Source organism: Emticicia aquatilis, assembly GCF_014644295.1.
GTDB classification, from domain to species: Bacteria; Bacteroidota; Bacteroidia; order Cytophagales; family Spirosomataceae; genus Emticicia; species Emticicia aquatilis.
The window spans coordinates 1-47,428 of the sequence record NZ_BMKK01000024.1; the positions used below are offsets into that span (position 1 = coordinate 1).

A 47,428-nucleotide genomic window follows, 5' to 3' on the forward strand; every position below is an offset into this window, starting at 1 on the left:
GGCTGTACTGCCACTGCAACGACCAATGTCACCCTTGATAACAGTGTGCCAAGTGCAGGAATTACAGGCACAACAAATTTAACTTGTACAACGACCTCAGTCAGCCGAACAGCCACAGGCGGTGGAAGTTATTCATGGTCAAATGGTTTGGGAACAAGTGCCACTGTAAGTATCACAATTTCAGGTATTTATACCGTAACTGTAACGAATAGCAATGGCTGTACGGCAACCGCTACCACCAATGTTACACTTAATAACAGTGTCCCAAATGCAGGTATTACTGGCACAACGAATCTAAGTTGTACAACGACATCAGTAAGCCGAACAGCCACAGGTGGTGGAAGTTATTCATGGTCAAATGGTTTGGGAACAAATGCGACGGTAAGTATCACAAGTTCAGGCATTTATACCGTAACGGTAACAAATAGCAATGGCTGTACAGCAACCGCAACGACCAATGTCACGCTTGATAACAGCGTACCAAATGCAGGCATCTCAGGCACGACAAATTTAACTTGTACAACAACATCGGTCAGCCGAACAGCCACAGGTGGTGGAACATATTCATGGTCAAATGGCTTGGGAACGAATGCGAGTGTAAGTATCACAATTTCAGGCATTTACACCGTAACGGTGACAAATAGCAATGGCTGTACTGCCACTGCAACGACCAATGTCACCCTTGATAACAGTGTGCCAAGTGCAGGAATTACAGGTACGACAAATTTAACTTGTACAACGACATCGGTCAGCCGAACAGCCACAGGTGGTGGAAGCTATTCATGGTCAAATGGTTTGGGAACGAATGCGAGTGTAAGTATCACAATTTCAGGCATTTACACCGTAACGGTGACAAATAGTAATGGCTGTATTGCAACCGCTACGACAAATGTGACGCTTGATAATAGTGTTCCAAATGCAGGTATTACAGGCACAGAAAATCTAAGTTGCACAAGAACATCGGTCAGCCGAACAGCCACAGGCGGAGGCACGTATTCATGGTCAAATGGACTGGGAACAAATGCGACAGTAACTATCACAAGTTCAGGTATTTACACCGTAACGGTGACGAATAGCAATGGCTGTACGGCCACAGCTACCACCAATGTCACACTTGATAACAGTGTGCCAAATGCAGGAATTACAGGCACAACAAATTTAACTTGTACAACGACATCGGTCAGCCGAACAGCCACAGGTGGTGGAACGTACTCATGGTCAAATGGTTCAACGAGTCAAAGTGTGAATTTTACTGCTCAGGGTACTTACTCGGTGACTGTGACTGGTACTAATGGTTGTACAGCCACAGCAACAACGTTTGTGAGTTTTACGAACGATTTGGAGGTTTTGGCATCAAATACTGGCCCTTATTTAATAGGGCAAGCAATCGCTCTTAATGCAAGTGGTGGCAGTAGTTATGTTTGGTATGGGCCAAATAATTTCACAAGTAGTTCACAAAATCCAATAATTGCATCTGCACTTTCGGCTAATAGTGGTATTTACACTGTCACAGTTACGAGTGGTATTTGTACTGCCACAGCCACAACGAATGTTATTGTATCAGGTGTTGACCCATGTACTCAAATTGTTGATTTACAATACGTTAAGGCTACGAATCCGTATCAACCTTTGTTTTCGTTGACGAATGGAAGTACAATCCAACAGATTCCTGACCAAGTTTCTATTTTAGCTGTTCCGATTTGTCCAAATATCACTATTGAAAGTATGGATATGACCATTGTGGGCCCTGAACTCAACTGGACAATTTTGCAGAATGTTCAACCAAATGCTCTTTTCGATAATTTTGGAGCTGATGTATTTGGAAGAAACTTTACTCCTGGAACTTATACTTTAACTATCACTGGCTATGCACAGGATAACCGAGGCGGAGGTATTGTTTACGGGCCAGTTGTGACAACTTTTACCATCGTCGGTAATTTGGCTACGATTTCAACTCCTACAATCACCAATAATACACTCTGTGCTGGTAGTAGTATTGATGTAACCTTTGCAACCACAGGAACATTTGATACGAATAACAATTTCCAAATTGAGTTATCGGATGTAAATGGGCGTTTCATTAATCCAACAGTTATAGGCGTGACGTCATCGATTGGCACTATTACTTGTCAGATTCCACAAGTAGTTGTCGGTGGAAATAATTACCGAATTAGAGTAGCTTCATCGAATCAAATCTTGGCAAGTAACCCAAATATGAGTGCAATTTCGATTATTGGTTCAACCAAAAATCTTGAAACTGACTTATCGGGAACTGTTACTGAACAAGCTTCGCAACGGATTGTTGCTACAAACAAAGTTCTTGCTCCTGCCAGCGTCACCTATCAAGCAGGGAAAGCAATTGAGTTAAAACCTGGGTTTGTTGTTACGAGTGGAAGTACCTTTAAAGCTGAAATCAGAGGTTGTAGTAATTGATTTCAAACAAGTTATGATAAGTCATGTTTTAAAACATACTGATTAACATAAAAGACGAAAGGCCTGTTAGTTGACAGGCCTTTCGTCTTTTTATTGCTCTTTTCCGAAGATTTACCGTACAAACTTCCGCCAACCCAAATAAATCAAAGCAAAAAGAATAGCGAAAATACCGAGTAAATACTGAAAAGGTAGATATGAGAAAACTACAATATGAATTTTTTCGAGCAACCACATCAAAAACATGGTGGCGAAAAGCATAAACCATAGTCCAGAAATTTTATCAAAACCCGGTACGAGCGATAAATCAACATTTCTGCGAATCACAAAAATCGTTAAGACCATCACGATAATTGGTAAAATCTGTAAATACACATCGGTTTGCATGACATCACCTCTCTGAAATAAAAAGAAATAGGCATTTAAGGCTACCGCAAAAATTCCTGGTACACTCACCAAATAAATGAGTGCAGAATACAAATATTTCCACGGTGAAAGATGTCCTTCTCCTTTGCCCAAAACTCCCGCAATAATTGCGGCAATTGGAATGATTAGAAAGTAAAAAAGTATGAAATTGGGGTTTTCGCCTATGTGCTGAAAGAGTTCTCGTAATGTCATTGTTGACCTTGATTTGACAGAGTGATGCGATTGATTTTGGCAAATGTAAATGTTTTTTTAAGAAAAATCCAAAATCTACTTTAATTCGGTTTCGTAGATAAATAATGTAGAAGCCGAATCATCGTCGGGTACAAAATAGGCTTTTAGCCCACCTTTCGTTGTTTCTACCCAAAAAGGATTATTAGTCATTGCCAAGCCGCTGGGCGACCACAGTTTTATCGGTACTTGAAAAACAGGGCGTTTATCTACCAAATTCACAATTTCAAATCCTCCTAAACGAACCACATTGCCATTTGGTTGACTATATTTCTGAAACCCCGAACAAAGCATTTTATGTTTACCTAAATAATGACAGTCCTGATAATCAATATAAAATGAAGGATTTTTGATGCGTAACTGTTCTGGAGAAGCATTCGTCATAACTTTTCCTTTGGCATTTAATTGCCATTCGTAAAAATTCCTCGACCCCCAACTTGCACCCAATAATTTATTGCTTTCAGTATCGTGGACAATCGCTCCGATATGTTCATTAAATCTCATCACTTCCTCAATTTGAAGCGTTTGAGCATCGACTTTATAAATAATTGATTTACTATTGGGACGATACTCGGCCACAGGAATCCAAATGTATTTTCCATCAAAATCAATTCCACCAGGGTGATAAATACTTCCTTCTCCCAAAGTAATTTTAGAAATAAGCGTTCCAGTGGAATCAAACTTGAAAAAGTGGCCGATTCCCTCGCCAGTATCTCCATTTTTAGGCGATTTTATCACTTCCACCGAACTCATGAAAAAGAAATCACTAATTTTTACCATTCCTTGTGGGTGAAACGTAGGAAATTTAAGTGATAAAGCTTTTTCTTGTGTCCAAACAGTATTGGGAGTGAGCTGTTTTATTTTTGTTTCAAGTAAACTTTCTTGAGCATGGGCGTGGAATATCGAACATATTAAAAGCAATAATCCAATGTGTTTTTTCATGAGAAAAGATTTTTGAAGCAAATGTATCGAAAACCAACCATCTTTAAAACAGAAAAATCCCCCCAAATGGAGGGACTCTTCGCACTCAAAAAAAGGTACTCAACTATTAAATAATTTTGAAGCCAATCGTAAACTGCCAGCCTTTATCTTTAAATTGGTTATTGCTCATGTTCAATGCCGAAATCTCTGACAAACTTCCAACTTTTCTCAAATCAAGATTAATACCCAAGATTTTTACGCCAACACCTAACTGATACCCAAATGAAGCATTTTTGATGGCATCATCGTTTGAAGTAAGGTCTTTCAAAGCATCTTTTAGTTTTTGGTCTTCCGAAAGTTTAAATGTAGCCACTGGGCCAGCATTTACCCTAAAAATCTTTAAAACCTTAAATCCAACCAAAACTGGTACATCAAGATTACTGTACGAAAACTTAACTTTTCCTACATTCTGAATATCAATCGTGCCGCCTTTCTGTGCTAACAAAAGCTCGGGTTGAAGAAATACTCTATCTCCAAAACGAGTCCAAATACCTGCTACATATCCAGTTTTTGTATCGTAACTTTGAGAAATATTTTTACCAAGCGAACCAGCATCAGTATAAACTTGGTTGAATGTAACACCACCTTTGATGCCCAATTGAAATCCTTTTTGAGCGAAAGTATTAGTAAACAGGCCAAATAATAAGAAAAGAGTAAAAACCGAGATTTTTTTCATGTTAGTTTTTGTTAAATGAGTAGTAAACGTAGAAAAAAATAGAGATACATTCATAAATGAATCAAGAATATTGTTTTTAAATTGAATAGGTAAAAAATCGTGCCACGTTCGAGCAAGAACTTTATATCAGACGGTTTTGAGGAAATAACGTAGATTATTCGCAAATTCGTATTTTATTAACGAAAGATTAACAAATTTGTAGAGCAATGGCATCGGCCATCCGATTTCAAAATTGCTTATTTGAAAAATAAATAAATGGCAAAAATTAAAACGGCATATTTCTGCCAAAGTTGTGGATTTAGTTCACCAAAATACCTCGGTCGCTGTACTTCTTGTGGAGAATGGAACACAATGGTAGAAGAAGTATTGACCAAAGAAGAACCCGAAAAAGGCAATTGGAAATTTACCTCGTCGGGTGGTGTAAAAAGTGCCAATAAACCCAAAACGCTCACCGAAATCACGACCCAAGAGCGGTACAGAATCGTGACCGAAGATGACGAACTCAATCGAGTTTTGGGCGGTGGAATCGTGCCTGGTTCATTGGTTTTGATAGGTGGCGAACCTGGTATTGGTAAATCTACTCTCATGTTGCAGATAGCTTTGAGCCTAAAAGATTACACGATTTTGTATGTGTCAGGTGAAGAAAGCGAGCAGCAGATTAAAATGCGTGCCGAGCGAATGCAATACGTGAATGACAAGTGCTATATTTTGAATGAAACTTCGACTGATAATATTTTTCGCCAAATAGAACTCACTGAACCTGATATTGTCATTATCGACTCGATTCAGACCTTAAATTCACCACTCATTGAGTCAGGTGCAGGAAGTGTTTCGCAGGTGAAAGAATGTACGGCTGAATTGATGAAGTTCTCAAAAGAATCTGATACTCCCGTAATTATGATTGGGCATATCACGAAAGATGGAGGTTTGGCTGGGCCGAAAGTCCTCGAACACATGGTGGATACCGTTTTGCAGTTTGAAGGTGACCGTCACATGACTTACCGAATCTTGCGTACAACCAAAAATCGTTTCGGTAGCACTTCCGAACTCGGTATTTACGAAATGCAAGGTACAGGCCTGCGTCAAGTAAGCAATCCATCCGAAATCTTGATTTCGCAGCGAGAAGAAGATTTGAGTGGTATCACTATTGCGGCCATGCTCGAAGGTAATCGTCCACTTTTGATTGAAATTCAGTCGCTTGTGAGTATTGCAACCTACGGAACACCCCAACGAACCAGCAATGGTTTTGATAGTCGAAGAACGCAAATGTTATTAGCAGTTCTCGAAAAAAGAGGCGGTTTCAGACTTGGAACACAAGATGTTTTTTTGAATATTGCTGGAGGTTTGAAAGTAGAAGACCCAGCCATTGATTTAGCGATTTGTGTATCAATCGTTTCATCTTACGAAGACATCAGCGTGCCGAGTTCATGCTGTTTTGCGGCCGAAGTTGGTCTGGGTGGCGAAGTTCGTGCGGTCAATCGCATCGAAAATCGCATTTCGGAGGCTGAAAAGTTGGGTTTCAAGAAAATCTTTATTTCAAAGTATAATCTTAAAGGCTTAGATACCAAACAATACAAAATTGATATTTTTGCAGCCAGCAAGCTTGAAGAAGTGTTTAGTGAATTATTTGGATAGAAAATTAATAATTGAAAATGTAAAATTGATAATGTAGAATGAGTATTCGTTCATTTTCAATTTTACATTTTACATTTTTCATTAGTAATGTATTACATAGAAAACGAATATTTAGAAGTAGGAATCAACCCAAAAGGAGCAGAATTAGTGAGTCTTTACCACAAAGACCACGATTTGGAATATATGTGGGGAGCTGACCCTGCATTTTGGGGTAAATCTTCGCCCGTACTGTTTCCGATAGTGGGAGGTTTAAAAGATAACTCTTATACCTTTGAAGGAAAAACCTACAATTTGTCACGTCATGGTTTTGCCCGTGATATGTTTTTTGAAATAGAAGACCACTGGGACGACGGCATAAGTTTCCTACTTCGCTCTAATGAAGACACGCTCAAAGTTTATCCATTTGAGTTTGAATTTCGCTTGGTTTATGAACTCTACGCTAATTTACTAAGCGTAACTTATCACGTAACTAATTTGGGTGAAAAAGATATGTATTTTTCGGTAGGTGGACATCCAGCATTTGCAGTTCCACTCGAAGAAGGTCTAAGTTACCAAGATTATTATTTGGAATTTGAAGAAGAAGAGAACCTGAAACGTTGGCCGTTAAGTTCTCAAGGATTGATTCTGGACGAACCCGAAGCCATTTTCGAGCAAACCTTAGTTGATGATGAGTTAGTCGAAATCGAAACTAAACTTTTACCTTTGACCAAAGAGTTATTCCATCAAGATGCACTGGTTTTCAAGCAATTAAACTCTTCGACAGTGACGCTGAAATCTGATAAAAGTGACCATTTGCTTCGCTTTGATTTCGCAGGATTTCCATTTCTTGGTATTTGGGCAGCTAAAGATGCCGATTTTGTTTGCATCGAACCGTGGTGCGGTATTGCCGATTCGGTTAGACATTCACAAGAATTAACTGAAAAAGAAGGTATTAATATTCTACCTGTAGGCGATGTCTTTGAGCGTGCTTGGGCGGTGAAATTGAGTTGATAGTTTATAATTATGATTTGTTTTTCTGAGAATAGTTGTTTACTTTTAACTAATAAGTTGAGAAATTATGACACAAATAACGCTCAAAATTGATGATTCGATTGTTGAAACATTAGGTAGGCAGCAAATCGAAACAAAAATCGGAGAATGGTTGAAAGAACTCAAAAGAAAGATTGACCTTCAAGAAGCCGCCGAAGAATTAGATGGTTTGCAGTTAAGCAACGACCCAAGCTGGCAAGTAGCACGCAACCTTGCATGGGACACCTATAAGCATAACTTTGATACAGAAGCACAATGAAAACTTACATAGTTGATGCCAATGTTTTGATGTCAATTCTTATAAGTGGAAAAGCAGTTTATCGAAATTTATTGAAAGAATACGTTTTTTTAAGTAGTGATTTTGCTTTTATAGAAATTGATAAATACCAAAAAGTTATTTTACAGAAAGCAAAGTTAGACAATGATTCTTTCAAGCACTTTTCTTATTTTGTGTTTTCCAACGTACACTTTCTACCCAATTATGTGATTGATGAAAATGTGAAACAAAAAGCTATCGCCTTAGTCAGCGATGTTGATATAAAAGATGTAGCTTATGTGGCTTTATCAATGCAATTAGATATTACTTTACTGACTCGTGACCAAGTTTTACACGATGGTTTAAGAAAAAAGGGCTTTCGTAGTATTCAAATGTTTGATGATTTCTTGAGAAATGCTTAAGATATAGCTGTACTTCGGTACGAAAATTGTGCTACAATTCATAATTCTGCAAACCTTTACTCATGCGAGAAAAAATCCTTTTTTTTAGCTTTTCGGGTGCTAACACCTCCATTCCTTCACCAAAACCAAGTATTTCTTTCTCCAATTCAAAATTCAACTGTACTTGAATCTGAATGACGATGCCATCAGTCTGCCTTTCCAACACAATTTGTGAATGATGCAAAGGCTTGGTTTCGACATACGGAGCGTGTTCGAGATTGACCCAAATTTGCACTTTTTCGGCTCGCATATTTTCTGAAACTGTCACGCCAACGGTATCTTTGTAATACAGTTCGGGGTCGAGGTCGGTGTTTTCTCGGTAAGTTATTTTTTCTTCAATACTTAATTCCAAAATACGGTCGAGTGCCAAATGAGTTACGGTTTTTTGTCCGTTTCGAACACCAACCGCAAACCATCTATTTTTAAACTCTTTCAGCCACCAAACGTGGAAATAGAACACACTTGCTGCCCGAGCTTTGAATGATTGGTAAGTCATCTGCACGGCTTTCTGATGAATTACCGAATTATAAAGCAAATCAAGGTGCGAAAGTCCACGTAGATTATCATTTTTCTCAAAATCAATGATTGACCGTTTCTTATTTGCCACTGAGTAAACGTGGTCTTCGAGTTTCTGCACCACTTCATTGAGTTGCTGAAAATGCGAAAAGCCCTTAAACTGTTTCAAAAGTTCAACAGCCTCGTTCATTCTGCCCAAATCAGCATCCGAAATTGGGATATTTGTGATGCTATAATTGGGGTCTTCGTAAGTATAAAATTTTTTATCAAGCACTACGATAGGGGCGAAGTAACCCAATTTATCGCTTCGCATCATCTGAATATCGGCCTGAATTGTGCGTTTACTAATGCCTTTATCCATACCTTCGTATTCATAAAGAGCCTCAGAAACCTGCTCGATTAAATCTTCGAGCGTCCATTTACGGTTGCGTCTTTGCAGACAGCTATCAATAACTTTATAGCGAATAAGGGCGTTGCGATTGGCGGGCATTTTTAGAAATTGATTTTGAAAATAAACATTATTCATTGCCGTCTGCTTTAGCTGACGGATAACAGATAATCAAAACAATGTAGGCTTCAGCCCCAATTTCACTGTTTAGACTAAAGTCAACATTATTTTTAGCTTTTTATATCCGTCAGCTAAAGCAGACGGCAATGAACTGTTATACATAAAAATAAAAAATATTTTTTACCTACGCAAATAGACTGCGTAATAGTGTTTTTACTTTGTAGCATCAAATCAAAAACAAAATGAATATCCAAGACCTAAAACAACTCATCGCCGATGATTATATCAATGTACAAAAGCACCCAACGGCTGATTTGTATATCTATAATTATTCGCCCAAAGCTCAATATGACAGACTTTGGAACGAATGGACGCTGGCTTGTAGAGGCTTGATAATGAATGGTTTGTATGAAGTTGTGGCTCGTCCGTTTCAAAAGTTTTTTAATTTAGAAGAATCAGAAAACTTGGTTTTACCAGATGAACCTTTTGAAGTTTACGAAAAAATGGATGGCTCGCTCGGTATTCTGTATTGGGCTGATGGAAAACCCGCTATTGCCACTCGTGGTTCGTTTACGAGTGAGCAGGCAATCGTTGCCACTGAGTTATTGCACACAAAATATGCCGATGCAATCGAACATTTAGACCCAACCAAAACCTATTTGTTTGAAATCATTTACCCAGAAAACCGAATTGTAATTGATTATGGCGATGCACTAAAATTGGTGCTTTTGGCCATTATTGATACAAAAACAGGCAAAGAATTTTTGATGGAAGATATCCCATATTATTTTTTTGAAACTGCCAAACGTTACGATGGTTTGAATGATTTGCAACAATTAAAGGCTTTGGAAGAAGATAATCGTGAAGGTTTTGTAGTAAAATTTAAGAGCGGGTATCGTCTGAAAGTGAAATTTGCAGAGTATGTGCGTATTCACCATATTATTACGAGGGTTTCAACGGTAAATATTTGGGAATATCTAAAAGAAGGACAAGAATTATTACCAATTTTGGAGCGAGTACCCGACGAATTTTATGATTGGGTAAAGCAAACTCACGCAAAATTATTGAATGATTTTGCCCAAGTAGAAGCCGAAGCCAAATCAGAATTTAAGATTTTAGCAACCAAAAAAGAAACGGCTCTTTATTATCAAACTTGCAAATATCCAGCAATTTTGTTTAAAATGATGGAAAATCGACCTTATGACCAAATCATTTGGAAAATAATTCGACCAAAATTTGAGAAGCCGTTTGCCAATAAAATTGAAATATGAAAATAATGTACAAAGCCATAGTTGGTAGTCAAGCCTATGGCACAAACACACAAAACTCCGATGTAGATTTCAAAGGAGTTTACGCTCAATCGGTGGATGATTTGATTGGTTTCAATTACAAAGAGCAAATCGAAGTTTCAAAAGATGAATGTTATTATGAAGTGCGTCGTTTTTTGCAATTATTGCAATCGGCCAATCCTACGATGCTGGAGTTGTTATACATGCCCGATGATTGTGTGATAGAAAAACACCCTGCTTTTGAGTTGATTATTGAAAATAAACATCGTTTCTTAACCAAGAAATGTTTGCATTCGTTCGGCGGTTATGCAGTGGCTCAAATTAAAAAAGCCAAAGGTTTAGATAAAAAACTCAACTGGGAACACGACAAAGTAGTTAGAAAAACGCCATTTGATTTTTGTTACGTTTATGAAGATGGAAAAACTACAACGCTGTTGCATTATTTGGATAAAAACAAGCTCAATGAAGCAAAGTGTGGCTTGGTAGCCCTTAATCATTTCAAAGATTGTTATGCTTTGTACTATGATTTTAGTGGTGATTTAGGCTATCGTGGTATTGTTTCGGAAAAAGGGAATGAAGTAAAACTAAGTTCGATTCCGAAAGATGAAAAGCCACTTTGTATTATGAATTTCAATAAGGAAGGGTATTCGTCTCATTGCAAAGATTATGTCGAATACGAGACCTGGTTGAAGAATCGGAATGTACAGCGGTATGTTGATATTCAACATCATCAGCAACAAATTGACGGCAAAAACTTGCTTCACTGCCGAAGATTGCTTGATATGGCAAAAGAAATTGCTACTGAAAAGACAATCAATGTAAGACGTAAAAATGCCCAAGATTTATTGAAAATCAGACGTGGAGAAATCAATCTGGCCGAATTTATGCAAACAGCCGAAGAAGAAATAACTGAATTAACAAAACTTTTTGAAGAATGCGATTTACCAAACGAAGTTGATACCGATTTTGTAAACGCATTACTTTTGGAAGTAAGAAAAAGTATAAAATGAAAAAAAACTCCCCTTTGGGGACGGGCCGACGATTCGGTTGGGGGTATATGAAAACAATATTAATATTAAGAGGCTTACCAGCCAGCGGAAAATCTACTTATGCACGAAACCTAATCGACGAAAACAAAGGAGCGTGGAAACGACTCAACAAAGATGAGTTGCGTGCAATGCTTGATAATTCGCACCATACTACTGCCAACGAAAAATTTGTTGAGCGAGTACGAGACATGATGCTCATTGAAGCTTTGAAAGAAGGTAAGCACGTAGTGATTGACGATACCAATCTATCTGACCGACCAGTTGAGCGTATCCAACAGGTAATCGGACGCTATAAAAAAGAAACAGGGGAGGAGATAAAAGTTGAGCTAAAGACAATGGAAACCTCGCTCGAAGAATGTCTGGCTCGTGATGAAGTGCGTGAAAAAAAGGTGGGTCGAGACGTAATTATGCGAATGTATAACGACCATATTGCCAAAGAAAAATTGCCAACAAATTCGACCAAAAAAGAGATAGATTTAAGCAAGCGAGGGCCGCATTATCAGCCGCAAGACGATACTTTGCCGCCTGCAATTTTATGCGACCTTGATGGAACTTTGGCAATTATCCATAACCGAAGCCCGTTTGATTCTGTGCGTTGCGAAACCGATTTATTGAACGAACCAATTGCCGAAATCTTAAAAAATTATGCAGCAATGGGCGTAAAAATTATCTTGATGTCAGGCCGAGATGAAGCCGCTCGCCGCCCAACTACCAATTGGCTGTCTTATAATCGAATTCCTTACGATGCACTTTTTATGCGAGCTACTGGCGATGCCCGAAAAGATTCGGTTGTGAAAAAAGAATTATTTGAAGCTCACGTAAAAGGTCAGTATTTTGTAAAATTCGTACTTGATGACCGAAACCAAGTAGTCGATTTGTGGCGTTTAGAATTGGGTTTACCCTGTTTACAAGTCAATTATGGCGATTTTTAAATAAAAAAGACTGGTTCAAATTGACCAGCCTTTTTTTAATTGAATCCACACAACTTTTATGAAAAAACTATATAATGCTATATTGAATTTCTATATATAAGACTCCGTTTTTCGGCAATCGGTTGCATCCAAAACGATTTATTTTTTGGTAGGGGTATAAAAAAAAAGGACTGGAGTAAATAACTCCAGCCTTTCCCGCTACTAAATCCACACAACTTTTATCTTTAATATTTTATTTCTAAATATATGACGAAATTTCTTTGCAAAAAGTTGCACTAAAGTGCGAAAATATTTGCGTTCTTAATTATGGTTCAAAGATAAAACAAAAATATATGTTGATACAAGTATTTTTTTGTTTTTTTTAATTTCGATGTGACAAACATATAAAGAATCTTGAGTAAAAGCAACAAAAAAAAATAAATTTTATTGTATGAAAGCCTAAAAATATTTTTTTGATTAAACGGATGCAAAAAAACTCAATCTTTTGACTTTCAAGTATTTTTGATTCTTGATGTTTATGCAACAAAAATAAGGATTTTAATAATCTTTCCTAAAACTATTCGTCTTAATTTTTCTTGATTTTAATCTTTCTTTAATTTATAATATTCGCTGGCTTTTTATTTCTGAAAACCCACTTATAAATATCGGTCAAAAGTGCGAGTTGTACGTTGGCTCCAACACTATAATATAGACCGTTATATGAGTCAGGAAAGTTTTTTTTGTGTAGAGCATACCGATACCCACCTTGCACTGACAAGCCTCCCCAGCGGGTTGCTTTCCAGCCTACATAGACTCCCGCTTGTATAGGCATGAAGTAGTCTTTACGTTTCCAAATTTGTATTTCATTCAATAAGCCAACGTTTTCGTTCTTGGTAGCTCCAATGCCTACTTCAACGGGCATACTTACTCGCCATCTTTTATTATTGACAAAATTTTTCCAGTACATTAAACTAAAAAAATAGAGGTCGGTTTTGGTGTAATAATCCAGATTCACCCTTTTGGCTGCTGACTTTCGTAAATCGAGCAAACGTAAATATGAATTGAAATTGAGCCAATAGTAGCCAACTGTAATCTGATTTCGCTTGCGGCCAATGATAATACCTGTATTTACGCCCCAAATATTTACTCTTTTTTCTTTAATAATCGAACTTCGAGCGTCCCAGTTGATGGCGTAGCTTAGGCGTGGCTTTAGGCTATCAGGATAGCTAACAAACACAGTGTCAACGATTTGAGCTTTGGCATTTCCAAATACACCCAATAAAAGCCAAAAGACGAAGATTTGGCTTTTATTGGGTGCTTTAATGTAGAAAAGGATATTTATCACAAATGGCTTATAAAACAATTCTATAAACGCTTTTATTAGTCTATATATTTTATTCGAGCAATTTTGCCACGAAGAATGCAGCTGCGGCTGCAACTGCCCCAATGGCAGTTACTTTAAAAGCTCCAAAGACAGGTGGCTGACCTGTAACTTTACTTTTGAAATAACCAAACACGAAAAGACACACGAGCGTAGCAATACAAGAATACTGTAAACCACTGATTGGATTACTGGTAAAAAAATAAGGAGAAAGTGGAATTAACCCACCAATAATATAAGCAACTCCGATTGTAATGGCACTTTTGGTGGCTCGATTTGGGTCTGGCTTTTCGAGTCCTAACTCAAACTTCATCATAAAATTCACCCACTTTTCTTTGTTTTTAGAAAGTTCTTCGGCGATTTCATCTTGTAGATGCGGACTAAGACCATATTCGGCAAAGACTTCTTTTACTTCTTGTTTTTCTCGTTCGGGTACTCTTTCTACCTCATCGTATTCACGTTTTAGTTCCGAATCATAGTGTTCGATTTCGGTTCGCCCAGCCAAATAACCGCCTAAGCCCATTGCTATTGAGCCAGCTACAATTTCGGCAATACCAGCCGTTACGACAATATCGTTGGTTGAAACAGCCCCACTTAACCCAGCCGCTAATGCAAAAGGTACGGTAAGGCCATCGGACATTCCGATAACGATGTCGGTTATAAATTCTGAACTTCCGAGATGTTCTTCTTGGTGATGGTCGTGCATGAAAAAGCCTTATTTTTAAACAAAAATAAGGCTTTTAGTGAGATATTTAGAGTTTTGGTAAGAATAAAATTATTGACCTTTTTTATTCCCTTTACCAGCTTTTTGATTCTTTTCTTTCATTTCCTGATAAGTTTTAAATTGCTCAGGCGTAAGAATCTTTTCAAGTTCTTTGTCTTTTTTTGCTTCTAAAGCTGCCATTTTTTCTTTGGCATTATCTATTTGAGCAGGGGTTGGCTGACTGCTCCCAAACTCTTTTTTGATTAATTCGTATAAATCTTTGCGTTGGTAAGCATAGTCTTCGTTGAGCGAGGAAATGATGATTTCTTGCTCTTCGTTCAGTTTCAATTTCTTGACCATTATACGAGTTTCTTCTTTCGCTACTTCGTCGGGGTCTGGTGGAGGCTTTGGTTTTCCGTTATCGAAACTTGGGTTGTTGAAGGCACTGTTATAGCCTCGGCCATAGCCACCATAACCACCTCCGTATCCGCCATAGCCACCTCCATAGTATTGGGCGTAAGAAGTAGAAATCGTAAATATCAGACAACACACGAACAAAGTTGATGTTCTAAATATGCCTTGATTTTGCTTCATAATTATTTATTTGAAATAGATTTTCAGTAAAACTTTTCAAAAGTAATAATTTTAAATAAGATTAAAATGAATTAGCAAACCTTATATCTTATTTTGATATAAAAAACTGATAAATTAATTGTTAGCAGCACCTGCATTAATCCATTTTTTGATAGCCTCAATTTGACAAGCTCCTAATTTTTGGTTTTGAGGCATTCCGACATATCCGACGTGATAATTAATTACATGCCATAGCTTTTGATTGTCAACATAATTTTTGACGAAAGCATAGCTGTCCAGGATTACACTTCCTTGAGCGGCTTTTGTTTGGTGGCACCCAACGCAATATGTATCAATAATTGGCTTGATTGTTTTGGTAAATGTTGGTGTGGCTGCATCTACTATGCTTGCACCGCAGGTTGTGTTTTTTGCACCTTCGTCAATCCACTGTTTGATGATAGCAATTTGGCTACTTGCCATTTTTCTTGGAGATTCAGGCATTTTCCCGCTCGACATTTCGCTGTAAATTTTACTTCTACTCGAATTTCCCGCATTTACGCCTTTCATAATTCCATTGTAAGTGCTAAGGTCATAACCTTCGGCTCTTGTTTTAGAATCATGACAACCACTTTCTGCACAATTTGAATAGATGATTGGTAAAACCTGTGAATCAAAGCAAATTGCGGTACTTGTACTGGCAGTTGTGGCACAAGCAAGTTGCGAAGGTGGTGTTGTTTCGGTAGCTGCTCCTGTTGGGTCAGTATTTAAGGGCGTTTCGGTTGTATTAGAGTTTGAGGGCGAAATCAATGTTGCTTTATGATAGGTACAGGAAACGATGATACTCAAACAAGCAATTATATAAATTAGTGTTTTCATTTTTTGAGGAAGATTTTAATTCAAAAAAAGAATTGACTCTGCAATCAATTCTTTTGTACTTGATTTTATACAATTATTTTTTCATTGCTGTAAATACAAATTTGTTTTTAACGGCAATGTTTTCTGCAATTTTAGCAACCACGAGCGTCGGAACTTCAATTTTATGGTCAACTAATGGCACGTTGAAATCAGATAATAAAGTGATTTTTACGCCTTCAATGGTTACTTTGCCTTTTAAGGTACGTTCTTTTGAAACTCCGTGCATGATTAGCGTACCTTTGGCGGTTACATCGTATGTACCATCTTTTTTCCAATCAATAGCTTCGTTGATTTTTCCTTTGAAAATACCATTCGGAAACTTTGTTGATTCCATGTAGTTTTCATTGAAATGTTCTTCCATCAAATGGTTTTTAAACTTAAAATCGGTCATAACCATTTTGACGGCGATTTCATTAGTTGCAGCATTCAGAACAGAAGTAACCGTTTTGTTGAGTGCAGCTATGTTTTCGAGCGGAGTTTCTGAGAAAAAACTTGTTTCTCCCTCACGGCAGATATAGTTTTGAGCATTGGCACTGGCTGCAAAAAATAAGCTGATGATGAGTGTTTTTATGATATTTTTCATTTGTTCGTGGTTTAAGAATGTGAGTAAAAAACGACTACTACAATTATAAATTATAGGTTATATTGTAAAGTTTAGTTAAGCTATTGGTAATCAGTTCGCTTTCTGATAATCACCATTTATCTTTTTTCTTCTTTTTATCAAAACTAAATGTTCTTGAAAGATTAAAGCCCCAGTGGATGCCTCCATTAGTCCACGATTCGGTATTTTCTGCAATAAATTGTTTTTCAATCATACCGAGTGAATTGGTAAAATGAAGCTGAAAAACGTGTCCACCCGTTTCGATATCAACACCTACCGAAAGCGAGTTATGATAATTTGAGTTGAGTGCATACTGGTCGTTGAATGATGGTAGTCGATAAAAATACTCGGCATTGATAGAGGTACGTTTATTGAGTTTGTATCTTCCTCCGAAACCAATGGCAAAAATATCGTTGGGTTCAAGTATTTCTCTGGCATCGCTTGAGTTAATTCTGAAAACCTTATTTCTGTGCAAATAAGTTGGGCTTATTTGTAATGAAAAACCATCAGTGATTTTCCGAGCAATCAGGATTTGGCTGCAATAAGTCCAACGTTCGATGTTATTAGCAAAGCTTGGTGACGAAAAAGAGTTTTCGGGATTTGAACTCAACGAAACTGCGGCGAGGCTGGCAAATAGCGTAACGCTCACGGGCATTGTTCTGGCTCCACTTGATTGTTTAAGTAATTTGTATTTACCAAAATAATCAAATGTTTTCTGGGTAGTACTTCGGCCAATTCCGACCATCAAATCATCGGTTAGACCATACTCAAAGCTCATACGCATGGTGGCTTGGTCTAAACCAAAGTAATTATAAGCTCCCGTATTTAAAGCTCCAAAACGGTGAGCAATACGAAAATCTAAATGACGCTTGGCTATTGTTTCAACCGACTGCCCATTAATCACTCTTGTTGATTTGAATGTAGCAGTTGCAAATGTCGTAGTGGGTTTGGTGTTTTTTTCAAGTATATCCATTGGGTCGTCTTGTGCAATGGCAGTAATACTCAGAAAAAGTAAAAAGAGGAGGTATGTATTTTTCATGATTGAATAATTGAAATTGTATAGAAAGGGAAGTTAAATAAAAGCAACTTCCCCCCAGAAATGGATTTAAGACACCGTGAGTGTAGTTCCGTTTACTGCAACTGTATATTTTGTAAGACTTTTGGTAGCTGGACCTTGGGTTACAGCTCCACTTGTATTAAATTCTGCACCGTGATTTGGGCAATGAAATTTGCCACTACTTTGATAAACCACACTTGTACCTTCGTGAGTACATGCTTGTGCTACCGCCACAAAAGAGCTTGCTGTATTGCCCGATGCAATGCGGGCAATGATTACGCCATTGCTGTAAACATAACTATTAACTGATAGTAATTTAGTTGCTAAATCTACTGAGATTCCTCCTGCTGGAATTACGACATCACTTGCGTTTTTGCATGATGCAAGAACGGCCAATAGTGCAGAACCGCCTAAACCCATACTTCTTAGAAAGTCTTTTCTTGTAATTGATTCTTGTGTAAGCATTGTGTTTTGATTATTTATTTGATTAAGTGGGTATTATTGAAAATATAAAAAGCACTTTAGCAGATTTGTTGAATTCATATCATAAGCAAAATTGAATATTTCTTTGAGAGAAAGTATTACATAATATTTTTCAAAAGTTGTAATATTCATACTTTCATTAGCTTCTACGTAATTAAACGTACTTGGGTTGCAAGCCTATTATGATTTTGTAAAAAGCACCGCCCAAAGTGTTAGGCAGTCGAATAGTGCTTTTTACTTACAAAATATCTCAACGGCTTACTCTATAAAGCCCATTAAGTTTCAGTCCAAACAGCCAGTCATTGTTTCGGTAAGACAGTGTTTTGAGTTGGTATGAAACATACGGACTTAGCTGAACCGAGAATCGTTTCCAACGTTTTTCGATGCCTGTCGATAACATCCAGTTGTTGAATGGAGTTACTTTTATACTTTCGGTTAGGCCTTCTTGCTGATTTTCTTTGATGAAATCATGGTGCGAAAAAGAGGTGATTTGGCGAAGATTGACATCTAAATCTGTGCCTGTTGAAAATAATACAGTATAATCTTTTCGTAACGGCAGACGATAATTGAGGTAAAGCGGGATTCTGAACAGCACCTGATGTGCCTCAATATCTTTAATTGGCGAACTCAGTGGCAAATCTAAGTCATGTTGCTCACGGAAATCTCGTTCGGTTTTACGTTTGAAATCATCTTCATCGCCAAAATGCTCAAAACCTAAGAAACTTACATTAAGGCCGGTTGTCATGCTCCAGCGTTTACTAAACAAAACTTCGGTCAAAATACTCGTTCCGATTTGCCCATTGTCGATATTACTTCCTAAACCTACCCGGTATTTTAGCGATGGTAAAGTGATTTGTGGCATTCTGAAACCAAATTTTTTTGAACTTGCATCTACCCAACGTGCGGTTTTAAGCTGACGGTCAGCAAAACTAATGGCAGGAGATAATCCGAGTGGGTTGTAACCTTTACTTTTTAAATCTTTTAATGATAAAGTTTTTAGGCTTACCTCTTCTAATTCTGACTGATTTGCAGGAGTTTGAGTAGTGTTATTTGCTTGATTATCAGTGTTTTGTGTGATTTTCGATTCTTTGTTTTCTGAATAGTCTTTTGGAGCAGATTTGCCACCAGAATTTAAATCAGATTTATTTCCTACAAAACTATTTTGTTGTGCAATAGTCTCAAATCGCTTCTTTGATGTGTTATAGCCTTTGTTGGTGGCATTACTTGTATTTTTATTGATATTTTTACTGAAATTATCTTTGTTAGTTTCTTCTTTACTTAGATTTGAAATTGATTTTTCAGAATTTTTACTTGCAGCAACGGCTGTATTTTCTGAAATGTCACCGCCATTTTCAAACGGAGTATTTTCACTACTATTTGTTTGAGGTTGTGCCGCTATGCTCTCTTCGTAGTCATCAACTTTAATTTCGTGTTTGATGTGCTTAACAACATAAACCGTATCGATTTTTTCGACAATAACAGGCGAAGACTTCTCTTTTAGAACTGTTTTTGAAGCCGTTTGTGTTGATTTTTGTTCTAATTGTTGGTTTAATTCTGAGATTTTATTTAGTAAAGATTTATTCTCATTCGCTTGAAAAATGGTTGTTGTTAGTAAAGTTAGAATCATGAGCGTACCAACCGAATAGGTAAAGATATGCCCAAAGCGTTGCCATAGGCTCAGAGGAATGTGCTGATTGACATACCCTTGAACTCGGTCGATTTCGTCTTCACTGAAAGGTGGGTGAAAGTTTTCAACTTTGCGTCGAAAAGCCTCATCAAATTTGTCAGTTTTCATTGAGTTTATTTTTTCGCACTGCGTAAATATCAAATAAATGAGGATAATGAATGCGTATCATTTCCTGTAATTTTATGCGAGCATCTTGAAGGTTCGATTTCGATGTGCCTTCTTGTATGCCGAGACGCTCCGCAATTTCTTTATGTTTATAGCCCTCAACTACATAAAGCATGAAAACCATGCGATACATCGGTGAAAGCTTACGAACAAGCCCCATGATTTCTTCAACCGAAAGCTTACTAATCACGTCGTCGTCGAAGTCAGTTACTTCTACTTCATCGACTGCAATATGGAGTTGGTATTTTTTATTACTTCTATAATAATCAATGGCCGTATTGACCATGATTGTGCGAACCCACGCTTTGAAAGGTTGAGCCGAGTCGTATTTAGGTAGATTATTAAAGATTTTCAAGAAACCATCATTGACCATCTCTTCGACTTCTTGCTCGTTGCTCGAATATCTCGCACAGATACTCTTCGCAAAGCCCAAATGCAGCTTTATGAGCGTCCGTTGAGCCTGACTGTTATTATCAATACAGGCTTTTATTACGCTATCGAGGTTATCTTCCGAAAATGTACTTTTCTTGAAAAACAATGGATACTGATTTATTACATTTACGAATTTATTAAAGCATTGATTGTGAGTGCGTTAGCATTGCTGACTTTAATAAGCTTCGTCTAAAAAATTATATTCATAAAGGTAGTACGTATGCCCGCAAAAAAGGGTGGGGTGGAAATAGAAAAATAATATTTTTTTCAAAAAAAACTTTTTTTACCCCACGCTTTTATTCGGCTCGGCGTAAAGATAGGTAATTACTCATTTTTACATTTTAATATTAATACCTATGACACGTTTTGCAAAGTTGATGATTTTATCGGCATTATTGATGGGCTTTAGCTCAGCTACTGTATTGGGACAAGACTCTACGAAGTCATCAATTCAAACGATTTTTAAGAAAAAGAAAGGTGGGGCTAAATTAAATTATTTGGGCGTTTATATTGCTCCCGAGTATCAATTCGGACAAGTTGGTGGAGTATTTACGTCGTTAGCGGGAGGCTCATTTATGTTGCAATTCAATAAAAAGTTTGCAGTTGGTATGACTGGTTACAGCAGTTTTAGAAATCAATCGACTGGTGTTGATGGGATGTTTGGTGGACTAAAATTTGAATATACCGTAAAACCCGATGCGGCGGTTCACGTTTCGTTCCCATTGGTTGTTGGTGTAGCAGGCAATAATTTCCATTTCGGAGATTTCGACCACGATGGTTTTAGAGGTGATAGGGATGGTAATTTTGACCCGAACGCTGATGGAACAAAGCCAATGAGAGATGGGAGTTTTTCAAATACAACGTATCGCCTGATTCAACCTGGAGTTGTGGCTGAGGCAAACCTTTCTCGTTTTGCAAAAGCATTCGTTGGAGCAAATTACCGATTTGCATTTGATAATAGTGGTTTGAATAATGACTATAAAGGGTTTTCGGCAAATATTGGTCTAAAATTGGGTATTTTTGATTACGCAGTTAATAGAAAACCAAAGAAGAAAAAACACGAAAGTAAATTTTAATTTGATGTTCGTGCAACCATTTTTAGAATGAATGCCGTCATTGAAAATGTAATTACAAAACAGAAGCTTCGCTCTAAACAAAATCATTTACTATTTATTTAATACTAATCGAATGAAAAAATTAGTTGTTTTATCATTTTTTGCTCTTGGAAGCATCTATTTTGTTGCATGTAATAGAGATAATATTAGCCCAGATTCGATGTCGGTTGATGCAGTTTCAGCTGCCACTGCTGATTCGACAAAAAAACATAAACCGCATGGTGATTCGTTAGGTCATAAAGGTCCAAAAGGTATGCCACATGATTCTTTGGGACATAAGCCACCAAAAGATTCTCTTGGCGTAAAACCACCAAAGTTGGATTCACTTGGACACAAACCAAAGAAAGGACCAAAACACGGTTGATTAGAATTTAAAAGTTAATATATTTTTGTGGTTTGGTAGAAACTTCCCGATGTTATGTCAGGAAGTTTTTTTGTTTCTGTATTTTATAAAGTTTGTCTTTCTTTCCAGTTTCGCCCTCGACGGCGTGAGAAATTGATGATGATTGAGTTGGACAACTTCATGGCATTTTCGTGTTCTTCCACCACAAATTGCTGATTGACCAAATAACTCTTATTCATGCGTATAAAAGCAAACTGACGGAATCGTTCTTCTAATTTTTTGAGAGTTGTAGCTACAATCAATTTTGTGCCATCGCTGAGATGAATAATCGAATAATTTACATCGGCTTGAAGCATTATGACCTCGTTGGGGCATACTTTTTGTCGGCCTCCGATGGAAACTTGATTGGCATTTTCTATGGTTTTCATGGCGTTGTATGGGTTATTCTTCGTAGGTTACTACTATTTTTATGTCTTTACTCAAAATATTGGCACTATTTCCGGGGCTGTTCGTAATAAATATATTTGAGCCATCATATTGATACGAAAACTCATATCCAGTTACGCCTGTGTAGCCATTACCTACCCATGCTTCGGCAGCAGAACCATTGTATCTAACCAAAACATTGATAGCAATAATTTTTGAAGAAGACACACCGTGAGGAATAGATACATTACCTCCTTGCGATGCACTTGTGGTGCTGGTTATCTTTTTGATTTTGATTTTTGGTGCGGCCACATCGTCTCCCAAAGTAGTAAAACCAGATACTTTTACATTACCGTTACCTTGCAGGTCAAGAATGGGTGTTGTACCACCATAATCGAATGATACAAAATTATTGGCTGCTGTGGCACTTGATAAATTAAAATATTGCCCAAAATAGCGGGTAGCAGTAGAATTTTCCATTCTAATCATGCCATTCGAGGCGTCAACGGTTGTTTTTAAAGTGATATGCGGGTTAGTGGCGGTGTTGCCAGTATTGTGCCAAATATCAAACTTACCCGCAGGAGTTAAACAACTCAAGCAAGCTTTTAGCGTTGGAGCTAATTGTAAAAATGTAGCACCATTTGTTCCAATGCCAAGAAAAGCATTTTCTTGGTTAAAGATTGAGGCATTGCCAGAATTGTTTTCGCCGATGTATAAACCATCGGTGCTTGTTGTGCCGATGGTTTCGTTGGTTAATTGTAAAATTGAAGAAGAGCCTGTACTTGGATTATGAAGTTGTAAATTGTAATTGGGGCTTACTGTTCCGATACCAACTTTTCCGTCGAGGGCAAGTCTTATTCTTTCTTGTCCATTTGAACCAAGCGATAATTGACTCGATAAGCTTCCACCCAAGTGGATTCGGTCGGCAAAAGTAGAAATTGACCCCATGTCTGTTCCTGTGTTTCCATCGCCAGTGGCTGAGTTTTTGAAATATAAATCAGCACCGAATGAACCTGTTGTAGAAAAATGCCCGTAAGTAGTGCCTGTCGATTTTACTACAAATCTTTTACTGGCTGTTCCAGGTTCTAATAAAACGCTTTGTCCGAATGATACAACCGAAATCATAACCAAAGCTAATGCAATAATATTTTTTTTCATGGTTTTGAAAATTAAGATTTTGTGAAGAATTATTTTCGACAAAATTCAATTTTAAAACCACGCCCGTCAATTACATGATGATGTAGGGAATTGAGAATTAAGAATGTAGAATTGAGAATGTAAAAATAATAATCGGTGGGTTAGCGTTGTCGAACCCATAAATTATTAGCTTATATAATCCGTTCATTAATGGCTTTTGCTACTGCTTCGGTTTGGGAATGTACGTGTAGTTTTTCGTAGATATGTTTGATATGAGCCCGCACGGTATCAATGCCCGTGCCGATTTGGTGGGCAATCATTTTGTAGCTTAGCCCTTTTACGAGGTTTTCAAGAACTTCTTTTTCTCGTTTAGTGAGTTGATAGTCAATGTTTTGTGTGTTTTTCTGACTCATAAATGCCAACACTTTTCGAGCAATAGCGGCCGACATCGGTACACCACCTTCATGAACACTCAGAACACCTTCAACGATTTGAGCAGGTGAGGTGGTTTTCAGTAAATAACCATTTGCTCCGAGTTTGAGTGCTTCAAAGATATGTTCATCGCTATCGAAAACTGTTAGCATCACAACCTGAATACTGTTTGAGTGTTTTCTGATGGTCTTCAAACCACTAAAACCATCAGCAATTGGCATATCAATATCCATCAAAACTACGTCAGGTTTTTGGCTAAGTATTTGGTTGTCAATGTTTTCGCAGTTTTCGTAGCTATCTAAGAATTCAATACCAGCCGAACTTTCGAGTAGAAACGAAAGACCCACCCTAAGTTTTGGATTATCTTCATATAAAAGCACTCTGACTGGCATATTCTAATTTTTTTACAATGTTAGTATTTTTTAATTCTATAAAAAATTACATTTTGATGTAGCATGACTTTACCAAATTGTGCTGTATCGAACTTAATCGTTTATGATTTTTAGGAAGAAATTGGAATCTTGACTTCAATTTCTGTTCCGCTACCAATTTCAGAGCTAATACTAAAAAATCCTTTTAATTGCTCGGCTCGCTTTTTCATGTTTATAATTCCATTTCCCATTTTTTGTTGGTGCAGGTCAAACCCTTTACCATTATCTTTGATGCTCAATATTAATAAATTTTGGTGTTTTAATAGGTTTATAGTTAGGGTTTTAGCTTCGGCGTATTTTGCAACATTATTGATGGCTTCTTTAAAAATCATATAAAAGTCGTAGTATTTCTGCGAACTCCACTTGATTGTTTTAAGTGATTCGTCGGCATTAAATTGATATTCGATGTTTTGGGGTTCGAGCATTTTTGCTGTAAATTCCTGCATTCTGATGATTAATTGTTCAAAATTATCATTTAATGTTTTGTTCGTCCACACAATATCACTCATATTATCGAGCATTTCTTGGGCATTTTCGCTTATTTGATTGAGTAAGGTCTGCGTTTTTTCGGGCGAATTTGCTAACTGATTTTTAGCTACTTGTGTCAGAATCGCAATGCTGCTGAGAGTGGAACCGACATCATCGTGCAAATCTCTCGCAATTTTATCTTGCACTTTTTGGGTACGCATTTTCTGCCGAAATCTGTACATTAAAAACAAATAAATGATGATACCAAGCACCGTAAGCACATACAAAAATATTGAAGGAACAAACCACCAACTTTGCCAAAATGCTGGTTTTATTTTAAATTTCAGTGCGTTTTCGTGTTTATTTCTAAGATTCTTTACTGCAAACTCATACTCGCCCCCATAAAGATTAGAATATGACATAAAGTTTTGGTGACCAATTTTTATCCATTCTATATTATCCGAGCCTTTGAGCTGGATGGCATATTGGGCATTGAGTGAGTCTGATTTATCAACGAAGCTGATACCAATGTGTTGGGGTTTAAATGCTAATTCGATGGGTTTTGTGCAGTCATAAATGGTGCTATCATCGAACACTTGAAATCTTAGAAAAGTGATGTTTTTCTGAGAGAAGCAACTATTATAAAGGCACAACAGCAAAATAGTAAAAACTAAACGCATAGGAATTGGATTGGGTATAGAAAAGTAGGATTTTTCTACGAATTTGCCAAGTTTTCGGCATAATATTTAGTTTTCCAATAGCCAATGCTTACAAAGATGACTCTTATAAAAATAAAAATCGGTACGATGTAGTCCCATAAAAAAAATATGAAAGAACGATTGAGGTTATAAAGCCAACTGTTAAGTGCAGTTAATAATAAATCAAAAATTTGGAAAATAAGTGTCCCAATTATCACCCAAAATAATGGAAATTCTCTTAATGATTCTATGCTTTCATCTTTTAAAATTTGGTTGAGAGCAACCAAGAAAAAAATAATTGTCCAAATATTAAAAACCAAGAAAAGATATTGATTCATATAAATTCCATGTAAATATAAATCAATACAAATGCCTGATAGATAGATAATTAGTGAGAAAAGTAAAATTTGCTTATAAATTTTTGATTTAAGCAAAGTATAGAAAAAAAAAGTACGAAATATCATAGTACAGCAGGCACTAACATATATCATAAAATGATTATTGATACCATGTTCGCTAAGTTTGATGGAAATTATGCTGTTCAGATTTGCCAATAATAAGCCTCCAAAATACCACCATAAACTACTACTAATGTATTTATGATTGTAAACAGCTATAAGTATTGGTAAAAATAAACTATAAGAAGAAATTTTATAAAGCCAGTCAGACATAAGTTAGCATATATTATTTATCAACCTGGACAATAATTTGGACACGGACGACTACTTGACGTTCCGCCACCAGAGTGAGTATGGTCTTTGTAGGTGGCAACTCCTATCATTTGTGTCTCGGTATTTTTATAGATAATATTGAACGCAACTTTATGAATATCAGCCATTGGTGGAACACTAAAAGCAGCTCCCTTCCTGACATTTAATTCGATGCCTTTTACTTCTGGAATAATATTACCCTCAAAGTCTGCCAAATGATTCATTATTAACTCACGTCCAATAAAATATCCTTGAATGGGTTCAGTAAATCCCCTTCTTAAATCATTAATGGAAGGTGTACCCATAGGAATACTTGGCGTTGGACTTAAAGGATTTACAGTAATTTCTGTTTGATATTTTAGAAGTAAATAATTTTCAGAGAGTATTTTGGGTCCACCCGAAAACCCAGCTTTTGTTATAACTATTTTAGGTACATCATTTTTAGCTTTCTTTGTAAACCAAATCCAGAAGCCAACAATGCTATTTTCGCCAGTAAAACTTGCATCAAATAAAAATGAAACAAGGTTATTTATGGGAATATAAAAAGAGCCTATGAGCGAGTTAGAAATACTATAATTAGCATCAAAACCTTGCTCAAAGCCATTTCCTTTGGGACTTATAAAGGAGTTTTGTCTTCCAATAACGGTAGTGCCATCTCTTCTAACATCAGCTCTATCATTCAAAATTTGCTCCTTTACATAATTATAAAAAGCCGCAACAGCTATTGTATTGTGATTGTCAATAGAAGCAATATTTGGAATATTGGGGTTGTTTAAAACATTTTTTGGGATTTTTGATTTTGCCATCGTTTTTTCTTTTAGGTTGAAAAGATAAACGAATGTCAAAATAAAAAACGAAATTGTCAATTACATTATAATGTAAGATACGCACGCAACCCTTTTTCATATCGATTCGTCTATTTCAATTAAAGGGATTTAATCTTTTGCTCAACAATAAATCAAGCTGAAATATTGTTGAATAAAACACTAACCTAAAATTTATATCAACCAAATTCTTCCTTTGTTTATTGATTAAATTTTTCCTCTTGTTACCCCACGCATTGCTGAGGGTTTCCGTATAGCTAATTAAAGTACCATCAAACCTATTTTTTCATGCACGAACAACAGTCTTTGCTCGGTTTTCTTTCTGTGGCATTTTTAGCAGGAGTAGCCAATCTTTTTATGCCTTGTATCTACCCGATTATGCCCATGACGGTCAGTTTTTTTACGAAGCAGTCGGATGGCTCTCGTAAAGCCATGTTTTATGGGTTTTCAATCATGTTTGTTTTTGCTCTAATTGGCTTCGTTACTATGGCCTTTGGAGCTCCATTTCTAAACTTTATCAGTACTCACTGGTTGCCAAATCTTATTTTCTTTGTTATTTTTATTGTTTTCGGAGTATCACTTTTGGGGGCATTTGAAATAGTTTTACCTCACCAATTTGTCAATCGTATTGATGGGATGTCGGAAAGTGGTGGTTGGTTGGGAATTTTCTTTATGGCCCTAACTTTGGTGGTGGTTTCGTTTTCGTGTACAGCCCCATTTGTGGGGTCGTTGTTGATTTTGGCCGCACAGGGCGAAGTTTGGCGACCATTATGGGGAATGTTAGCTTTCGGGCTTCCTTTTGGGTTGGTTTTTACACTCTTGGCGATGTTTCCTCAATGGCTCAAAAGTATGCCAAAATCAGGTGGTTGGATGAACGAAATGAAAGCAGTTATGGGTTTTGCCGAATTTGCTTTGGCACTCAAATTCTTGAGCAATATCGACCAAGCTTATCACTTCAATTTATTGCATCGAAATATATTCTTAATCGTCTGGATAATCATTTTCGGATTAATTGCATTTTATATTGCAGGTTTCATCAGATTGCCGAAAGACAGTAAAGTAAAGACTTATCATTGGTCGAGAGTGGTTTTTAGTGCTTTATTTTTCATCTTTACGTTTTATCTGATTCCTGGCGTAGTACAAGATAAACCGCTCGAATTGCTTTCTGGTATTTTACCTCCACAAGATAATAAATCTGAGTTGGCAGGGGTGCCTTCTGAAAAGCTTCGTCCGATGCCGCACGGTTTATCGGGGTTTGTCGATTACGATGATGCTCTGGCCTATGCTAAGGAAGTAAATAAGCCACTTTTACTCGATTTTACGGGTTATGCGTGTGCAAATTGCCGTAAAATGGAAGAAAATGTTTGGGTAAAACCAGAAGTTTTGGAGCGACTCAAAAAAGATTATGTGATAGCGTCGCTCTATGTGGATGACAAGAAAGAATTGCCCAAAGAAAAACATTATAAATCGACTTATGATGATGAAGTAAAAACAACTATTGGCGACAAAAACATGGATTTGGAGATTACGAGGTTCAATAATAATGCTCAGCCATATTATGCCGTAGTCGATGCCAGTGGCAAAACAGTAGTAAATCCAATAGGGTATTCGAGTGTTGAAGACTTCGTGAAATTTTTGGAAGAAGGTAAAAAGAAATAGAAATTTCAACCAACCTTTCTTTGATAAGATTCGTCTTTAAAATAAGTATCGATAAAAGGAAAACATTACCCCACTCTTTGAGAAGTGGTTACGTAATCAAAAATATAAACCATTATTTATTAAATTTTAGAATCATGACACGTTACGAGTTTTTGAAATCATTAGGTTTTAGTGGAGGTGCTTTAATGGCTTTACTTACTTCTTGTGTAAGAGAAGATGATAAATATGTAAATGCTTTAACAGTAGCACCAGATGGCTCAACTACTGGTACTACAACAACAGGAACTACTGGCACTACTACGACAGGGACAACTACTGGTACAACAACAACAGGTACTACGACAGGAACGACAACTGGTACTACAACAGGAACCACTACTGGAACTACCACAACGACTTCAAACGTGTCAGGTATTATAACTACCGAAGAACTAAATAAAATTACAAGTACTAAACTAAAAATTGACCTTACTTCTACAACTTATGCTAAGCTGAAAACAGTAGGAGGGTATACGGTAGTGAGCAATATCGTTGTGGCCCTATCTAAAGCCAACACATACATAGCGGCTACGGTGACTTGTTCGCATGAACCTAAAAAACAAGTGATATATTACAATAATGAATGGTATTGTACTGCTCACGGAGCAAGATTTTCGCTGACAGGTGCAGGACTGAATAGCAATGGTAGAGCTGGACTTACTGTATATAAAGTAGCAACAGATGGCAAAACATTAGTTGTTTATTAAGAGATTTACAGAGAAATATTTAAACTAAACTAAAAAATGAAATTTTTAAGCATTCTCCTGACATTCTTCTTGCTTGAAGGAGCTCCGCAATGGGGCAATGATTTCGACAAAGCAAAATCTGATGCCATTCAGAATCATAAATATATTGTGATTAATTTCTCTGGCTCTGATTGGTGTGGACCATGTATCAAACTCAAAAGAGATATTCTCGATTCTCCCGAATTTTTAAATTATGCTACATCAAATTTAGCTTTGGTTCGTGCCGATTTTCCAAGATTAAAGAAAAATCAATTGGATAAAAAACAAACGGCAATGAACGAAGCCCTCGCCGAAAAGTATAATCAAGAAGGAAAGTTTCCGCTCACGGTTTTGGTCGGAGCCGATGGAAAGGTTTTGAAAGAGTGGGACGGCTACCCAACAGGTATCACAACCGAAACTTTTATTCAAGAAATTCAGTCGATTATCAATGCTCGCAAATAAGGTTCATCAAAAAACGCTTCGCTTAATGGGTAATCGCTTTACTATCACGGTAGTAGATGACGATGCTCAATGGGCCGAGCAGCAAATTGATGAAGCCATTGCTGAAGTTAGTCGAATCGAAAAGCTTCTGACTACCTTCAGCAGTGATAGCCAAACCAACCAAATCAACGAAAATGCTGGCATCAGACCAGTAAAAGTTGATAAAGAAGTATTTGATATAATTCAGCGTTCGCTCCGAATATCTGCTCTTACTGACGGAGCTTTTGATATAACCTACGGCTCAATCGACAAACGTTTCTGGAATTTTGATAAAGAAATGACTTCACTTCCCGATGCTGAAACAGCCAAAGAATCGGTCAGATTAATCAATTATCAGAATGTTATTTTAGACGCCCAAAATCAGACAGTTTTCTTGAAAGAAAAAGGTATGAGAATTGGTTTTGGGGGAATCGGAAAAGGCTATGCTGCCGAACGAGCCAAACAATTATTGATAAAAAACGGAGTAAAAAGTGGGATTGTAAATGCTGCAGGCGACCTAAGCACTTGGGGAAACCAACCTAATGGAAAACCTTGGACGATTGCCATTGCCGACCCCGACACTCAAAATAAAGCTTTCTCGTACCTCAATATCAGTGGAGTAGCGGTGGCAACTTCGGGAAATTACGAAAAGTACGTAGTTATTGACGGAAAAAAATATTCGCATACGATTGACCCAAAGACTGGTTTTCCAGTGTCGGGAATTAAAAGTGTAACGATTATTTGCCCCAATGCCGAATTAGCCGATGCAATGGCTACACCCATCACTGTTTTAGGAGTTGACGCAGGTCTGGGCCTTATCAATCAAATGCAGCAGATTGCTTGTATCATCATCGACGACGACAATAATATATATACATCAAACAACATTAACGTTTCATAAAGATGAAATCAATCAAAATTTTTGCTCTTTTAGCTTATTTACTTAGCTCAATGGCTTCATGTGTAGCGGTGAAAGAGTACCAGAAAAATCGCATCAATGATTCCGAAATGGAACTTGCTGCAAGAAAAGCTGAGAAGTTTGAAACAAGCTTTTATCTCTACCGAGAGGGTGCATCGGGTGCCAATGGTGGGAAAAGTGGTGGTGGTTGCGGTTGTAACTAACACCGTGGAATGAAGCTCTGCTTCGTTCATGTAATTGGTAAATAAATAATTATAGGTGGTTTCTGGCTACTTATAATGAGCAAAACATTGAAATAGTCGAATTCAATTGAATCCTTCTCGGCTATTAAAAACTTTTCCCCTATGAAAAAAGTAACATTAGCGATTGGTTTGTACGTAGGCATTTTAAGCGGAGCCTATGGTCAATACGACGAAACCAAATTTATATTTAAAAATAAAAAGACCGAAACAACCAACAAAAACTCAATGCCCACATCAAGCAAAGAGTATAAATTAACTTCAAAACCTGAAGCCGAAAGTGGTTTCCGTACATTGAAGCTTGATGAAGTAAACTTTGTTTCGGCATATTATAATCAAGATGGTAATCACTCAGCCGTAACGGGTGGAGTCGGAACCGAAAAACTGATTGACTTCGCCAATTCGATAGATTTAAAATTGTCATTTACGGATAAAAAAGGTCGTAAACATTCAATTATTGGCGAAGCTGCTATTGATTATTATTCGTCGGCTTCTTCGGACAAGATTGACCCTCGCTCGGTATCTTCGGCTTCAATGACTGATACGCACTTTTATCCAACGCTTTCTTGGAGTAGAAAAGACGATAAAAAACACACTACGGTGGGTGCGAGTTTTTCGTATTCGACTGAGTGGGACTATAAATCTCATGGAGGAAATTTGAGTTTCTCTAAATCATCAAAAGATAATAATACTGAATTAAGCGTAAAACTCGGTGCGTTCTTTGATACTTGGTCGGTTATTTTACCTTATGAAGTACGCCCAGATGGCTACGGCTCAGGTGCAGAAGGCGACCAAAATATTGACTATAAACGCCGAAACTCCTATAATTTATCAATCGGTGTTTCGCAGATTATCAATAAACGTTTACAAGTAATGGCGGTTGTTGAACCTTCGTATCAAGAAGGACTTTTGAGCACGCCTTATCACCGAGTTTATTTTACAGACGGCACATTGAAAGTAGAAAAACTGCCTGGCACACGTGCAAAATTACCTGTTGGCTTACGTGCCAGCTATTTCTTGGGTGATAGATTTATCATTCGTTCGTTCTATCGTTATTACCAAGATAACTGGGGCATGAAAGCCCATACTATAAGCGTTGAAGTGCCTATCAAAATAACTTCATTCGTGTCAGTTACACCGCATTATCGCTTTAATAGTCAAACTGCTGTTAACTATTTTGCACCAATCAATAGTCATAAGCTTACCGAAACCTACTATACTTCTGACTTCGATATTTCGGATTTCAGAAGTGCTTTTTGGGGGGCAGGAATTAGAATTGCCCCACCAGATGGCGTTTTGGGTATCAAACATTGGAATACCGCTGAGTTGCGTTATGGGCATTATAACCGGAGCAATGGTATGGTAGCCAATATTGTTACGCTCAGTGCCAAGTTTAAGTAATTTAGTGTAAATTAATGCTTTAAATTGGCATTTTGGATGAATAAAAGAAAAGGTTATTGGCTCATAGTTTTGTTAATTGGAGTGCATTTTAAATCATTTTCACAGTTAGATTCACAAAAGTCTATTCGGAATTTGATTTATCTCGAAGCCTTCGGGGCTGGTGGCTACGGTTCATTAAACTATGAGCGAATAATTTTTCAGCAAAAGCAAAAACTTCCACCCAATCTAAAAGTTGGTTTTCGTCTGGGAATAAGCACGTTTCATCTCAAAGATTTTAACAATAAATTTAATCCAGACGTTATTATTCCGGTATCTGTCAATGCCATTTATGGCAAAATACACCACGTTGAGATTGGTTTTGGCCAAACTATTTCTAATGTAACTCAGACAAGTGCCTCATTTGAAATTGAACGTAAAACAACGCTCAATTCTAATTTTATAGCGGGTTATCGCTATCAAAAATCTGAGCGAGGCGTAATATTTCGGCTAAACTATTCACCTATTATTTCTTCTAACAAAGTATATAACTCATGGTTTGGGTTATCAATAGGTTATGGTTTTTAATGAAATTTTATGAAAAAACTTCTTTTATTTTCTGTATTAAGTTTACTTTTTGCTTGCGAAAAAGAAACTGAAATATTCGAAATTGCCAACCTCAATCGTAATTATATAACGGTATTAGGTCATGGCGGAATGGGCATATCGTCAACCTATCCGATTAATACCTACGAGTCAATCATGAGTTGCCTGAGTTTGGGTACTGATGGTAGCGAAATTGATGTGCAAATGACCAAAGATAGTGTTTTGGTAGCTTTTCATGATTCTGATTTAACCGAAAAAACAAATCTGACAGGGTCTATAAGTCAATATACTTTTGCCGAACTTCAAGAAGGATTCTACGACGAGATGCCGTATAAAACTTACGCTATTGTTTCGTTGGAACAGATTTTTTCAAACATTGATGATTTTTCGCCTTATAAATTTACGTTTGATTGTAAACTCTACAACGCCGACCCTACAAATGATGCTTATTTAGGCACTTTTGCTAACGCTATCGTGAAGATTGCCCAGAAGTATAATATTCAGCGAAAGATTTTGATAGAATCGAATGACAAAAACTTCCTGACGATGTTATCCGCCAAAAATGAAAGGTTTAAGTTATTCATTTACCCGCAAACTTTTGAAGAAGGCTTAGAAACTGCCTCCGAGCTTAAGTTATACGGAATAACGATTTCGAACGATGATATTTCAACCGAACAACTCTCCGAAGCTCACGATAAGGGTTTCAGAGTGGCAGTTTGGAATGTCCAAACCGAAAACGAAAATATTGAGGCTATCAGAAAGAACCCCGATTTTATTCAAACAGATAAGGTCAAATATTTGGTAGAGACAATGCAAGCTACTGATGAGGTTTATTACGCCACAATTCAGCAATGGCAGAAGCCTGATTCGCTTTCACGGAAATGAAATTTTAAGATATAAAGCCACATCAACACTAATTAATGTAGCTTTATGATTATTTGAAATCTTCTGGATAAAGTCTTCTTTGTTGATTAGAAAGTTTATCTAAAACATCAATTTCAGCTAAGTAACTGATTGTGATAAAAGAAAAAATAATTGGTAGAGCTATTGGGTACCAATTTGCCAAATCAGAAAGAGATAAATTGAAAAAGACTTGTAACATTAGCAAGTATGACCCGACAGACGAGCTTAAAATGTAAATATTCTTGAATTGTAGAAGTGGTAACTTAATGCTTCGTTTGATTAAAATTATTTTGCTAATGAGAATTATATTAAAAATAATAATAAGTGCATAGAAAGAGTATATCACTGATGCTAAACTTGCTATTTGAAATGCTTTGTAGCTTACCAAGAAAATCATTAACAAAAGCAGAATTTTTGGTAATTTGAAATACCCTACGAAACTTTTTCTGAATAAATTTCTGCCTTTAATTGCTACTTCCATTTCTTTTTGTCCTACCAAGTCACTGAAACCAAATATTCCAAATTGAGTATAAACTTGTTGCAAAGCAGTTTCAAAATTGATATTGCTGGTACTCATTTTCTCTTCGATTGAAGAAGCCAAGTGGTCAACCAATTCTGTCTGTACATCATAATATTCTACATACTTTTTGCGTGTAAAAGCATATAATTCTTCGATTTGTGCTGCGGTTAGTTTCATTGAAGTGCAAGTTTAGGATTCAAGATTAGATTTAGGTTTTCGGCAAAAGCACGGAGTTCAGCAATTCTGTCAACTGCAATTTCATTTCCTTTCGGAGTTATTTTATAGTATTTTCTTACTCGGCCTTCTACCTTTTCAGTTTCTGCCGTTAGTATTTCTTCTGCCTCAAGTTTATGCAGAATCGGATACAATGCCCCCTCAGTAATTTGTATGTCTTCTTGGGTTATTTCTTTTACTTTTTGAGTAATTTCATAACCATACATTCTTCCATTATCGTGCAGTAGTTTTAGAATTATTGTACTAAGGCTACCTTTTATATGTTGATTCATTTGCTTATCGTTTATTTCGACGGGTAAATATACATAATTTTCTTATACATCAAATTCTTAGGTATTAATTTTTATTCTGCTTCACTCCATTTTATTAGCTACTGACTCCATTTAAACGTTCATTCACTCTGTTCCTTTGGCAGTAGGAGAGGTTTCAAACGTTATGTATTTGTAAAATTTTTAATCAACAACTTTACAAATATCAATCGTTATGAAAAAAATTAAGGCCCTGTTAGGAGTAAGTGTTCTTTTAAGTGGAATGATGTTGGGTATCAGCTCTTGTGATACTAACGATGATGCAATGCCAGCTACCAAAGACGTGGTAGATGTAGCTTTAGCGGATAGTCGCTTCTCGACTTTGACTAAACTTTTGACTGATAACGGACTTGTTTCGACGCTTAAAGGTACAGGGCCATTTACGGTTTTTGCTCCAACCAACGATGCGTTTGCAAAAATTGATGCCAGTAAATTAACCAATGCTGAATTGGTAAATATCCTAAAATCTCACGTTGTTAGTGGAAGAGTATTGGCAGCTGATGTGAAATCTGGGGTTGCAACTTCACTTGGCTCGTCAATTTACTTGTCAAAAAATTCTACTGGAGTTTTTATCAATGGCAATAGCCAAGTAACAACTGCCGATGTATCAGCATCAAACGGAATTATTCACATTATTGATAATGTAATTGTACCACCAACAAAAAGTTTGGTTGAAATTGCTCAAGGAGACCCAAATTTCTCAGAATTAGTTTCTTTAGTATTGGCAGCTGATGCGTCGGTAGTTACTGCATTGTCTTCTGCTTCAGCAAATGGACTTACGGTTTTTGCTCCAACCAACGCAGCTTTTACCGAACTCTATAAAACTACTCCAAAAGCAACTTTGCTCGCACCAGCCAACAAAGCATTATTGACAAGCGTATTACTTTATCATGTAGTACCAGGTCGAGTATTTTCGTCTGATTTACCTAATGTAAGTGGTGAAGTTAGTACTGCCAATACGGCTGCAAAACTTACTTTCGACTTAGCGGGAGGTGCAAAAGTAAAAGGTAAATCGAGTGGTAATTCTAATATTACAGCGGTGAATATTCTCGGAACAAATGGTGTAGTTCATGTGATTGACAAAGTTTTATTGCCGTAATTATAAGTTAATATTTTAGTAAGGTCGGAGTGTTCGTTTGAATACTGCGACCTTTTTTGTTTTACGAAAAACAAGGTTATATAAAACAATTTTCAGAACACGAAGTTTTATATTATACCAACTACCTATTTATTTATTACTGCTGAAATTAACAAACTGTTTTTCACTTTGAGTTAAATAAGTAATAATTAGTCTAAAATTGAGAGATAAATGAGGGAGTTATTTTCTGAAGAAAAAGTATCCACAGCTGATAGAATATCGGAACTTCTGAGGGATTTTAGTGCGGAGATTAAGATACAGAAGGTTGATTTAATCAACGAAAGTATAAATTGGCTTAGCCCAATACAGCAGCAACAATCAGGTAAATCAAATTTCAAAAATCGCTTTTTAGTAAAAACTGGCAATAATATCTTATTCAAAAATATTGATGAGATTGCCTATTTCTTTGCCGAAGATAAAATTGTGTATTTGGTTTCGGTAGATGCCAAACAATACATAGTAGATTATCGTTTGGAGCAGCTCGAAACCCTCCTGAATCCGCACGTTTTTTATAGAATCAACCGTAAGTTTTTTATAAAAATTGATGCCATTCAGAAAGTTAAACAGCTATCCAATAATCGTTTACAGTTATTCTTAAAGCCTCATTTTGAGCAAGAAATATTTATTAGTAAAGATAAAGTAAAAGAATTTAAGGCTTGGCTCGACCAATGAATTGGCTTTTAACTTACTTGTTTTTTCTCGATAAATTCTTTGAAAGCCTTACGGTAAGTATCACTTATAGGAATGAAGTTTTTGCCGATTTGTACTTTTTCTTTGTCAATGGCATCAATGGCATCGAAGGCAATGATATAGGAGTTATGAATTCTAATAAATTGATTTTCTGATAATTGGCTTTCTAAACTTTTCATAGTTTGAAGCGTAACTATCTTTTTGAGTGTAGAGTCTTTATCTTTCGTATGGATACAAACGTAATCTTTTAGACCTTCGATATACTGGATTTCGTTTAGGCGTATCTTGACGAGCTTTGTGCCGTCTTTCACAAAAATAAATCCTTGATTATTGTCAGGACTCACCGTTATTTCCTGCACGATTTTTTCTTGTACAACTGGCTGGGTTGCAGTTAGGCGAATGGTTGCTTTTTCTACTGCTTTCAGAAAACGTTCGAGACTGATGGGTTTCAATAGATAATCAAAAACTTCCAATTCATAGCCTTCAAGGGCATATTCAGAGTAGGCGGTTGTCAGAATCACCAAAGGTTTTTTTTGTAAGATTTTAAGCAGCGTAATACCTGTAATTTCAGGCATCTGTATATCTGAAAACAAAATATCTACCGTATTTTCACGCAAAAAATCTAAAGCTGCCAACGAACTCGAAAATGATTTTAGCAAATTTAGATGCGGCACTTTCTTTACGTAGGCCTCCATTAGGTTTCGAGCCAGAGGTTCGTCTTCGATGATTATACAGGTTAACATTAATTATTAATGTTTAATTGTTAATTGATTAAGCCAAGTTCAGTTTCAAAACCACGATATAATCTTTATCGTCTTCATTCACAATCAATTCATAGTTATTCGGGTAGCTGAGTTCTAAGCGACGATTGACGTTTTGTAGGCCAATTCCCGATTTTTCGTTGGTTGTTTCGAGGTTTGGGGGCAATTTACTATTTTCTACACAATATGTGCATTGTTGACCATTTATATCAATCGAAATATTTACGTAAGCATCGGTCATGCTATTGCTTACACCATGTTTGAAGGCGTTTTCGAGAAATGTGATAAAAATCAGCGGTACAATCTGCACTTCATCTGGGTTTCCCGAAATATCAAATGTAATCGGTATCTGATTATCTAATCTGAGTTTTTCGAGGCTGATATAATTTTTCATATACTCAATCTCTTTCGTCATCGAAACCTTCGGGTGATTTGAATCATAGAGCATGTATCGCATCATTTGTGAGAGTTTCTCAATAACTTCGGTTGTATTTGGCGAATTTATCATGGCCAAATAATATAGATTATTGAGTGTATTGAATAAAAAATGCGGATTCACTTGAGCTTTCAAGAAGCGTAATTCGGCCGTTAGTTTTTCGTTTTCAATCTCACTTTTCTTGGCTTCTAATTCAAACCAATCTTTTGCGAAACGTAACATCCCGATAAAAATAGCTATGAAAATAGCCGCAATTACGTGCTGACTGATAAATTTAGTAGAATACAGAAAGCCCTTAGCTTCTTTGATTTCAAGATAGATATATCTCTTCAAGAAAATATGGCACGTAATAATAATGGTGAAAGGAATCAGAAATTCGATTAAATATTGGCCGAAATTTTTGTGTACCAAGAAACGAGGCAAGCAAATAAAGTAATTGAAATAGCTGATTAAGGCCATAAAGATTATCTGAGTGGAAGCATCAAAAAATGACCGTTGATAATTTGGTTCTTCTCCGTGGCGGCTAAATGTAATTTGATAGAAAAAAAATGAGAAATATAACGCCCAAAAGGATAGGTGTAATAGTAATATTCTGTTGGTCGGTAGTCCGAGGGTCGGCCCCCCGAATTTTTTAATGAAATTCTGCATTGTTTTTTAATTAAACGATTGCCAGATGTATATCGGCTTCATAAATAATATCAAAGTTTGCCTAAAAAGAATCTTAAATGCAACTATTCTGTGGTACTTTAAGGTGCTTTTTGCCTCTTTTTCTACAATTCGGCTTTCTTGGTCGATATTTTGGCAAAAATATTCTGCACTTCGGCATTGTCGAGTTATCGGCCGAGTTGTCGAGTTGAACGCCGTACTTATCTAATACCAAAAATTGTTTCAAAAATTACTGTTTGTTTTGTTGCATAATTTAACGAGGCCGACAATCCTCACAGTTTTTTAGAACCGAAATTCAAAATATTAAATAGCACTGCAATGAAAAAGTTAGCATCAATACTTACACTAATTATAGCTGCCACTACACTGGCAACTGCTCAGTTTGGTCCTGGTGGCCCTGGTGGGATGGGTGGTGGACAAAGAGGAGATGGCAATGGCCGTCCTCAAAACACACAACAAGCACCCACTTTTAATTTAGAAGGAAATGCTCCAAAAGGAAATTCAAAAGTTTTTGGTTTTGTGATTGACGAAAGCGTATCAACTGCTGTTGAGTTTGCTAACGTTGCTCTTTATATAAAAGACACAAAGAAAGTAGTTGACGGAACAATCGCTGACGAAAAAGGTAAATTTTCGATGAGCCGTGTTGCCGCTGGCGAATATAACTTGGTTATTACATTCATTGGTTTCAAAGACAAAACCATTGAGGTTAAAGTAGAAAAAGGCAAAGACAATGATTTGGGCGTAATTAAACTCGCACAAAGTGTAAAGCAATTAGAAGAAGTAACTGTTACGGCTGAGAAATCAATGATTGAAGAAAAAGTTGATAGATTAGTTTATAACGCCGAAAAAGATTTGACATCGAAAGGTGGCGATGCAGCCGATATTTTGCGTAAAGTTCCGATGTTGTCGGTTGATTTAGACGGTAACGTTTCATTACGTGGTACTTCAAACCTTAAAGTTTTGATTAATAACAAGCCATCTACAATCGTTGCGAGTAGCATTGCCGATGCCTTGAAAATGATTCCTGCCGATTTGATTAAAACGGTTGAGGTAATCACTTCGCCATCAGCTAAATATGATGCAGAAGGTTCGGGTGGTATCATTAACATCATCTTGAAAAAATCTACTTTACAAGGCTTAACGCTTAATGTTGATTCGGGTGTGGGTATTCGTGGTTCAAACCTGAGCTTAAATGGTAATTATCGCCAAGGAAAACTTGGTGTAACTCTCGGTGGTTTCGGTCGTGTATTTTATAATAAATCAGCTACATCATTAGACCAAACAACGGTAAGAAACGGTATTCCTACACTAACAAATCAAACGGCAGATGCTTTTGATAACGGTCTTTTCGGAAGATATAATTTAGGATTTGATTATGATTTAGCTAAAAATCAATCGCTTACGGCTTCGGTAGCATTCGGTACTCGTAATTTTACTCGTTCGCAAGATTTTACTATTAATCAATACACAAACAGTGTCTTAAATTCTACATCATACCGTGATGTAACGAGCAAAGATTTATCAAATTCGGTTGATATCAACCTTGATTATATCCGTACTTTTAAACCATCACAAGAATGGTCGGTTTCTGGACAATTTAGCCAAAACAAATTGACAAATAATTTCTTTACTGATTTATTAAGTAATTCACAGGAATTGGTTAGCCGTCAGAAAAACTTGAATAAAAACTTTAACAACGAAGTTACCTTACAAACTGATTATCAGACACCAATCAAACAAAATCAAATGTTTGAGGTAGGTTTGAAAACTGTAATCCGTCAAGTAAACAGTGATTACGAATACCTAATCGCTAACCCAACAGGTTCGTTTTCGTCAGATGCTCGTAATCCAGCAGGTTTGTTGAATTACAGCCAAAATATTGCAGCAGGTTATTTGTCATATACTTATTCAACAAAAAACAAATATACATTCAAAGTTGGTAGCCGTTATGAATACACAACAATTACTGCCAACGACCAAAAAGGAACAATCTCGATTCCAGCTTATGGCAATCTCGTACCGAGCGTAAATATCTCAAAAAGCGTAGGTAAAGCTTCAACATTGAAATTAGCTTACAATAACCGTATTCAACGTCCAGGTTTGCAACAATTAAACCCGAACTACAATGCGTCAAATCCGCAAAGTATTTCGATTGGTAACCCAAGCCTAAGACCGGAAATCTCTAATAACCTTGAGTTTAGTTTAAGCACAAACATCAAGAAAACATACTTAAATGTTTCGGTGTTTGGTCGTCAAACCAACAACTCTATCACACGTATCTCAATGCCATCTGATAGTGTAGTTGGAGCAATCATCACAACATTCCAAAACATTGGTAAAGAACAAACTTACGGTACTAACATCTTCGGTAACTTCTTTATCACGCCAAAATGGACTTTGAATGGTGGACTTGATTTGTATTACAACTACTTAGAAGGACAGCAAACAGGTTTGAATGGTATTTCGTCAACAATTAGTAACTCAGGTGTTGTTGTTGGTGGACGTTTACAATCATCTATCACACTCCAAAAGGGTTGGGCCATTCAAGCATTCGGTGGATTCAGAGGCAACCGTGTACAACTTCAAGGAACACAAGGTGGTATGGGTATGTACTCAATCGGAGCAAGAAAAGAATTTGCTAACAAAAAAGGTAGCCTTGGCTTAGCAACTGAAAACTTCTTCGGAATGAGAATGAAAAGCACCCTTACAACGCCATTGTTCAATCAAGTTAGTATCAACAACATTTATAACCAAAACATTAAGCTGACATTTAGCTATAAAATTGGTAAAATGAAGTTTACACAAACCAAACAATCGAAAGTGAAAAACGATGACGTGAAGTCAGGTGGTGATAATAACAATAACTAAGAAAAGTGGGCTAAGTGTATCAAAATGGCTTTAGGGGAGGGGTTCCCTAAGCCATTTTCCAAAGCCCAAAAGATATAAAAGATTTTTATTTTGATTAGGTTGAAAAATTAGAAGGCTTGTGATATTCGGCAAGCCCCTTCTTTTTTTATTCAAAGTTCTGATGAGAGTCAACGTTAATTGATTTTCATTCGTACTGTAAAAAAAGCTTATTGAAATTCTGAATAAATACCAATATAGTTTTCTCAATAATTAGTATTTTTATAAAATAATCAACTCTATTAAGACTATGAATCAAGAAATTATCAACCTTTTCGACGAGTACACCCACAAACCGCTCACTCGAAGTGATTTTATGGCACGATTGGCCAAACTCACTGGCGGTACTGCCGCAGCTATTGCCATTTTGCCTCTTTTAGAAGTAAATTATGCCAATGCCATGACAATAGCCGAAGATGATGAAGATATTACAACCGAAGATATTACATACGAAGGTGATGGCTCTACGATGAAAGCGTATTTGGCTAAACCAAAGAAAATTTCGGGTAAAATAGGAGCGGTTTTAGTGATTCACGAAAACCGTGGTTTGAATCCTCATATCAAAGACGTTACTCGTAGAGTTGCAAAAGCTGGCTATATTGCACTTGGTGTAGATGCCCTTTCACCATTTGGCGGAACTCCAACCAACGAAGACGAAGCACGTGGATTATTTGCCAAACTTGATGCTCCGAAAAATGTGAATAATTTCTTGAAGGGTTTTGATTACCTACGTTCACTCAAAGAGTCTAACGGAAAAACAGCTTGTGTTGGTTTTTGTTGGGGTGGTGGACTTGCTAATCAATTGGCGGTAAACTCGCCTAAACTTAATGCTGCCGTTGCTTATTATGGCCGTCAGGCCGATGCCGTTGATGTGCCAAAAATTAAGGCATCGTTGATGTTGCACTACGGCGGACTTGATGAGCGAGTAAATGCCGGAATTCCTGCTTACGAAGCTGCTCTTAAAGCCGCTGGTACAAAACATGAGATTTATATTTATGAAGGTGCCAATCATGCGTTTAATAACGATACGGCTCCGACTCGATATAATGCTGAAGTGGCAAAATTAGCATGGGAGCGAACCCTCCGTTTGTTTAAAGATACTTTATCGTAAATTTATAAACGAACCACGAGTTTGCTTGTATATTTTCTGAGTACTAACCTTAAATTCTATAATTATGTTGAAGAAAATTGCTCTTGGAGTCGGAGTAGTGTTGATTCTGATTCAGTTTATTCATCCTGAAAAAAATCTTTCAGATGATAATACATTCGATATTTCAACAAAATACAACGTCCCAACTGAAGTTGCTAATGTGCTGCAAGTAGCTTGTCGAGATTGCCACTCAAACAAAACAGCGTATCCGTGGTACAACAATATTCAGCCAGTAGCATTTTTCTTAGCACATCATGTAGATGATGGAAAACGACACCTTAATTTTTCGACTTTCACTAAGTTGCCGATTGCCGTACAAAATCATAAGCTTGAAGAGGTAATGGAAACGGTCGAAGAAAAAGAAATGCCTTTGGAGTCTTATACCGCTCTCGGCTTGCACAAAGAAGCAAACCTTACGGCTGCACAACGCCAATTAATTATTGATTGGGCTAAGGCACAAATGGATACTTTGAAAGCCAATTACCCCGCCGATAGCTTGGTAATGAAGCGTCGTAGTCCAGAAGGACAAGCCCGAGATTAATACGTTTAGTCTATTTAGTTAATGGATTGTTAATGTTCTTGAAATAGTTTGTCTGAACATTATATGTTATTACATTTGTCTGAGTATTTCGTCTAATTATTCATAGTATTAACCAAAAAAAAACACAGTAAAATGAAAAAAATCACAGTACTTGCTATTGCTTTATTAGCATCAGTTGCATCTTTTGCACAGAAATGGTCACTTGACAAAGCTCACGCTAAAATGACTTTCACTGTTACTCACTTGATGATGTCAGAAGTTGACGGTGTATTCAAAAGTTTCGATGCAACAATCACATCTTCAAAAGAAGATTTCTCTGATGCAGTTTTTGAATTAACTGCTGATATGAAACAAGTGACTACTAACCAAGAAATGCGTGATGGTCACCTTCAAAAAGCTGATATGTTTGATACAGAGAAGTTTCCAACATTGACTTTCAAAAGCACAGGAATTGCTCCTGCTGGTCCAAAAAAATATAAATTGACTGGTAACCTAACAATGAAAGGTGTAACAAAACCAGTTACTCTCGACCTTACATTGGTTGGTACAGGTGCAGCTCGTGATGGCAAAAAATTAGTAGGTTTTAAAGCTACTGGTACAGTAAAACGTACTGACTTCGGTGTAGGTGCAATGCCTGGTGCTGTTGTAGCTGAAGATGTAGAACTTCGTGCTTCTGGCGAATTCAAAGCTAACTAAATAAGGGTTTGACCTTTTATAAAAAAGCATGCTGAGAGCGAATCTCGGCATGCTTTTTTGTTTTAAAACCATTTTTATGACTTTCATCATATTTTTCGATATTCAGCTTTGATAGTTTTGTCCACAAGATTCTAAGAAAGGCAAAGATATGACAACAGTAAACGACCTCATTGATAATTCTAAAATGCTTCAATTGATTACGGAGCGATTAGATAGTACTCCAAAAACTAAATCAATCACTCATCTCGAAATGAACCACGAGCTGATTGAGCTGATTTTGGATTTATATAATGACGACGAAGACTTCCCTTTCGAGAAAATGCAGAAGTTTTCGGTAGAAGATATTCTGGATTATTTGCAAGCTACTCACCAATATTATTTGAGTAAGAAATTACCCGAAATAGAGCAGTCTTTGTTACATATTTTTAGTAAATATGGCCAAAGCCACCATCTATTGGCAAGTTTGGCTATTTTCTTCAATGATTATAAAAATAAATTGGTTGAGCATATCCGAATGGAAGAAAAACAATTATTTCCATATATCAGACGAATGATTGTGGCTTCTAAGATAAAGCCAGTGTGTGCCGAAAGTTTAGACCTCGACCCTGAGTTTTCGATAGAAAAATTTATTGCAAGCCACTCACCAATTGAAGACGAGCTAAAAGAAGTGAGTGAGATTATTAAAAAATATTCGGACAACAAAACCACTCCATTACCTTACAAAGTTTTCTTAAATCAAGTTGAATTATTTGAGCTTGAACTTCGCAAACACGCTATCATTGAAGACCACGTACTGGTGCCAATGGTTGTAGAATTGGAGAAGAAAACAAAACACTTATCTCATTAAAAACACATACCCTTGGATAGTATAAGGCCAGATGAATGAATGTTCATCGGCCTTTTTTTGTTGTTAGAGTGTTATGACATATCTTTATAGAGTCGAGCAATCCTTAGTCGGATGTTTTATTGTAGCAATTTAGATTTTTAATAACAGGAAAAGCCTATTTCAACTTCTTACTCATTAGAAAATGTACAAGAAACTAATCACCTTATTGGTATCCATTTTTACTGTTTTTCAAACGCAAGCACAACAAACTCCAAAAGGTTTACTTTGGGAGATTTCTGGTAATGGGCTTTCACAGCCATCATATCTTTACGGCACAATCCATATAATTTGTCCTGACAAGTTTTTCTTGCCCAAAAGCACAGCTGAGAAGTTTAAAACCGCTCAACAAATCTTCTTAGAAATTGATATGGACGACCCACAGATGCTGTTTAAAGCTCAAAAATTGATGATGTCGGCCGATGGTAAAAAGCTAAAAGATTTAATGAATGAGACTGATTATAAGTTGTTTGGTGAATATTTTAAGAAAAATGTCGGAATGGATGTTGCTGCATTTGGCACAGCCAAACCGATGTTTTATATGAGCATGGCTTTGATGAAATCAGCGGGCTGTCCGATTCCCAAGTCTTATGAAGAATATTTTGTAAAAGAAGCCAAAAGCGAAAATAAAGAAGTTTTGGGGCTTGAAACCATCGAAGAACAAATGGCTTTGTTGAATAATGCACCCTTGCAACAGCAAATTGATTGGTTGATGGAGATTGTCAGAGAGGCCGAAAAAAGCAATGAAACATACGACCAGATGTTAGATTTATATAAAAAACAAGATATTGAGGCATTGACCAAAATGATTTCGGAAAAGATGGTAGGTATGAAAGGCATCGAAGACGAAATGCTTGATAAGAGAAATCAAAATTGGATACCTGTCATTGAAAAAAACATCAAACAGAAACCAACTTTCTTTGCAGTAGGAGCGGGACATTTGGGTGGAGAGAAAGGCGTTCTGAAACTTTTGCAACAAAAAGGTTATACTTTGAAAAGTTTAGAGTAGAAAATCTTGAAATTTTGTTGAAACCAAACAATCACGGCTTATTTATTGCTAATAAGCTACTTAATGTTATATTTGTAGATATTAAAGCTTTCATAAGTCCTATTTAATTTATAAAAAATTGCAATTTACCGAACTTAACCTTCATGATGATGTCTTAACTGGAGTGGACGCCATGAATTATTTACAAGCCACTCCGATACAGCAACAAGCCATTCCGATTATTCTTTCAGGTAAAGATTTGATAGCTTCGGCACAAACTGGTACGGGTAAAACTGCCGCCTATTTGATTCCGATTTTAGATAAAATTAGTCGAGAACCCAGCAATCATACATCTGCTCTTATTTTAGTTCCGACTCGTGAGCTTGCCAAACAAATTGATGAGCAAATTGAAGGTTTTAGTTATTTTATAAAAGCAACCAGTATTGCGATTTACGGTGGAGGAAAAGGCGAAGACTGGGACCAACAACGTAAAGCCTTAGTAAAAGGTGCTGATATTATCATTGCCACGCCTGGCCGATTAATGGCACACATGAACTCGGGCGAAGTAAAATTTGATAATTTGAAATGCTTAATTTTGGACGAAGCAGATAAAATGCTCGATATGGGTTTTTCGGACGATATACTTTTTGTATTGAAGCATTTACCCCAAAATCGTCAAAATCTGATGTTTTCGGCAACGATGCCTAAGAAAATCAGAGATTTTGCTGATAAAATACTGAAAAATCCAGAAGAAATTCGTTTGGCAGTTTCAAAACCTGCGGTGGGAATCGACCAACAATTTTATTTAGCTTCCGATGAACAAAAACTTCCTTTATTGATTCATTTGATGAAAAATACAGTAGCTGAATCGGTTATTATTTTTACATCGCAAAAAGCAATGATTGATAAAGTTGTTCGGATGCTCAATCGAAATAAATTTGAAGCGAAGGGTATTTCGTCGGATAATTCTCAAGAAGACCGTGAAGAATCATTGCGAGGTTTCAAGAATAAACAATTCAAGATTTTGGTAGCTACCGACGTTCTTTCGAGAGGGATTGATATTAATAATTTGAACTTGGTAATAAATATTGATGTACCTCGTGATGCTGAAGATTACATCCATCGAATTGGACGAACAGCACGTGCCGAAACTACTGGAACAGCCTTTACCTTTATCAACGAAAAAGACCAATATCGCATAGCAAATATCGAAAAACTACTTGAAAGAGAAGTTGAGAAGCAAAATATTACCGAAAGCTTAGGACTCGGAAAAGCACCCGAATACAAAGCATCTCAGTCAAGAAAACCTTACAGAAAACCAACGGGAAAGAAGAAGTTTTTTAATAAAAAAGGAGTTGATAATAAAAAGCCAGCTGTTTCTTAAAAGTCTTAGGCATACAAAATGATAAAAGCGAGCTAACTTTTTGTTGGCTCGCTTTTATTGTTGTAAGGCATCAATGGATTATATAAAGTCGAGTGAGTGGTAATACCACTCGACTCCTGTATTTAATTACTACAGCCTTGTATTTCAGCTTTGAAAACAGCCCCTGATTCAAAACCTGGACTGAGAACAATACTCTTACCAGCTTG

The 47,428-nt window shown here is 36.7% G+C and carries 51 protein-coding genes; 27 read left to right on the forward strand and 24 right to left on the reverse strand.

Features of this window, described 5'->3' with window-relative positions; all coding sequences use genetic code 11:
- Positions 1-2,433 (forward strand): beta strand repeat-containing protein (locus IEX65_RS27430; RefSeq protein WP_374757865.1); only part of this gene is annotated, 2,433 nt, incomplete at its 5' end.
- Between the two features lie 111 nt (positions 2,434-2,544).
- On the opposite strand, the gene IEX65_RS27435 is transcribed toward IEX65_RS27430, so the two are convergent.
- The 3 genes from IEX65_RS27435 to IEX65_RS27445 form a co-directional block, all read right to left on the reverse strand.
- On the reverse strand, positions 2,545-3,048 hold the full coding sequence (locus IEX65_RS27435) for a hypothetical protein (RefSeq protein ID WP_188771524.1): 504 nt from the start codon (positions 3,046-3,048) through the stop codon (positions 2,545-2,547).
- Positions 3,049-3,123: 75 nt separating this feature from the next.
- A complete protein-coding gene (locus tag IEX65_RS27440) occupies positions 3,124-4,026 on the reverse strand; it encodes a DUF6454 family protein (protein WP_188771526.1) in 903 nt (300 codons plus the stop codon).
- Positions 4,027-4,132: 106 nt separating this feature from the next.
- Positions 4,133-4,741, reverse strand: a complete 609-nt coding sequence (locus tag IEX65_RS27445) for a porin family protein (protein ID WP_188771528.1) — start codon at positions 4,739-4,741, stop codon at positions 4,133-4,135.
- 255 nt (positions 4,742-4,996) lie between these two features.
- Between IEX65_RS27445 and radA the strand changes: the two genes are divergently transcribed.
- From radA to IEX65_RS27465, 4 genes are all read left to right on the forward strand, one after another.
- Complete coding sequence (radA, locus tag IEX65_RS27450; RefSeq protein ID WP_188771530.1) at positions 4,997-6,376, forward strand: DNA repair protein RadA; 1,380 nt, start codon at positions 4,997-4,999, stop codon at positions 6,374-6,376.
- Positions 6,377-6,463: 87 nt separating this feature from the next.
- Entirely contained in the window at positions 6,464-7,366 is a 903-nt protein-coding gene (locus IEX65_RS27455) for an aldose 1-epimerase family protein (protein ID WP_188771532.1), read from the forward strand.
- Between the two features lie 67 nt (positions 7,367-7,433).
- Complete coding sequence (locus tag IEX65_RS27460) at positions 7,434-7,664, forward strand: hypothetical protein (protein ID WP_188771534.1); 231 nt, start codon at positions 7,434-7,436, stop codon at positions 7,662-7,664.
- The gene (locus IEX65_RS27465) at positions 7,661-8,083 is read left to right on the forward strand and encodes a PIN domain-containing protein (protein WP_188771536.1); all 423 of its coding nucleotides are present in this window, start codon (positions 7,661-7,663) and stop codon (positions 8,081-8,083) included. Before IEX65_RS27460 ends, IEX65_RS27465 begins: the two co-directional genes overlap by 4 nt.
- A 31-nt stretch (positions 8,084-8,114) precedes the next feature.
- Here the strand turns inward: IEX65_RS27465 and IEX65_RS27470 are convergent, their stop codons facing one another.
- Positions 8,115-9,164 carry a helix-turn-helix transcriptional regulator gene (locus tag IEX65_RS27470; RefSeq protein WP_229250936.1) on the reverse strand — a complete coding sequence of 350 codons (1,050 nt, stop codon included), beginning with the start codon at positions 9,162-9,164 and terminating at the stop codon, positions 8,115-8,117.
- Between the two features lie 224 nt (positions 9,165-9,388).
- Between IEX65_RS27470 and IEX65_RS27475 the strand changes: the two genes are divergently transcribed.
- The 3 genes from IEX65_RS27475 to IEX65_RS27485 are packed head-to-tail and all read left to right on the forward strand — an operon-like array spanning position 9,389 to position 12,416.
- Positions 9,389-10,417, forward strand: coding sequence for a T4 RnlA family RNA ligase (locus tag IEX65_RS27475; protein ID WP_188771537.1), 1,029 nt, complete (start codon positions 9,389-9,391; stop codon positions 10,415-10,417).
- Entirely contained in the window at positions 10,414-11,445 is a 1,032-nt protein-coding gene (locus IEX65_RS27480) for a DNA polymerase beta superfamily protein (RefSeq protein ID WP_188771539.1), read from the forward strand. The genes IEX65_RS27475 and IEX65_RS27480 overlap by 4 nt, the downstream gene beginning before the upstream one ends.
- The gene (locus tag IEX65_RS27485) at positions 11,442-12,416 is read left to right on the forward strand and encodes a phosphatase domain-containing protein (protein ID WP_229250938.1); all 975 of its coding nucleotides are present in this window, start codon (positions 11,442-11,444) and stop codon (positions 12,414-12,416) included. Before IEX65_RS27480 ends, IEX65_RS27485 begins: the two co-directional genes overlap by 4 nt.
- A gap of 592 nt (positions 12,417-13,008) precedes the next feature.
- Here the strand turns inward: IEX65_RS27485 and IEX65_RS27490 are convergent.
- The 9 genes from IEX65_RS27490 to IEX65_RS27530 all read right to left on the reverse strand — a co-directional run bounded on the left by IEX65_RS27490 (position 13,009) and on the right by IEX65_RS27530 (position 20,498).
- On the reverse strand, positions 13,009-13,740 hold the full coding sequence (locus tag IEX65_RS27490; RefSeq protein WP_229250940.1) for a hypothetical protein: 732 nt from the start codon (positions 13,738-13,740) through the stop codon (positions 13,009-13,011).
- Between the two features lie 49 nt (positions 13,741-13,789).
- Positions 13,790-14,482, reverse strand: a complete 693-nt coding sequence (locus IEX65_RS27495) for a VIT1/CCC1 transporter family protein (RefSeq protein WP_188771542.1) — start codon at positions 14,480-14,482, stop codon at positions 13,790-13,792.
- 69 nt (positions 14,483-14,551) lie between these two features.
- Positions 14,552-15,073 (reverse strand): DUF4890 domain-containing protein, encoded by a 522-nt coding sequence (locus IEX65_RS27500; protein ID WP_188771544.1) that lies wholly within the window; start codon positions 15,071-15,073, stop codon positions 14,552-14,554.
- A 114-nt stretch (positions 15,074-15,187) separates the two neighbouring features.
- A complete protein-coding gene (locus tag IEX65_RS27505; protein ID WP_188771547.1) occupies positions 15,188-15,928 on the reverse strand; it encodes a hypothetical protein in 741 nt (246 codons plus the stop codon).
- Positions 15,929-16,001: 73 nt separating this feature from the next.
- Complete coding sequence (locus tag IEX65_RS27510; RefSeq protein WP_188771550.1) at positions 16,002-16,550, reverse strand: YceI family protein; 549 nt, start codon at positions 16,548-16,550, stop codon at positions 16,002-16,004.
- Between the two features lie 109 nt (positions 16,551-16,659).
- Positions 16,660-17,607 (reverse strand): DUF5777 family beta-barrel protein, encoded by a 948-nt coding sequence (locus IEX65_RS27515; protein WP_188771552.1) that lies wholly within the window; start codon positions 17,605-17,607, stop codon positions 16,660-16,662.
- A 66-nt stretch (positions 17,608-17,673) separates the two neighbouring features.
- Positions 17,674-18,090: a QcrA and Rieske domain-containing protein gene (locus tag IEX65_RS27520; protein WP_188771553.1), complete on the reverse strand. Its 417-nt coding sequence runs from the start codon at positions 18,088-18,090 to the stop codon at positions 17,674-17,676.
- 268 nt (positions 18,091-18,358) lie between these two features.
- Positions 18,359-19,903, reverse strand: a complete 1,545-nt coding sequence (locus IEX65_RS27525; RefSeq protein ID WP_188771554.1) for a hypothetical protein — start codon at positions 19,901-19,903, stop codon at positions 18,359-18,361.
- Positions 19,893-20,498: an RNA polymerase sigma factor gene (locus tag IEX65_RS27530; RefSeq protein WP_188771556.1), complete on the reverse strand. Its 606-nt coding sequence runs from the start codon at positions 20,496-20,498 to the stop codon at positions 19,893-19,895. Before IEX65_RS27530 ends, IEX65_RS27525 begins: the two co-directional genes overlap by 11 nt.
- Before the next feature lie 250 nt (positions 20,499-20,748).
- Between IEX65_RS27530 and IEX65_RS27535 the strand changes: the two genes are divergently transcribed.
- Both IEX65_RS27535 and IEX65_RS27540 read left to right on the forward strand, forming a co-directional pair.
- Complete coding sequence (locus IEX65_RS27535; protein WP_188771558.1) at positions 20,749-21,468, forward strand: hypothetical protein; 720 nt, start codon at positions 20,749-20,751, stop codon at positions 21,466-21,468.
- 112 nt (positions 21,469-21,580) lie between these two features.
- Positions 21,581-21,871 carry a hypothetical protein gene (locus IEX65_RS27540; RefSeq protein ID WP_188771560.1) on the forward strand — a complete coding sequence of 97 codons (291 nt, stop codon included), beginning with the start codon at positions 21,581-21,583 and terminating at the stop codon, positions 21,869-21,871.
- An 83-nt stretch (positions 21,872-21,954) separates the two neighbouring features.
- On the opposite strand, the gene IEX65_RS27545 is transcribed toward IEX65_RS27540, so the two are convergent.
- From IEX65_RS27545 to IEX65_RS27570, 6 genes are all read right to left on the reverse strand, one after another.
- Complete coding sequence (locus tag IEX65_RS27545; RefSeq protein ID WP_188771562.1) at positions 21,955-22,278, reverse strand: LytTR family DNA-binding domain-containing protein; 324 nt, start codon at positions 22,276-22,278, stop codon at positions 21,955-21,957.
- Between the two features lie 13 nt (positions 22,279-22,291).
- Complete coding sequence (locus tag IEX65_RS27550) at positions 22,292-23,434, reverse strand: hypothetical protein (RefSeq protein WP_188771564.1); 1,143 nt, start codon at positions 23,432-23,434, stop codon at positions 22,292-22,294.
- Between the two features lie 170 nt (positions 23,435-23,604).
- Positions 23,605-24,237: a response regulator gene (locus IEX65_RS27555; RefSeq protein WP_188771566.1), complete on the reverse strand. Its 633-nt coding sequence runs from the start codon at positions 24,235-24,237 to the stop codon at positions 23,605-23,607.
- A 110-nt stretch (positions 24,238-24,347) separates the two neighbouring features.
- The gene (locus IEX65_RS27560) at positions 24,348-25,424 is read right to left on the reverse strand and encodes an ATP-binding protein (protein ID WP_188771568.1); all 1,077 of its coding nucleotides are present in this window, start codon (positions 25,422-25,424) and stop codon (positions 24,348-24,350) included.
- Positions 25,425-25,459: 35 nt separating this feature from the next.
- A complete protein-coding gene (locus tag IEX65_RS27565) occupies positions 25,460-26,113 on the reverse strand; it encodes a hypothetical protein (RefSeq protein ID WP_188771571.1) in 654 nt (217 codons plus the stop codon).
- Between the two features lie 20 nt (positions 26,114-26,133).
- Positions 26,134-26,958, reverse strand: coding sequence for a hypothetical protein (locus tag IEX65_RS27570; RefSeq protein ID WP_188771573.1), 825 nt, complete (start codon positions 26,956-26,958; stop codon positions 26,134-26,136).
- Positions 26,959-27,264: 306 nt separating this feature from the next.
- On the opposite strand from IEX65_RS27570, the gene IEX65_RS27575 reads away from it, so the two are divergent.
- The 8 genes from IEX65_RS27575 (at position 27,265) to IEX65_RS27610 (ending at position 33,905) form a co-directional block, all read left to right on the forward strand.
- Positions 27,265-28,635 (forward strand): protein-disulfide reductase DsbD family protein, encoded by a 1,371-nt coding sequence (locus IEX65_RS27575; RefSeq protein WP_188771575.1) that lies wholly within the window; start codon positions 27,265-27,267, stop codon positions 28,633-28,635.
- Between the two features lie 134 nt (positions 28,636-28,769).
- Positions 28,770-29,381, forward strand: a complete 612-nt coding sequence (locus tag IEX65_RS27580) for a Rieske (2Fe-2S) protein (RefSeq protein WP_188771576.1) — start codon at positions 28,770-28,772, stop codon at positions 29,379-29,381.
- 36 nt (positions 29,382-29,417) lie between these two features.
- On the forward strand, positions 29,418-29,861 hold the full coding sequence (locus IEX65_RS27585; RefSeq protein WP_188771578.1) for a thioredoxin family protein: 444 nt from the start codon (positions 29,418-29,420) through the stop codon (positions 29,859-29,861).
- Positions 29,848-30,780: an FAD:protein FMN transferase gene (locus tag IEX65_RS27590; RefSeq protein ID WP_188771580.1), complete on the forward strand. Its 933-nt coding sequence runs from the start codon at positions 29,848-29,850 to the stop codon at positions 30,778-30,780. Before IEX65_RS27585 ends, IEX65_RS27590 begins: the two co-directional genes overlap by 14 nt.
- A gap of 2 nt (positions 30,781-30,782) precedes the next feature.
- A complete protein-coding gene (locus tag IEX65_RS27595) occupies positions 30,783-31,001 on the forward strand; it encodes a DUF4266 domain-containing protein (protein WP_188771581.1) in 219 nt (72 codons plus the stop codon).
- A gap of 141 nt (positions 31,002-31,142) precedes the next feature.
- Positions 31,143-32,438 carry a DUF3570 domain-containing protein gene (locus tag IEX65_RS27600; protein WP_188771583.1) on the forward strand — a complete coding sequence of 432 codons (1,296 nt, stop codon included), beginning with the start codon at positions 31,143-31,145 and terminating at the stop codon, positions 32,436-32,438.
- A gap of 36 nt (positions 32,439-32,474) precedes the next feature.
- Positions 32,475-33,002, forward strand: a complete 528-nt coding sequence (locus IEX65_RS27605; protein WP_188771584.1) for a hypothetical protein — start codon at positions 32,475-32,477, stop codon at positions 33,000-33,002.
- A gap of 9 nt (positions 33,003-33,011) precedes the next feature.
- On the forward strand, positions 33,012-33,905 hold the full coding sequence (locus IEX65_RS27610; protein WP_188771586.1) for a glycerophosphodiester phosphodiesterase: 894 nt from the start codon (positions 33,012-33,014) through the stop codon (positions 33,903-33,905).
- A gap of 49 nt (positions 33,906-33,954) precedes the next feature.
- Here IEX65_RS27610 and IEX65_RS27615 read toward each other — a convergent pair whose 3' ends face one another.
- Together IEX65_RS27615 and IEX65_RS27620 are read right to left on the reverse strand one after the other, a co-directional pair.
- Positions 33,955-34,620 carry a hypothetical protein gene (locus IEX65_RS27615; RefSeq protein WP_188771588.1) on the reverse strand — a complete coding sequence of 222 codons (666 nt, stop codon included), beginning with the start codon at positions 34,618-34,620 and terminating at the stop codon, positions 33,955-33,957.
- A complete protein-coding gene (locus tag IEX65_RS27620) occupies positions 34,617-34,949 on the reverse strand; it encodes a PadR family transcriptional regulator (protein WP_188771590.1) in 333 nt (110 codons plus the stop codon). The genes IEX65_RS27615 and IEX65_RS27620 overlap by 4 nt, the downstream gene beginning before the upstream one ends.
- A gap of 211 nt (positions 34,950-35,160) precedes the next feature.
- Between IEX65_RS27620 and IEX65_RS27625 the strand changes: the two genes are divergently transcribed.
- Entirely contained in the window at positions 35,161-36,084 is a 924-nt protein-coding gene (locus IEX65_RS27625) for a fasciclin domain-containing protein (RefSeq protein ID WP_188771592.1), read from the forward strand.
- Positions 36,085-36,294: 210 nt separating this feature from the next.
- On the forward strand, positions 36,295-36,795 hold the full coding sequence (locus IEX65_RS27630) for a LytR/AlgR family response regulator transcription factor (RefSeq protein WP_188771593.1): 501 nt from the start codon (positions 36,295-36,297) through the stop codon (positions 36,793-36,795).
- A gap of 8 nt (positions 36,796-36,803) precedes the next feature.
- Here the strand turns inward: IEX65_RS27630 and IEX65_RS27635 are convergent, their stop codons facing one another.
- A complete protein-coding gene (locus IEX65_RS27635; RefSeq protein WP_188771595.1) occupies positions 36,804-37,556 on the reverse strand; it encodes a LytR/AlgR family response regulator transcription factor in 753 nt (250 codons plus the stop codon).
- Between the two features lie 28 nt (positions 37,557-37,584).
- Entirely contained in the window at positions 37,585-38,658 is a 1,074-nt protein-coding gene (locus IEX65_RS27640; protein WP_188771597.1) for a sensor histidine kinase, read from the reverse strand.
- A 336-nt stretch (positions 38,659-38,994) separates the two neighbouring features.
- On the opposite strand from IEX65_RS27640, the gene IEX65_RS27645 reads away from it, so the two are divergent.
- From IEX65_RS27645 to IEX65_RS27675, 7 genes are all read left to right on the forward strand, one after another.
- Entirely contained in the window at positions 38,995-41,544 is a 2,550-nt protein-coding gene (locus IEX65_RS27645; RefSeq protein WP_188771599.1) for a TonB-dependent receptor, read from the forward strand.
- Positions 41,545-41,830: 286 nt separating this feature from the next.
- On the forward strand, positions 41,831-42,691 hold the full coding sequence (locus IEX65_RS27650; protein WP_188771601.1) for a dienelactone hydrolase family protein: 861 nt from the start codon (positions 41,831-41,833) through the stop codon (positions 42,689-42,691).
- A 64-nt stretch (positions 42,692-42,755) separates the two neighbouring features.
- Positions 42,756-43,271, forward strand: coding sequence for a heme-binding domain-containing protein (locus tag IEX65_RS27655; protein WP_188771603.1), 516 nt, complete (start codon positions 42,756-42,758; stop codon positions 43,269-43,271).
- 132 nt (positions 43,272-43,403) lie between these two features.
- Positions 43,404-43,967, forward strand: coding sequence for a YceI family protein (locus IEX65_RS27660; protein WP_188771604.1), 564 nt, complete (start codon positions 43,404-43,406; stop codon positions 43,965-43,967).
- Positions 43,968-44,115: 148 nt separating this feature from the next.
- The gene (locus IEX65_RS27665; RefSeq protein WP_188771606.1) at positions 44,116-44,814 is read left to right on the forward strand and encodes a hemerythrin; all 699 of its coding nucleotides are present in this window, start codon (positions 44,116-44,118) and stop codon (positions 44,812-44,814) included.
- A gap of 181 nt (positions 44,815-44,995) precedes the next feature.
- Positions 44,996-45,859, forward strand: coding sequence for a TraB/GumN family protein (locus IEX65_RS27670; RefSeq protein ID WP_188771608.1), 864 nt, complete (start codon positions 44,996-44,998; stop codon positions 45,857-45,859).
- A 118-nt stretch (positions 45,860-45,977) separates the two neighbouring features.
- The gene (locus IEX65_RS27675) at positions 45,978-47,222 is read left to right on the forward strand and encodes a DEAD/DEAH box helicase (RefSeq protein ID WP_308424976.1); all 1,245 of its coding nucleotides are present in this window, start codon (positions 45,978-45,980) and stop codon (positions 47,220-47,222) included.
- A gap of 122 nt (positions 47,223-47,344) precedes the next feature.
- Here the strand turns inward: IEX65_RS27675 and IEX65_RS28260 are convergent.
- Positions 47,345-47,428, reverse strand: an 84-nt coding sequence (locus tag IEX65_RS28260) for a 3-coathanger stack domain-containing protein (RefSeq protein WP_374757866.1), incomplete at its 5' end; no start/stop codon positions are given.

Coding starts and splice junctions, on each gene's coding strand:
- IEX65_RS27465 (WP_188771536.1), top strand. CDS start 7,661: ATGAAAACTTACATAGTTGATGCCAATGTTTTGATGTCAATTCTTATA.
- IEX65_RS27610 (WP_188771586.1), top strand. CDS start 33,012: ATGAAAAAACTTCTTTTATTTTCTGTATTAAGTTTACTTTTTGCTTGC.
- IEX65_RS27665 (WP_188771606.1), top strand. CDS start 44,116: ATGACAACAGTAAACGACCTCATTGATAATTCTAAAATGCTTCAATTG.
- IEX65_RS27575 (WP_188771575.1), top strand. CDS start 27,265: ATGCACGAACAACAGTCTTTGCTCGGTTTTCTTTCTGTGGCATTTTTA.
- IEX65_RS27550 (WP_188771564.1), bottom strand. CDS start 23,434: ATGAAAAAAAATATTATTGCATTAGCTTTGGTTATGATTTCGGTTGTA.
- IEX65_RS27670 (WP_188771608.1), top strand. CDS start 44,996: ATGTACAAGAAACTAATCACCTTATTGGTATCCATTTTTACTGTTTTT.
- IEX65_RS27520 (WP_188771553.1), bottom strand. CDS start 18,090: ATGCTTACACAAGAATCAATTACAAGAAAAGACTTTCTAAGAAGTATG.
- IEX65_RS27595 (WP_188771581.1), top strand. CDS start 30,783: ATGAAATCAATCAAAATTTTTGCTCTTTTAGCTTATTTACTTAGCTCA.
- IEX65_RS27640 (WP_188771597.1), bottom strand. CDS start 38,658: ATGCAGAATTTCATTAAAAAATTCGGGGGGCCGACCCTCGGACTACCG.
- IEX65_RS27470 (WP_229250936.1), bottom strand. CDS start 9,164: ATGAATAATGTTTATTTTCAAAATCAATTTCTAAAAATGCCCGCCAAT.
- IEX65_RS27540 (WP_188771560.1), top strand. CDS start 21,581: ATGAAAAAATTAGTTGTTTTATCATTTTTTGCTCTTGGAAGCATCTAT.
- IEX65_RS27590 (WP_188771580.1), top strand. CDS start 29,848: ATGCTCGCAAATAAGGTTCATCAAAAAACGCTTCGCTTAATGGGTAAT.
- IEX65_RS27645 (WP_188771599.1), top strand. CDS start 38,995: ATGAAAAAGTTAGCATCAATACTTACACTAATTATAGCTGCCACTACA.
- IEX65_RS27445 (WP_188771528.1), bottom strand. CDS start 4,741: ATGAAAAAAATCTCGGTTTTTACTCTTTTCTTATTATTTGGCCTGTTT.
- IEX65_RS27460 (WP_188771534.1), top strand. CDS start 7,434: ATGACACAAATAACGCTCAAAATTGATGATTCGATTGTTGAAACATTA.
- IEX65_RS27475 (WP_188771537.1), top strand. CDS start 9,389: ATGAATATCCAAGACCTAAAACAACTCATCGCCGATGATTATATCAAT.
- IEX65_RS27555 (WP_188771566.1), bottom strand. CDS start 24,237: ATGCCAGTCAGAGTGCTTTTATATGAAGATAATCCAAAACTTAGGGTG.
- IEX65_RS27580 (WP_188771576.1), top strand. CDS start 28,770: ATGACACGTTACGAGTTTTTGAAATCATTAGGTTTTAGTGGAGGTGCT.
- IEX65_RS27440 (WP_188771526.1), bottom strand. CDS start 4,026: ATGAAAAAACACATTGGATTATTGCTTTTAATATGTTCGATATTCCAC.
- IEX65_RS27620 (WP_188771590.1), bottom strand. CDS start 34,949: ATGAATCAACATATAAAAGGTAGCCTTAGTACAATAATTCTAAAACTA.
- IEX65_RS27570 (WP_188771573.1), bottom strand. CDS start 26,958: ATGGCAAAATCAAAAATCCCAAAAAATGTTTTAAACAACCCCAATATT.
- IEX65_RS27510 (WP_188771550.1), bottom strand. CDS start 16,550: ATGAAAAATATCATAAAAACACTCATCATCAGCTTATTTTTTGCAGCC.
- IEX65_RS27655 (WP_188771603.1), top strand. CDS start 42,756: ATGTTGAAGAAAATTGCTCTTGGAGTCGGAGTAGTGTTGATTCTGATT.
- IEX65_RS27495 (WP_188771542.1), bottom strand. CDS start 14,482: ATGCACGACCATCACCAAGAAGAACATCTCGGAAGTTCAGAATTTATA.
- IEX65_RS27615 (WP_188771588.1), bottom strand. CDS start 34,620: ATGAAACTAACCGCAGCACAAATCGAAGAATTATATGCTTTTACACGC.
- IEX65_RS27485 (WP_229250938.1), top strand. CDS start 11,442: ATGAAAAAAAACTCCCCTTTGGGGACGGGCCGACGATTCGGTTGGGGG.
- IEX65_RS27605 (WP_188771584.1), top strand. CDS start 32,475: ATGAATAAAAGAAAAGGTTATTGGCTCATAGTTTTGTTAATTGGAGTG.
- IEX65_RS27505 (WP_188771547.1), bottom strand. CDS start 15,928: ATGAAAACACTAATTTATATAATTGCTTGTTTGAGTATCATCGTTTCC.
- IEX65_RS27515 (WP_188771552.1), bottom strand. CDS start 17,607: ATGAAAAATACATACCTCCTCTTTTTACTTTTTCTGAGTATTACTGCC.
- IEX65_RS27500 (WP_188771544.1), bottom strand. CDS start 15,073: ATGAAGCAAAATCAAGGCATATTTAGAACATCAACTTTGTTCGTGTGT.
- IEX65_RS27585 (WP_188771578.1), top strand. CDS start 29,418: ATGAAATTTTTAAGCATTCTCCTGACATTCTTCTTGCTTGAAGGAGCT.
- IEX65_RS27635 (WP_188771595.1), bottom strand. CDS start 37,556: ATGTTAACCTGTATAATCATCGAAGACGAACCTCTGGCTCGAAACCTA.
- IEX65_RS27435 (WP_188771524.1), bottom strand. CDS start 3,048: ATGACATTACGAGAACTCTTTCAGCACATAGGCGAAAACCCCAATTTC.
- IEX65_RS27660 (WP_188771604.1), top strand. CDS start 43,404: ATGAAAAAAATCACAGTACTTGCTATTGCTTTATTAGCATCAGTTGCA.
- IEX65_RS27455 (WP_188771532.1), top strand. CDS start 6,464: ATGTATTACATAGAAAACGAATATTTAGAAGTAGGAATCAACCCAAAA.
- IEX65_RS27625 (WP_188771592.1), top strand. CDS start 35,161: ATGAAAAAAATTAAGGCCCTGTTAGGAGTAAGTGTTCTTTTAAGTGGA.
- IEX65_RS27560 (WP_188771568.1), bottom strand. CDS start 25,424: ATGCGTTTAGTTTTTACTATTTTGCTGTTGTGCCTTTATAATAGTTGC.
- IEX65_RS27525 (WP_188771554.1), bottom strand. CDS start 19,903: ATGAAAACTGACAAATTTGATGAGGCTTTTCGACGCAAAGTTGAAAAC.
- IEX65_RS27600 (WP_188771583.1), top strand. CDS start 31,143: ATGAAAAAAGTAACATTAGCGATTGGTTTGTACGTAGGCATTTTAAGC.
- IEX65_RS27565 (WP_188771571.1), bottom strand. CDS start 26,113: ATGTCTGACTGGCTTTATAAAATTTCTTCTTATAGTTTATTTTTACCA.
- IEX65_RS27535 (WP_188771558.1), top strand. CDS start 20,749: ATGACACGTTTTGCAAAGTTGATGATTTTATCGGCATTATTGATGGGC.
- IEX65_RS27480 (WP_188771539.1), top strand. CDS start 10,414: ATGAAAATAATGTACAAAGCCATAGTTGGTAGTCAAGCCTATGGCACA.
- IEX65_RS27545 (WP_188771562.1), bottom strand. CDS start 22,278: ATGAAAACCATAGAAAATGCCAATCAAGTTTCCATCGGAGGCCGACAA.
- radA (WP_188771530.1), top strand. CDS start 4,997: ATGGCAAAAATTAAAACGGCATATTTCTGCCAAAGTTGTGGATTTAGT.
- IEX65_RS27650 (WP_188771601.1), top strand. CDS start 41,831: ATGAATCAAGAAATTATCAACCTTTTCGACGAGTACACCCACAAACCG.
- IEX65_RS27630 (WP_188771593.1), top strand. CDS start 36,295: ATGAGGGAGTTATTTTCTGAAGAAAAAGTATCCACAGCTGATAGAATA.